Consider the following 57,671-nt stretch of genomic DNA (forward strand, 5'->3'; position numbering starts at 1 on the left):
ATAACTTATAACACAAATTATAAGTGAAAATATTCTTGCTTTTTAGTTTCTACTGTAAAAATTTTATTTATTTGCACAAATGCTTTGACATTTACTCAAAAATCATGTAAATTACCAAATGGCGAACAATTTAAATAAATTCAAAAAAAATATTCGTATTTTAGGAGTGTATATAATGGATAATGTATTTGACTATGAGGATATTCAACTAATTCCCGCAAAATGTATCGTAGAAAGCCGTTCAGAATGTGATACTTCTGTTACTTTAGGAGGGCATACGTTCAAGCTTCCTGTAGTACCTGCAAATATGCAAACAATTATTGATGAAAACCTTGCTAAAATGTTAGCTGAAAACGGTTACTTTTATATTATGCATCGCTTCCAGCCGGAAACACGTATAGGCTTTATTCAAGATATGCAAAGTCGTGGCTTTATCGCATCAATTAGTGTTGGTGTAAAAGAGGAAGAATATACATTTATTGAGGAATTAGCGGATGCAAATTTAGTACCTGAATTTATTACAATTGATATTGCACATGGTCATTCAAATGCTGTTATTCGTATGATTCAGCATATTAAAAAGCACTTGCCAAACAGCTTTGTTATTGCTGGTAATGTTGGTACACCAGAAGCAGTACGTGAGCTTGAAAATGCTGGTGCAGACGCTACGAAGGTTGGTATTGGACCAGGTAAAGTATGTATTACAAAAATTAAAACAGGCTTTGGTACAGGTGGCTGGCAGCTTGCTGCTCTACGCTGGTGTGCAAAGGCTGCTACAAAGCCAATTATTGCTGATGGTGGTATTCGCACACATGGAGATATCGCGAAATCTGTACGTTTTGGCGCATCAATGGTTATGATTGGTTCTTTATTTGCAGGTCATGAAGAATCACCTGGTGAAACAATTGAAATCGATGGTAAAGTTGTCAAGGAATACTTCGGCTCTGCCTCTGAATTCCAAAAAGGCGAGCGTAAAAATGTTGAGGGCAAAAAAATGTATGTAGAGCATAAAGGAAGTATTCAAGATACATTAATCGAAATGCAGCAAGACCTACAATCATCTATTTCCTATGCAGGTGGGACAAAGCTGGAATCTATTCGAAATGTTGATTATGTTATTGTGAAAAACTCTATCTTCAACGGAGATAAGGTGTACTAATAAAACACAGACCCAATTAAGAGCTACTACTCTTAGTTGGGTTTTTTGTTCCTCTGAAAATTTTATACCCACTGTCATTATAATGCATACTAAAATACCTTATTATATTATCTGAATTTTCTATTTTATTAGAAAAGTATATATTATAATAGAACTATATTGTATGTAGTATAGGGAAACGGAGGTTTTATCTATGATTAAATCAGTGCGTATTAAGCTTGTTAGTCTTGCAATTATCGTTATTTTAATAGCTACTGTATTAGTTGGCATCGTTAATTATGTTGTTTCCAAAGGCGAAATAGATGAAATAGGTCGACAAAGTCTTAAAAACGGTACACTCGGTATGCTTGAATTAATTGAACAGCTAGATACTCAAGTTCAAAATGGAACATTAACATTAGAAGAGGCTCAGGAAGCCGCACGAACACAAATTGTCGGGCAAAAAATTGAGGATAACAAACGCTCCATTGATAATCCCATAAAATATGGTGACAACTTCTATTTCTATGTTTTTCAAGATAATGGTATGGTAGAAGCGCATCCATCTTTAGATGGGCAAAATATTATTGACTTACAAACAGAGGATGGACGTTATTTTGTACAGGAAATGATTGATGCGGCAGGGGCTGGTGGAGGTTATGTCCGTTATGACTGGGCCCTCCCCTCTAACCCTGAAGTAGTAGCGCCTAAAATTACCTATGTGGCGATGGATGAGCATTGGGGCTGGATTATTGCAGCTGGTACGTATGAAATGGACTTTAATGCTGGCACTCAAAAAATTTTATATTACACACTTGGTATGACATTTCTTGCCACAATACTTGGTATGGCTCTCTTTTGGTTCTTCTCAGGCCGCATGACAGCCTATATACGTAAAATTATGGTTACAACATCGGATATTGCAAAAGGTAAGCTTACAGGTGAGGACATCCCTGTTACAACGGCAGACGAGCTAGGAATACTTGCTAATAACGTTAATAATATGAAGCATAGCCTACATGAAATGGTTAACAACACAAAAGATAGTGCATCCCAAATGAGAGTGTCCTCAGAGATGCTGAGCGCTATTACTGAGGAAACAACAGCCTCTGCTGAAGAAATCCATCAAGCCATCAACGATATTTCTAAAGGAGCTGTTGTACAAGCAGAGGAAGCTGAGATGGCAATTAGTAAAGTTGAAACACTTTCAGAGCTTATCTCACATGCTACTGATAAATATAGCGAAATTACTAAAAATATGAATGTTATCAATCAATCACAAGAAAATGGAAGACAAAAGGTAGATATCCTACTCCAAAATTCAAATGAATTTACTCAAGTAATTGAGGAGCTACGGGCAAACTTTTCAAACTTAACAAATCAAATGAAGGAAATTCATCAAGTTGTACAAACCATTACATCTATTTCTGAGCAAACAAATTTATTAGCATTAAACGCAAGCATAGAAGCTGCACGTGCAGGTGAGCATGGCAAAGGGTTTGCAGTCGTTGCAGAGGAAGTACGCCACCTCTCTGAGAACACAAATGAAGCTACAAATCGTGTTCGAAACTTATTACAGCGCATAGAGGTTGGTGCTGCTAATTCAGAGGAAAAGATGATTCATACGCTACAGCTCTCTCAAGATCAAGGAATGTCAATTACTGAAGTAAAGGGAGCCTTTACATTTTTAGCAGACTCCATTTCAGATATTACAGAGCATTTTGTTTCACTCGATAAAGGAATGAGAGAAATGGCTGAAAATCGTATAGTAGTCATTAATGCTATTAATGAAATAGCAAGTGTCGCTACACAATCTGCTGCTGCAACTGAACAAATCAATGCCTCTATTGATGAGCAAAAATCAGCCGTAACATCCATTATGCACTCCTCAACAGAGCTGCATACAGAAGCAGAACGCATGCATGACCTAGTAGAACGCTTTACATGATATAAAATAACCTAGTCATGTAAAGCTATATAGTTAGGCTACTTGCTTCCTTAATCCTAGGATCGCTAAGTAGCCTATTTTTCTTGTATTTAATCTTAATACCTATAAATAAAAAATTAAAAAGCTATTATTACTATAAGCTAAAAAAATAATAGCTTCTTTAGGATATAGTAATTAAAGGGTTTTCCATTAAAATATATATTCAATAGTATTAAAATTTGGAAAGGGGCAATTTGAAATTGAAAAAGGAATTTGGTGCGATATTATTGTTAAGTGCTGTTATGCTTTCAGGATGTGGTTCAGATAATATACAAAAGCAGGATTCTAATGAGGTATCAGCAACACAACAGGATACAAAAGATGCAAAATTAATTGGGACTTCTGAGGATAAAAAAGTGAAACTATATGAAGAAGCAAATGATATAAAGCTTGATGTGAATGGAAAAGTGAAGAATTTTAATTGGGAAAACCCTGGTAATACGGGGACAGACCCTCAAGTGTTTTATACAGATGTAACAGAAGATGGTGGAGAAGAGGCTGTTGTTATCATTAATACAGGTAGAGGGACCGAGCTAGATATATTTGATATTCATGTTGTGGATGAGGATTTACATGAAATAAAGGTTCCTGATTATAAGGAGATTACTGAGAACTATATAAAGTCAAATGTTGTGAAAAAAGATGCTAATACATTAGGTATTACAGCGAAGGTGCAAGGAACAGAGCATAATTTGGACTTTGATTTTGCTGATTTAGGTTTCGATCCACAGCCAGATTTAAAGTTAAAGCAGAATGAGCTTGCTTTCGGGGGTACAACCATTTATTTTTTAGAACATCAAAAGATAAAATTAAACCTTATAGGATCAGTGGCAATATCCGCAACTCCAACATATGTAGTTGATTTTATCATTACATATGCATTTGATAATACAAAGAATGAGTTTATCGTGGATCAAATAGATGTGAAACCTGTGGAATATAAAAAAGGATAACTATTTGATGAAACGGTCAGCCTAACAACCTTGGTTATTAAAGGCACTAAGCTATGAGGACTCGACTGGTAAGGAATACAGGCAATTTTAAATTTTTCAATGCTTTAAATGACAAAAACCTGCTTGTATAATAGCAGGTTTCAGACTGTATTATATAAATTGATGTGCAAGCATAAAGCCAATGGGGATCGTTAACCAAAGTAATAAGTTACTCACTATAATTTTAAAATAAGAAGCATTTTCTAACTTTTCTTTGTCAATGAATCTCCACATCAATAGTGTCCCAATAGCCCATATTGGTAAGATTAAAAAGAATTCTAATGTTAAAGCATTAGCGTCACCTATTGCCCCTTCTGCAAAAAAATAAGAAATTAATATTGCAAAAAACCACTAACTAAAACATTGACCTTAACTAAAATTGATTTTAATTTAAACACTTAAATATCATCCTCCCCTTTGCTCACATGTCATTACATCTAAATTATCAACAACAGATAGATACTTCCATTTGCGACACAGGGATAGCCTAAAAAACCACCTCTAAAATGATGTTGTATGTATTTATTACATACCCATTTTAGAGATGGTTTATATCATGTCTTATGAAATACTTATGAATTTGCGTATAACCTTCTTCATTGTTCTTACAGTTTATTAATAACTGCGTGAAGTGTTTCCTTTAACTCTGCATCATGCTTAGAAAGGTCCACAAGATTTCCTAGACGCTCACGTAATACAGGACGCTCAATTACTAGTTTTTCATCAAGCACTTGTACAAGTAATTCAATAATCAGACGGTCACGAACATCTAATGCTTCTTCTAAACGTTCTGGTGTAATTTTCGCATCAGTTTTTGCAGCTTTTGCCATTTTAAAAACCCCTTTTAAATTTTATATTCATGCACATCTATTTTAGCATACTGGTAAATTATTTTGAAAACTTTCTTTCATAAAAATATACCAAAACTTTACAAAAAATAAAATAAAGCTTTACGATAAATTGTTATATTCATATCATAATGCAATGCTATTCAGCCATATGATATGATTAGCACTAATCATTTTTAACATGAATTGGAGGAATTGTATGCAGCAAAAAAGCTCAACTTATTCACAGCTTATACAGGCGATTCCTAAATCGCTACAGCTATTTTTGAATGTGTGCCTTGTACTATTAGCACTCATTCTATCCTTTTTGCTATTTAAAGAGCTGATTGAGTTTCTTAAAATATTACTATTTTCTAAGGAAGGTGGCGATTATAAGCTATTCCTTGCCAATATTCTTATTTTCTTTTTATACTTTGAATTTATCACAATGATTATTAAATATTTTAAAGAGAATTACCATTTCCCGCTTCGTTATTTTATTTACATTGGTATTACAGCAATGATTCGATTAATTATTGTTGAGCACGCCCACCCTCTAAACACTTTAATTTACTCATTGATTATTCTTATACTGATTATTAGTTATTTTATTATTAATATTACACCACTGGAAAGACCGCTTCGTTCATCAATTTTTACAAAAAAAGAGCATTAGCCATCGCCTAAAATGAAATGGCCATTTTCCTTTAAAGCATGAGAGGTTTCATATACTAACAAATTATTTAGCAAAAATTACGTTCACTTTACTTTTCACCCACCCAAAAAGGATACAGGACTATGAAGTGAATGTTTTTTGCTAAAAAATAGAAATGTTGGATGCGCTCTTTTTTATATAATAAATCAACCGCAACAAGCCCTACCCAGCCTAACTCAGCAACAGATCGTTAATAAGCCCCATCCATTTTCCCCTGAAATACTGCTACAATGGTTGTTATAAATGCTAAAAAACCCTGCTCTTTTCTAACCCTCGCTCTTTCCCCTTTGCTGCATATTGCTCATAAGTATTTCATATTAATTTTTATATCCCACTGCACTAGAATAAGCTTGAAACATAATGATTGAGGAGGAATCCATCAATGAATTTAATGGATATTTATATTGATGAGGTAGCTAAAAGGCTGCATAAAGATAAACGTGAAGAAGTAAAACTCAAGCTAAAGGCTACCATTAAAGATATGCTGCCACAGGAGTATTCAGAATCAGACCTTAAGGGAGCACTGAAAAGGCTTGGGAGCCCTGTAGAGGTTGCTGCAAGCTATCGCGATACACCCCGTTTTGTTATTCATTCAAATGTTTACGATCAGTATATAAGAACATTGACATTCGTTCTGCCATGGGCAATTGTTATGACAATCATTGTGCAAATAACAAATAGAGTTATACTTTCTTCAGGAGGAGAGGCACTCCTTTCTACAATCATTTCAGCAATTGCCATGACGATTGTCGCTATTTTTTCTGTGCTATTTCATGTACTCCTTTGGGCTACAATTATTTTTATTGTGATAGATCGATTCGGCTACGATAAAATTTCATTACCTTTTATGACAAACAGTAAGCAATGGACACCTGATGATTTAGTAAGCATAAAAACAATTTCTCAGGAAAAGGCCATTCCTCGCAGTGATACTATGTTTAGTCTTGTAGGTATCGCTATTTTTTCCTATGTTTATTGGAATGCCAATCGTCTTTTAGGTATTTATACAACGAATGAGGACGGTAGCTTAAAATTTGTCATGCCCGTCTTTAATCAAGGCACCTTGCTTTTATTCGCTCCAAGCGTGTTATTTTGTATTATCGTAAGCCTTGCCCTACTATTTTTAAAATGGCGTTTAGGTCAATGGACAATGCTAATTGCCATTATTCATGCAGTGCTTCAAAGTATCGCAACTATTGTTTTTATCCTAATAGTTATTCATCCAGATATCCTGCATAGTGCCGCTCTTCCTTATATTGCGGTTATTACAGAAACTACCTCAGCAAAGGTTGCTTTTGTGATAGACAAAATTTTGCTGATTAGTATCATTATTGCTGTTTTAGCCAATGCATTTGATATTTTCCAAGGATTTAAAAAAGCAAAAAGTTAATTTCCTCTATACTTTTCGATCATCAAAATACCTTTACTCACTAATGTTTTGTATAATAATAGAATTAATAGTCATTGATATGCATGCCAATTCAATTAGAGTAAGGGGAAATAACTATGACCATTCTTCTAGTAGATGACAATCAGGTTAATTTATTTGTCATTGAAAAAATATTAAAAAACGCAGGCTATACAAACTGTGTTTCTTTGGCATCTGCTTATGAGTTATTCGATTATTTACATTTAGATGCACAAAATACAGTAGATTTAATTTTATTAGATATTATGATGCCAGAAATAGACGGAATTGAAGCCTGCAGACGCATTAAGCAACATGAAAAGTTCAAAGACATTCCCATTATATTTGTGACTGCACTTGAGGATAAAAACAAGCTTGCTGAAGCACTGGATATTGGTGGTGTAGATTATATTACAAAACCGATTAACAAAACGGAGCTGCTTGCTAGAATTCGTGTGGCTCTACGTTTAAAAACAGAGCTAGATTGGCATAAACAACATGAAAAGAAGATCACCTATGAATTAGATTTAGCTACACATGTACAAAGAAGCTTACTTAGTCCTCCATTAGATGAAAAGGATATTCGTATAGAAGTTTCATATTTGCCATGCTCTAATTTAGCAGGAGATATGTATTATTGGCATAAAATAGATGACCATCGGTATGCTATTATTTTATTAGATATGATGGGACACGGTATATCTGCAGCGCTTGTTTGTATGTTTATTTCCTCGGTATTAAGGGAGGCTGTGAAACAATTAAATGACCCAGAGCTTGTCATTAAGGACTTAAATCGTTATATGACCCTTTTACAAGATGGCAAGGAACATCAGCTTTATTATTTCACAGCTATTTATTTAGTGATTGATACAAAACAAAAAACAGTCGAATACATAAATGCTGGTCATCCTGCTGGATATGCACTGATTGATGAAAAAACATGTATTCCATTAAATCAAGGTAGCTGTGCAGTTGGCTTTTTTGATGAAATTGAAGTAACAAAGCAATATATTCAATATGAGCAGGATATTCAAATTGTCTTGTTTACAGATGGCGTGTTAGAAGCAATGGGACCATGTGAAATAGAGGCTGAAAAACATTTGCAAGCGCTCGCATCCTCTAAATGGAATTATTCACAAAGCTTAATTGATAATTTATTACCACAGGAACAACAAGAAAATCAGCCTGATGATATGTGTGTATTAATGATTCAAGCTACTTCTTAAATAGCTGCAAATCAGGGGATTGATTTTCATTCCAATCATGTACTTTTGGAAAAATCCACTTTGCTTACCTATTAGCAAAGTGGATTTTTTGATAAATTCTTTCATTGGATGCAAGCTCTATATACTTTGAAGTAACTCCTTCAAATGGCAATGCTTCTTTATCACCTAAACATAAAAACCCTTTATCGCTTAGGCTTTCAGCAAATAAATGATGCACATGGCTTTGTAGCTGTGGTGAAAAATAAATTAATACATTTCGACATAAAATAACATGAAACTCATTAAATGATTGATCTGTAACTAAATTATGCTGAGCAAAAATAATATTTTTCAATAATGCTGGATGAAAATAGGCATATTGATAATCTGTTTTATAGTATTCAGAAAAAGCATGCGTTCCCCCAGCAAGCATATAGTTTTTTGTATATGCCTGCATTTTCTGAATGGGGAAAGCACCTTTCTTCGCCTTTTCTAAAACCTGCTCATTCATATCCGTTGCATACATTACTGCCCTTTCCATCAGCCCTTCTTCTTGCAGCAAAATAGCCATTGAGTATACTTCCTCACCTGTTGCACAACCAGCATGCCATATACGGATTTCAGGATATTGTCGTAAGGCTGGAATAACCTTCTCTCGAAAGGCTTTAAAAAAGCTAGGGTTGCGAAACATTTCCGTTACATTTATTGAAAAATCATTTAATAGCTGCTCTAAAAATGCTGTATCATAAATAGCCTGCTCCTGTACACGGGAAATCGTTGGGATATTATTAATTCTCATCCTATTATGGATTCTTCGCGAAATGGATGAACGATTATATTGTCGAAAATCAAAGCCTGATAAACGATAGATAGCCTCCAGTAACAAATCAATTTCTAAATTTGTTTGCTTATTTAAGCTCTTTGCATGCTCTAAAGGCTGAAATTGCTCCATGCTTATAAACTCCCCTTCGATACTAGCCATACTCTTAATACCGATAGTAATTGCTCTAAATTTAATGGCTTACTAATATAATCGGATGCGCCAGCCTCTAATGCTTTATCACGATCATTTTTCATTGCCTTTGCTGTCAAGGCGATAATTGGCAAATCTGTTTGTTTCATTTGCTGTCGAATAATCGACATTGCTTCATAGCCATCCATATTTGGCATCATAATATCCATAAGAATCAAGTCAATATGATGGTTAGTCTGTACCATTTCTATACACTCAAGCCCATCTTTTGCAATAAGAATATTCATGCCTCTTTTTTCAAGCGTTGTTTTCAGTGCATAAATATTGCGATGATCATCATCCACAATTAAAATATTTTTCCCTTGAAAAACCTCTATCTCATGCTGGGCTATTTCTTCGTTTGCTAATGGCTGTTCCGCTATTATGTCAGCCTGCTTTGCTGTAGCTACAACCTCATTCATCGCAAGCTGCTGACACTGCTCCTCCTCGATTCCATTTGGTAGGCTTGGAAGCGTTACTGTAAAGCTACTGCCCTGTCCCTCTTCACTTTGAAGTGTAATCCAGCCACCAAGTAATTTGGCAAACTCCTTACAAATCGATAAGCCAAGCCCCGTGCCTCCATATTTCCGAACAGTGGCTCCATCAGCCTGCTGGAATGATTCAAAAATAAGCTGGTGCTTATCTTTAGAAATACCGATGCCCGTATCAGACACAGTAATTTCTAGCCAATCATTACTAATCTCTTGCATATTGCTTGTTAGCTGTTGCTGTGTAAGCTGCTGAATCGCTAATGTAACAGAACCACTCTCGGTAAATTTAAACGCGTTTGATAATAGATTTTTTAATATTTGATGGAATCGTTTTTCATCTGTATGGAACACATCCACCACATTATCTGCCTTTGTAATATGGAAAGCTAGGTTTTTCTTCATTGCAACAGGTGCAAATGTATGCTCCATCTGTGCAGGTATCTCATTCATATTTACCTCATTAAAAATAATATCAAGCTTACCTGCCTCAACCTTTGATAAATCTAATATATCATTGATTAATGCCAGCAAATCCTCACCAGAAGAATGAATAACTCTTGCAAATTCTGCTTCCTCATCTGTTAAATTGTTTTGACTATTTTCTGCCAACATTTCTGATAAAATCAAAATGCTGTTTAAAGGTGTTCGTAATTCATGCGACATATTTGCTAAAAATTCAGATTTATAATTGGAATTTACAATAAGCTGTTCTGCAGTTTTTTCTAATTCCGTCTTCGCCTTTTCTAGCTCTCTTGACTTGGATTCTGCCTCTTTTGTTCGTTCCTCAAGCTGTTCATTAATCATTGTGAGCTCTTCCGTCTGCATTTGTAATTCCTCAGATTGTGTTTGAAGCTCCTCTGATTGAACCTGTAACTCCTCAGTCATTGCTCTTGATTCATTTAATAAACGAACAATTTCCATGCGTCCTAAAACACTATTAATCGTTAAGCCAAAAGTTTCGATAACTTGCTTCACTAATTCCTGCTGCAAATGATTAAAGCTCGTCATTGTAGCTAATTCAACAACAGCAATTGCTTCATTTTCAAAAATAATTGGGACAAGCAAAATATTTTGAGGCTTTACTTCTACTAATCCTGTTTGAATGACACGGTAGTCTTGCGGAATAGTATCATAAAATAATATCTTTTTTTCTAACGCACATTGACCAATTAATCCCTGTCCCAGTTTGAAGCTGTTTATACCAACACTATGCCCCCCATCAGCAAAAGCAGCTTTTTTCATAAACTGTACTTGATCCTCCACTTCCTCTCGGATATATAATGCACCAAGAGCGGCCTCTGTTTTTTGTGCTACCTCTGATAGAAAGGTTTCAGCCAATCCTGTAAGTGCTGAAATACCTTGATATTTCTTCACAATATCTGCAACATTTGTTTGAAGCCATTCTCGTTTTTCAACGGACTCTAAAAGTATATTTGTTGCATCTGCAAGACTCTTCACTTCATCATTCGTCTTTACATGAATACGTCTTTTGAAGTTTCCCTTTGTTGCGGCAATTTCTTGAATTGTTTGCGTGACCTCTGCGATAGTTTTCACAATCGAGCGAGAAATTCCACTTGCGATAAGAATAGAGATCGCAGAAATAGCTATTAAAATACCAAATAAGCCGACCGTTAACTGACTATTTTGCTTATCTAATTGATGAGCTTTTGTTTGTGTATAGACATTTTCAGTAGAACGGAAGGAGTCAAATAGCTTACGCATTTTTTCAATATCCTGACGCCCATTATCCACTTTAAAAAATTCATTTAATGCTGCTGTATCATTATCCTTTGTAAATTGAATCGTTGGATTACCTGAATGTTCAATCCAATGTTCAATTGTTTCTTCTATTTCTTGTAATTTTTCCTTTTGAGTTGGCCTACCTTTTATTTGTAAATACAGATTATTAATATCCAATTTCCAACTTTCTGCTGCATTATCATAAGGCTCAAGATAGCTTGGATCACCTGTAATAATAAAAGCTCGCTGACTGGATTCCATATCTAATACATATTTTTCGATATTATTCGTAAGCGCTTGAACCTTTGAATCATATTCAATAATATAATTTCTTTCCTCCTGCAAAGAGGTAATTTGATGATTTAATATAATAACGGCTGCAAGCAGACAAAGAATTATAACGATATAACCTAATGTAATTTTGGAGCGTATTCCTAGTTTTAGCCTATTCAACATTTGGTTTTCCTACCTTTACCTTTTCATTCTACTTCTTATTACTAACATACAATCAATTGAACTACCCCCACTTACTCGCTAACGCTCCTTGAAGTGGGAGATTCCTAAGAACACCAGCGTAACCGCTAGTTATGGATTAGGCTATCCCCGTAGTCCCTACGGTTAGAAGCCTTATTGCTTCATTTTTTAGGTTTATACTTGCGTTCATATCTCTGTCATGATGTATTTCACAAGCAGGACAATTCCATTCACGAAGGTTTAGATGCTTAACGTCTTTGTTTTTGTAACCACAAGATGAACACAATTGGCTTGAAGCAAATGTTTTGGATACAGTCACTACTTGTTTGCCGTACCATTTTGCTTTGTACTCAAGCACCGTTCTAAATTGTGACCATGCTGCTTCACTGATTGCTTTCGCTAACTTGTGGTTTTTTAGCATATTGGACACTTGCAAATCTTCGATACCGATGACATCGTGGTTTTTGATGATTTCAGTTGAGATTTTTTGCAAATAGTCTGTTTTTGCATGCGCTATTTTTTCATGAATACGTGCTACTTTACGTTTTGCTTTTGATAGTTTTTCGCTTCATCTAGCTTACATTTTCGTTTGAATGCTACTTCCTGTCGCCTAGACAGAATACGCTGTTCTTCTACTAACTTTTCTTCTAATGTGCGAAACCATTTAGGGTTGCCGAATCGTTGCCCTGTAGAAAGAATCGCAAAATCTTTGAGTCCTACATCGACACCGACAGAAGAACCTGTTTTTTCTACTGGCTGCACGTCTGTTTCAGCAAGAATGGATACAAAGTATTTACCACTTGAATTGCGTCTGATTGTCGCGTTAAGTATACGCCCTTCAACCTCACGACTTTTTGCAAACTTGACGAATCCAAGTTTGGGCAACTTGATTTTGTTTCCTACAATCGCTATATTGCCGTTCGTATATTTCGTTGTGTAAGATTGTACTTTACTTTTTTAGACTTGAAACGTGGTGCTTTGTTCTGTTTTTTGAAGAATCTTGCATAAGAATCCGCAAGGTTTTTAAGGGCGGATTGAAGCGCAATGCTGTCTACTTCTTTCAACCATACGAATTCTTTTTTTAATTGCGTTAATTCAGCAGAAAATAAATGGTAAGATAATCCTTTGCCTGTTTCTTTGTACATGTCGTTCCATTTTGCTAAAAAATGGTTGAACACAAAACGAGAACAGCCAATCGCCTTTGTGATGAAGATTTCTTGCTCTTTGTTTGGATAGATACGGAATTTGTATGCCTTGTTTACCAACATTGCTTTTCACCTCACTTTAGACCTTGATTTTCGATATACTTTTTAACTACGTTGATGGGAGAACCACCCGTAGTTAATAGACAAAAACTTCTTGACCAAAACATTTCTTTCCATCATTTTTTTCTTACTTGTGTAAAGTCCTTTTTCATCATTTGAATAGAACGTGAATATGGTCATCCATTCAACTAATGATATATTGTATTTCTTTCCTAACTTGACAAACATATCTTTTGCATAGTCAGATATTTCGTTATCAAAGACTTTTTTACGGTATTTAACAACTAATATAAGATGGTAATACATCAAGAACACTGAATGATTATTACTATCTAATTTCATTGAAATACCAGCCTTTCTTTTAGATAAGACTGATTCTATCATAGCACAAAAAACGAGATAATTTTTAGGCTTATACCTAGCCGACAGAAGACTCCCACTTACTCGCTAACACTCCTTGAAGTGGGAGTCTTCTGTCGGAAAACGATAAAACAGGTGTGTTGATTTCTGTTACTGCTACAAAATAAATTACTTTTACAGATAGAGTAATATTTGCTAATATTACTCTGACAGATAGAGCAATAAACTAAAGTAGGTGACTTATGGTTCGAAGTGATATTATCCGAGGACATTTGGATGCGATTATTTTACGACTAATTTCGGAAAGGGATCGCTATGGCTATGAAATTTCTCAGGAAATAAGTCTTCGTACAAACAATCGTTTTCAAATTAAAGAAGCGACATTGTATGCTGTGTTCCAACGTCTTGAAAAAAGAGAAATTATTGAAGCCTATTATGGAGATGTTTCGCATGGTGGCAAAAGAAAGTATTATCGCATTACTCCACTAGGTAAAGCCTATTTAAGTGAATTAGTAAAAGAGTGGTCGGAAGTAAAAGAAATTATCGACTTATTTATGGAGGACTTAGAATGAAAAGAATAAAAAACCATATTGATGAGCTTTTTAAGGATATTCCGCATAACAATGAAACCGAAATGGTGAAACAAGAAATCATTGAAAACCTTGAGGAAAAAGTATTTTATTTGATGGAGCAAGGAAAAGAGCAAGAGGATGCCATTAATAAAGCTATTGTAGAATTTGGCGATATGGAGGATTTAAAAAAGGAGCTTGGTGTGAGAGAGCCTGCTAAAAAAAGTATGGCAAAATTAAATTTAGAGTTTTCTGTTTGGGGCAGTATTTTAATTATTGCATTTTTTATTTTTATAAATCTTTATTACACACCACATACAATTTGGGCGATTTATCCAATTTTCGCAATCCTTTGGTGGCCGCTATCAATGTATTTCGTATGGTCACGCAAGAAATGGAGTGAATAACTATGAAAAACTTTATTAACTTTTCACTAGCAGGAAGTTTAATGACTATTATTTTTTTAGGCATTGTCAATTACATAACTTCTCCTCAAACGTTGTGGTTTATTTACCCTTGCTTATTACTATTGCTATGGCCAATTACATTAATTTTTATGGTAAAAAAAATGTACAAACAATATTCACTCGTTTGTAGTATGATGATAATTGCATTTCTTATTGTAGAAAATTATTTAGATGCGCCTCAACATTTATGGTTTGTTTATGCCATTTACCCAATTATTTGGTGGCCTATTCTTATGTACTTAGGTGAAAAAGCTAAAACATTACAAGTTGCGCTAATTGGCTGCATATCCACGATTATCTATTATTCTTTATTAAATATAATTATTTCTCCTCAGTACCCTTGGGCTATTTATCCTGCATTTTTAGTGTTATGGTGGCCTTTAGCTTTATATCATGCCCAACGGAAAACTTTTGTAGCTTTCTCTGTTACAGCTACATTATTAATTAGTATCTTTTTTATTATTGTAAATATCGTTTCTTCGCCAACTATTATTTGGGCAATCTACCCTATTTTCGTTACACTATGGTGGCCTTTAAGTATGTATTTTTATGTATATAAAAGGAAAATATATCATATATAAGAATGGTATCAAATGGTTGGACTTCACAATATTATTAATTTAGACTAATAAACATACAATTCCTTTGACTTTGTTTAAACAATAATAGTGAGGTGAGTGACATTGACCTATATCATTATAATCCTCGTCATTTGTTCTCTTATTTCTGGTGCATTCATTATTACCAGTGTTGTAAAACAGATCAACGCAAGTAAGCAAGTGTTTCAACAGCAAAAGGAAATCTTGGATGAGGGTACGCCTGCCAAAGCTGTGGTTAACGCTATTGAACATACAAATGCCATGATTGGCAATCACCCGAAAGTAGTACTAGATTTAACTGTTACTCTACCAAATGGAGAAATGACAAATACGATTATCAAGACCGCCATTCCTATCGTACACATCCCTTCATTCCAAAAAGGTGAAGTCATCGACGTAAAATATAAAACAGTCAATGGGCAACTGAAATTTGAGGTAGTAGACTCTTATTCGCCTTATAGCTAGCATGTCAAGAAGCTCCTTTTTGAACGAAGGAGCTTATACTTTTAATAATTTTATATTCACAACTACTAGTATAAGATTTGGTAAATAGAAGAATAACAAAACCTTTACTAATAGCCTCACTGAGCCAATAACAGCAAACACACTGCCAATTGGTAAAGTAGCTAATATGATGCTCCCTATAACCAGATGGAAATATAAAAAAGCTAGCACTACTATTTGAGCAATATACGTATATGGAAATAATAAATTTATAGCAACTATTGGAAGAGAGAGGCCTAAATAGACAAATCCCAGTCTATTTTATATAACCCTCCCATCCGTCATAAAATAGGAAAAACCCATTAAATATAAACTATTGGCTAGCATTATTACACATTTTATAAGTGGTAGCACTGCTTTATCCTCAATTTCATCAACATTTCTCAATTTCCCCTTCAAGAAATTGAATAAGATATTTTTCCGGCTCAGTAAGGAACTCTTGAAAGCTGCATAAATTTGCATATTCCTTATGCTCAATATCATAGCACCCTACTTGTCCCTTTGGGTTCCATACTATTTGAATATCAGAATAGTTATCAATATTTGCCGAAAGACGCAGTAGCTTTTGACGACCAAGCTTGATTTCAATTGTATCTATTAGTGTAAAAAAATCGATATAATGAATATTATAATCATTTGACGGAAGCTCAAGCCGCAATTGATCTCCTGTTAAAAAATCAATTAGTGCATCTGGTAATTGATACTTTTTCAGCTGATACTTTTTATTTTCTAAATGATGAAGTGCTGTTGGTTCTAATGCCTTCAAATAGTCAGCCAACTCTTTATTTTTCATACTTACTGCAATCGTATAAGCTCTTTCCCCGTCTTTCTCTACTAAAGTAATATCCGCACCCCGCTCAACCAAATATTTTACCATAGTCAAATTACCCATACGTGTAGCAACGGTTAACGGTGTAGCGCCATACGGATAGACCCTATCTGGCCGTTGATAATTAATATTTACCCCATGATCAAGTAAATATGAAACTATTTTCATATCATAATTTGATACAGCCTGACGCAATAATGCTCCACCGTGCTGCCGAATATCAAGCCCAAGCTCGTGAATAAGCGGGATATTTTTTTTATTGCCATAATACGCTTGCGAATAAGCCCCAGAGCCGACCTGATTATCTCCATCTAGCTTTGCCCCATGCTCAACAACATAACGAACTATCTTCTCCCTACAATATCGAACAGCCTTTAAGAAAGCGGGATTCTTTTCAACATTTAAATTTACATTATGCGCTACTAATAATTTTACTACATCAAATTGTTGTGAAATTAATGCTAAGTCTAATGGGCTTAATGATATGTGCTTACTTAATGAAATAGCCTCTTCAATATTCCAGCCATTATTCAGTGCATGCTGTAAAGCAGAAATATCACCTTTATAGATATACATTGCAAGTTCTGGTAGCTGATGAAACGTTCCAATATCTTGTAGCTTAATCATTGAATAAATAACCCCTTTCCTACATTTACAAATAGTATAGAAAACATACTGCTTGCAAGTAATTTAGTCAATTAAATAACTCTCTTGATTTAAATCAATGCCTCTGCACAATACTTTCTCTAAATAATAGTTATAGGCTATACTACAATGTAGCCTCTATCATTCTTAAAATGATTATGTTTTGATTGTTCCTTTTTTGGAAAAAAAGACAATTTATCTTACGGGTCACCATTGCAAGCTATGTATATTTATTGTGTACCTGCTCTTTATTAAGAGTTGTATATTTTTTAAAAATGGACGGTATATATTACAAAATATTTTAATATATAATGATATATGCTATTTTCGCCAAATAAAAATGGAACCCCCAATCTTGAGATGATTGAAGGCTCCATTTAGAAACGCTTACATAAGTTACCTTTATTTTAACTGAAGTGCTTTATCTGTTGTTTCATTAACTTCTTTTAAAAGCTCTGGGTTTTCTGCTAAAGATAAACCGTAAGATGGAATCATTTCTTTAATTTTTGGCTCCCATTCTTTCATTTGTTGTGGGAAGCATTTATTAATAACCTCAAGCATAACATGTACAGCCGTAGACGCACCTGGTGAAGCTCCTAGTAACGCTGCAATTGAGCCATCAGCAGCACTTACAACTTCTGTACCGAATTGAAGTGTTCCTTTACCGCCAGCTTCTGTATCTTTAATAACTTGTACACGTTGACCAGCCACAATAATATCCCAATCATCACTTTTTGCATTTGGAATAAATTCACGTAATTCATCCATACGTTGCTCTTTTGATAGCATAAGCTGCTGGATTAAATATTTTGTTAAAGCCATTTCTTTAACGCCTGCTGCTAGTAATGTTGTAATATTATGCGGCTTTACAGAAGCGAATAAATCCATATTTGAACCTGTTTTTAAGAACTTTGGTGAGAAGCCTGCAAATGGTCCAAATAATAATGATTTTTTATTATCAATATAACGTGTATCAAGATGTGGAACAGACATTGGTGGCGCACCAACTTTTGCTTTTCCGTATACTTTTGCATGATGTTGCTCAGCAACTTCCTGATTTTTACATGCTAAGAATAGACCACTAATAGGGAATCCACCGATATGTTTTCCTTCAGGAATACCTGATTTTTGTAGTAATTCAAGGCTTCCTCCGCCAGCGCCAAGGAAAACAAATTTCGCTGTATGGTATTCCATTTTACAACCATCTAAATCGTGAACATGTACTTCCCATGAACCATCACTATTTTGTTTTAAGCTTTCAACACTATGATTGTAGTTAATATCGACATCTTGTGTTTTTAAATGATCAAATAACATACGTGTTAAAGAACCAAAGTTAACATCTGTACCCGCATCGATTTTTGTTGCAGCAATAGCTTCATCTGCTGAACGATTCTCCATAATCAATGGAATCCATTTTTTTAGTGTTGTAGGATCATCAGAAAATTCCATTCCCTCAAATAATGGATTTTTCGTCATTGTTTCATAACGTTTTTTTAGAAACTCAACATTTTCTTTCCCTTGTACTAAGCTCATATGTGGTAAAGGCATAATGAAGTCTTGTGGATTAGCAATTAGCTGATTGTTTACAAGATACGACCAGAATTGCTTTGAAACTTGGAACTGCTCATTTACGTTAATTGCTTTTTTGATATCGATAGTTCCGTCTTTTTTCTCAGAAGTATAGTTCAGCTCACATAGTGCAGCATGTCCAGTTCCCGCATTGTTCAACTCGTGAGAACTTTCTTCTCCTGCCTTCTCTAGCTTTTCGAATACTGTAATTTTCCAATCTGGTGCTAATTCTTTGAGTAATGTTCCCAAAGTTGCACTCATGATTCCGGCACCAATTAAGATAACATCTGATTTAATTTGTCTGTTACTCATTTTTACCTTCCTTATATATTAAGATTTGCAGAAAGGATGTAAGCTCTCCTGCTTAGAAGTACAGTAAGCCGTGGAGTAACCTTCGAGCACACCATTTCTGTATCAATTATTACCTTATTGCAGTTTATCACAATTAATTCAAGAATAAAATATCAACTATTTATATGAGATTTATCCGTTTTTTTCGAGCCTTTCTATTCATAATTCAAGCAAAAAAACTACTATTATTTTATAGGTAATTTCACTGTTATAAAATTAGCAGCATCAAAATAGTTGACATTTTCATATAAACCAACTCTTTATGTTGTTATATCTATATAATAACATAAAAATATTGTTTGGAAGCAATATTGTAGACTATCCATTCTCAAAACAAAAAGTCGCACTTCACATATAGCAAGTACGCCCCTTTCCAATATATTTACAATAGCTTCATCAATAGCTGATAAAATAGCCCTTTATATAGAATATCAAGCACACCAGCAATAATGACCACAACAATTATTAAAAATATAAATGTTTTTTTATTTTTAGAAATCCATTTCAATAGATTCCACTCCTCTAACTTTATAGTAAACATATTAAGTATAGATGAGATTTAGGCAAAATAGTAATGCTTATTTATTTTCTGCTATATAGTGGCACTAAAAAGACTTAAGCCCATCAACTTGAGCTTAAGTCTTTTTCCTTTTTACTATCGTGTTATGTTTTCCTTCATTTCATGTAGCTGCTGCTTAATCTGTGCTAGGTATTCTTTATTTTGTTGCACTGTATCCAAATGTTCACCATATTGCTCTGCGTTGAAACGTGCATTTTCTGCATGTTCAATTTGATTGAAGGCATGCTCTATCGCTATCTCCTCTGGATGTGATTTTGCATGCTTTAACAAACGATCTGCTTTTTGTACAGAATTACTAAACAATGTACTTGGATGATCCTGCTTCCAGCTTGTATCTGAGTGTTTAGCCATTTATTTCTCTTCCCTTCTTAAATAAGTTAAATGCTCTAGAAAGTATTCAAAAAATATAACATGAGGAACATAACACATTATTTCCCAGGTTATAAAAAGGAACTAAGGCATAAACCTTAGTCCTTCTTCTCAATGTGCTGAATAGCTGTCAAATATAAATTAGTGCCATGCTGTTCGCTCGCTTACAGGCTGTTGAGTACCTGTTTTCCCTCGGCTTTCAGCAAAGTTGTTTACTTGTGCTAAAGCACTATCAAGCTCAAATTCAGAGCCAAACTCCTCCTGCTGAAGCTTCTGATGGCGGTTGCTTTTGCTTGCACTTCTCGTCCCATTGACTTTTGCACTGTTACGATTTGTCTTCATATTTGACATAACCATCCTCCATCGATTATTTGAAAAGCTCATATCAACTTTTCATATTAAAGTTTGTCCACCACTATAAAATTTTATGAATCATAAAATTTTATTCTCTCCTCCTTTTTAGACATAAAAAATCACTATTTAGGGTAAGTATATTGTTGAGTTTCTCTTTATTTTGATTACCATAAGTTTGAAAATAAATTTTAAGACTCTTGCAATCTTATTTTCTTTCCGTCTATAATACTTGTATACAAGTATACTTAAAATAAAAAAAGGTGGTATTATGAGCGAATCTAAGGAGTTTTTATATCCACAAAAATGGCTTTCTAAGGCTTCAACTGGTGATCGTGTAGCTTACGAACTGAGAATGCGTATTATTGCAGGCATAATTGAAAGCGGTACCATTCTTTCTGAAAATAAATTGGCTGCTGATTTTGAGGTAAGCCGCTCACCTATTCGTGAAGCCTTAAGAACATTGTCATCTGAAAACATCATCCGTTTAGAAAAAACAGGCGCTGTTGTACTAGGCTTATCAGAAAAGGAAATTGAAGAAATTTATGATGTTCGTTTATTGATTGAAACATTTGTGTTTGAACGTCTTATTAAAATGGATACAACTAACCTAGCCACGGAACTTAGTAAAATTTTAGAAATGATGAAGGTTGCCATAAAATATAACGACGCTGATGAGTTTTCTTATCAGGATGTTATGTTCCATGAAGCCATTATTCGCTCCATTGGGCACTCTTATATCACAATGATTTGGAATAACTTAAAGCCAGTAATGGAAGGCTTTATTCTGCTATCAATGCGTATGCGCTTTAAAGAAAAATATGAGGATTTTAATCGCATTATTAAAAACCATGAATTATACATTGATGCCATCAAATCAAAGGATAGAAAGCTTATGATTAAATCCCTACACGAAAATTTTGACGATGTCCAAGGGAAGGTAGAAGATTTATGGAGATCACAAATGCTATCCAAAGGAGTTGAAGCACAAGATGACTAGCTATATGTTAGGTGTCGATATTGGTACTACAAGCACAAAAGCCGTACTATTCAGTGAACAAGGCGAAGTGATTCAACACGAGAATATCGGGTATCCGCTTCATACACCTGATATTTCCACAGCTGAGCAAAATCCAGATGAAATTTTCCAAGCTGTACTACAAGCCATCGCCAATATTACGAAAAAGCATTCGGATAAACCGCTATTATTTATTTCCTTTAGTAGTGCTATGCATAGTGTTATTGCCATAGATGAAGACGATCAGCCATTAACGCCTGTTATTACATGGGCAGATAATCGTAGTGAAGCTTGGGCACATAAAATCAAAGATGACTGGAATGGTCATGAAATTTATAAAAGAACGGGTACACCTATTCATCCAATGTCACCATTAAGTAAAATTACATGGCTTGTCAATGAACATCCTGAAATAGCTAGTAAAACGCAAAAATACATTGGCATTAAAGAATATGTTTTTAAAAAGCTTTTCGATCAATATGTGGTCGATTATTCATTAGCTTCAGCTATGGGCATGATGAATCTTCATACATTAGCTTGGGATGAGGAAGCATTAACAGTTGCAGGCATTACAAAGGAGCAATTATCAACGCTTGTGCCAACAACTACGCAATTTACTAACTGCAATGCTAAGCTAGCAAAGCAAATTGGCATTAACCCTCAAACACCTTTTATCATTGGTGCAAGTGATGGCGTCCTGTCGAATTTAGGTGTCAATGCCATTAAAGAAGGCGAAATCGCTGTCACAATTGGGACAAGCGGTGCGATTCGTACAATTATTGATAAGCCTAAAACAGATGTGAAAGGTAGAATTTTCTGCTATGCCTTAACAGAGAATCATTGGGTTATTGGCGGACCTGTCAACAATGGCGGTATGATTTTCCGCTGGATTCGAGATGAATTTGCTTCTTCTGAAATTGAAACAGCTAAAAGATTGGGCATTGATCCATACGAAGTATTAACGAAAATTGCCGAACGTGTCAGACCTGGTGCTGATGGATTACTATTCCATCCATATTTATCAGGCGAACGGGCACCTTTATGGAATCCAGATGTACGCGGTTCATTTTTTGGCTTAACAATGTCCCATAAAAAAGAGCATATGATTCGAGCTGCACTTGAAGGGGTTATTTACAATTTATATACAGTTTATTTAGCTTTACTTGAATGTATGGAAAGCCCTGTTACTCGTATTCAAGCAACAGGTGGCTTCTCTCGCTCTGAAATTTGGCGACAAATGATGGCAGATATCTTTGAATCAGATGTAGTCGTGCCTGAAAGCTACGAAAGCTCCTGCTTAGGCGCTTGTATCTTAGGTTTATATGCTACTGGAAAAATTGATTCCTTTGACATCGTTGCGGATATGATTGGTGATACGTATAAACATACACCAAAGGAAGAGGCTGTAAAGGAATATAGACAGCTACTGCCTATTTTTATTCGTCTATCACGACTATTAACAGATGACTATACAGCTATTGCCAATTATCAAAGAAGTTTAAATAAATAAGCTCCAAAGGAGGAACATAACATGCCATTAGTTATTGTCGGAATTGGAATTATTGCATTGCTAATTTTAATCATGGGCTTTAAGCTAAATACTTTTATTTCGTTAATCATTGTATCATTTGGTGTAGCCTTAGCCCTTGGCATGCCTTTAACAGAAATTGTGCCAACAATTGAAGCTGGCTTAGGTGGAACACTTGGTCACTTGGCATTAATATTTGGTCTAGGTGCTATGCTAGGTCGATTAATTGCTGATGCAGGTGGTGCACAGCGTATTGCCATGACGCTTGTCAATAAATTTGGGGAAAAGAATATCCAATGGGCAGTTGTAGCAGCATCATTTATTATCGGTATCGCTCTGTTCTTTGAAGTAGGGCTTGTATTATTAATTCCAATTGTCTTTGCCATTTCAAGAGAATTAAAGGTTTCCATTCTATACCTCGGTATTCCAATGACAGCAGCATTATCTGTTACACATGGATTTTTACCGCCACATCCCGGCCCTACCGTAATTGCTGGGGAATTTGGGGCGAATATTGGCGAAGTATTGCTTTACGGATTTATTATTGCCATCCCAACCGTTATTTTAGCTGGACCGCTCTTTACAAAATTGGCAAAAAAGCTAGTGCCTGAATCCTTCAATAAGGAAGGGAATATTGAATCTTTAGGTGAGCAAAAAACTTTTAAAATAGAAGAAACACCTGGCTTTGGTATTAGTGTTTTCACTGCACTACTACCTGTTATTTTAATGTCGATTGCAACAATTATTACATTGCTACAAAAAACAGTTGGCTTTGATGATAATGCCCTATTAGCTGCCATTCGCTTTATTGGTGAGGCTGGTACTGCTATGTTAATTTCCCTATTAGTAGCTGTCTATACAATGGGGATAGCAAGAAATATTCCAATTAAAGAAGTAATGGAATCTTGTACAACAGCTATCCTGCATATTGGGATGATGCTTTTAATTATTGGTGGCGGTGGCGCCTTCAAACAAGTGCTGATTAATGGTGGCGTTGGTGACTATGTTGCTGAGCTATTCCATGGAACTACATTATCACCTATTTTACTTGCGTGGATTATCGCAGCAATCTTACGTATTTCATTAGGGTCTGCTACAGTTGCTGCTTTAACAACAGCAGGACTTGTTATTCCAATGCTAGGTCAAAGCGATGTTAACCTTGCATTGGTCGTTCTTGCTACAGGAGCGGGAAGCTTAATTGCCTCACATGTAAATGATGCAGGCTTCTGGATGTTTAAAGAATATTTTGGCTTAAGCATGAAGGAAACCTTTGCGACATGGACATTACTCGAAACAATTGTATCTGTAGCTGGTTTAGGATTTATTTTATTACTTAGTTTATTTGTCTAACAATCATCACCATCTAATAAAGGAGCGAAAAAAATGTTAAATACAATAGGCGTTATTGGTTTAGGCGTTATGGGTAGTAATCTTGCTCTGAATATGGCCAATAAAGGTGAACATGTATCGATCTATAATTATACAAGGGATTTAACAGATAAACTTTTGGAAAAGGTTGAAGGTCAAGCACTATCACCTTATTATGTGTTAGAAGACTTTGTACAATCATTAGAAAAACCTCGTAAAGTATTTCTAATGGTGACAGCAGGCAAGGCGATTGATTCGGTTATTCAATCTTTAGTCCCTCTTCTTGACAAAGGCGATATTATTATGGATGGTGGGAACTCTCACTATAAAGATACTGAGCGTAGATATAGTGAGCTAAAGGCACAGGGTATCGGATATTTAGGAATTGGTATTTCAGGCGGAGAGGTTGGTGCGTTAACAGGTCCTTCTATTATGCCTGGTGGCGATAAGGATATTTATGAAAAAGCTGCTCCTATTTTAACAAAAATTGCTGCACAAGCCGATGGCACACCTTGCTGCACATATATTGGTCCCGAAGGTGCAGGGCATTTTGTGAAAATGGTGCATAATGGGATTGAATATGCCGATATGCAGCTTATTGCAGAAGCCTATACATTTTTGCGAGAAAATGTAGGCTTATCAGTTGAGGAAATTGCTGATACTTTTGAAATATGGAATCAAGGTGAGCTAAAAAGCTACTTAATTGAAATTACAGCTGAAATTTTAAGGAAAAAGGATGATATAACAGGCTTACCATTAATTGATGTTATTCTCGATAAGGCTGGTCAAAAGGGGACTGGCAAATGGACAAGCATGCAATCCATTGATAACGGTATTCCTACATCCATTATTACAGAGGCGCTCTTTGCTCGCTATGTATCTGCGTTAAAAGACGAGCGTGTCCATGCGGAATCAATTTTAGCAGGCCCTAACAAAAACCATCTTCATGGCGCAGATAAAGCTATGTGGATTGAATCTGTAAGACAAGCATTATATATGGGGAAAATTTGTGCTTATGCACAAGGGTTTACACAATATAAAATGACATCTGAGCTTTATAACTGGAACTTGCCATTAAAGGATATTGCGCTTATTTTCCGTAGCGGCTGTATTATCCGTGCAGAGTTTTTAAATGTTATTAGTGAGGCTTATGAAAATCAACCTGCGCTTGCTAATTTATTGATTGCTCCATACTTTGCAGAAAAAACAAAGGATTATCAACATGGCTTAAGAAAAATTGTTTCTGAAGGCATTTTATCAGGTACTGCCTTACCATGTTTAAGTGCTTCGCTTTCCTATTACGATAGCTACCGAACTGGCACATCTAATGCTAATTTACTTCAGGCACAACGTGATTACTTTGGTGCTCACACTTATGAACGACGTGACCAAGAAGGCATCTTCCATACAAATTGGTAATAAATAAAGCTAAAATATACAGGATCACATGAATGACCTTGTATATTTTAGCTTCTATTTTTGGTATATACATACTTGATTGCGTCCTGCTTGTTTTGCTGAATAGAGGGCTTTATCTGCTTTATTTAAAAGCTGGTACAATGTTTCCTCTCGATTTGTGGCTTCCGCCACACCACAGCTAATTGTAGTCGTAATTACACCTTCAGCTACTAGCAATGGCTGAGAGGCCACACTATGACAAAGCTGCTGTGCTAAAGCCTCTCCTTCTGCCAACGTACCACCCTTAAGTGCAAGCACAAATTCCTCACCACCATACCTTGCAAAAAGTGCTGCTTTTGTGATTAGTCTTTGACAAACCTTTACAACATGTACAAGCACCTGATCGCCAACGGCATGACCATACGTATCATTTACTTTTTTAAAATAATCAATATCAATTAAAATCACTGTAAAGGGTGCTACGGTTTCCATCGCCTCTTGGTAAGCTTGATTACATTGCTGAAAAAATGCACGACGATTATAAATTTGCGTTAGCTCATCATAATAAGCTTGCTGCTCTAGCATTTTTTGCAAATTTTTCAGCTCTGTAATATCTGTAAAAATTAACAATAATCCTTTATCATGCTGTAGTGTTGTAATACGTACTTGATAAGTTCGAGTAGTATGAGTCAGCTCAAATTCCGTAGTTTCCAATGTAAAGGGTGTGGATTGTCCAAATATAATAGACCATACTTGCTCAAAATCCAATCCAAACATAATTTTTGATAGCTGAGGAAACATTTTTTGACATGCTCGATTAAACTCAATTAGCCGATAGCATTGATCTAATACTATAACCCCATCGTTCATACTATGAAATATTGCATCTTTAGCAATTGGCATCACTCTAAATAATCGAGAAGAGCGAATAGACCATAAATACAATAGCGAAGAAACCCATAAAACCATTGGAACAGGGTCAATTCCTTGTGGTGTAAAGCCCATCAAATAGATAAAGCCTGTCATCATTGAGATTAGCTGACCACACATTAATGCAATTAATTGCCATCGGTATGCTTTAACTGTTTCTTTCCAATACGTTAAGATCAATAGAAATGCTACAAACATACAGGCAAAGGTATATACACCATGAATGATATACCATATCCCAATCTCTTGATAAATATAAGGAGCCCCAAGTACAGGGTCAATTTCGAATACGCTATAATGTAGATGGTGGATATCATTTGTAGCTACCATTATTAAATTAATAAAGGGAATAAAAAGAAGTGCTATTATTTTTATTTTTGTAATATAAAAGCCTACATAGTGCATAATAAACAATAAGCCTAGTGGAGCTGAAATAGCTATTCCAATATACTGAATAACCGTCCAAAACTTTATTGCCTCTAATGTTGTGGCGGTCATACCAAACGCACTAGCAAAGCAATACAATGCTATAAAAGCTGTATAACCAATAAACAATTGAGCAATTTTTGTATAGTTATAGCGCTTGAGAAATACATACAAACATAAATACAAATTTAATACACCCGATATACAGCTAAGAGTAATAACAGCAGTCAATTGGGAATTCACGTTTATGTACCTCTTTTATTTTTAATTTAGCATAAATATAAAGTTTTGTAGATTAATTTATAAAAAGCTTTGTTACAAATTATTAATCATTTCAACTACTTCCATACATATTTCCCGTACAATATTTTCATATGGCGAATTCAAATATTATTTTCCTTTCCGACCCATCCGGAAATTTTATCGTTTTCCGACAGAAGACGCCCGCTGCAATAACTAGATGGGGGTAGTTCAAACATCCTTTTTACAATAAATATATTGTCTTTACAGGCGCTCTTTCCACGATGACCCGCTTAGAGGCTGCTAAACAGGTAAATGCCTATTGAGGAATATTGCAAGGAGCTGTTACAGCAAAAACGGATTTCATTATTCTTGGCAAAAAACGACGAGGCATTAGCACAAAGCAGAGCAACTAACCCGCCTTGGTGAGGATATTCAAATAATTGTAGAGGATGATTTTTATGGCTTATTTCCATGCCAATAAAACCTTAAAAAATAAGACGCTGGGACAAAAGTATTTTAGCCAATCAAAAAGCCGAACTATTTAAGAAACAATTGTACAGTGTTCCTTAATAGTTCGGTTTGCTCTTTTTATTGAAGGATATTTACTAAAATATCCTTCGGCTTTTCGAAGCTGCAATTTAGTTATGCCCTAGCCTCTTATTGTGCAATTAATTATTTATGAACTTTTGGTGCTGGATAATCAAAGCCCTTTGTATCAACCTCTACCTTTTTCATTTGCTGATCCTCTAATGGCTTATCCGCACCATCTCGCTCAACCGCAACAATGGCATCAACTGTTTCCATGCCCTCAATCACTTTCCCAAAAGCAGCATACTGACCATCGAGCTGTGATTCCTGCTCTACCATAATGAAAAATTGCGAGCCTGCAGAATTGAAGTCCTGTGAACGAGCCATTGAAATAACACCACGCTCATGCTTTAAATTATTTTCAAAACCATTTGCTGAAAACTCACCATCAATCGAATAGTCTGGACCACCCGTACCATTCCCTACTGGATCACCGCCCTGAATCATAAAGCCAGGAATTACCCTATGAAAAATAAGCCCATCATAAAATCCCTTTTCCACTAAAGAAATAAAATTTGCAACAGTATTCGGTGCTGTAGCAGGCTCTAGTTCAATCACAATTTTTTCATCATTGCTCATAGTAATTGTTACAATCGGATTTTCCTTTACCTTTGTTGCATAATCCACCGCATCATCCGCATTATTTTTATCTTCTGTTGTGCCACAGCCTACCAAAAGGAAGACAAGTGTTAGTAATGCTAAAAACCCTTTATAGCGTCCAACCATTTTTTCAACTCCTATTGATCAATATTTCGCATTATCAACTTTATCGCATTATCCTTCTATTGTGAACAGAAACCCTTATATAAGCTACTTGAAAAATATTTATAGCTTTTCTATCTTAATAAACAAATATTCCTATGGAAAAGCCAATTTAGAAGAAACAGCAGCTTATAGTAGTAGCGCTCCTCAATAGGGTTACATATTATTAAACAACCTCTTTAAAGCTATTTTCTAAATGATTTAGAAATTACCCAAATCGTTAGAAAAAGAAAGGCTACGTATAAAATAACGATAAATGTAATTCCAATAGCACTTCTTGGTATAAACCTTAAAGATCAAATTACAGCCATAATAGTAGCAAACTAAAACGATCTTTCCTTATTTTTGTATTCATTTTTTCAGATTAAAAGCAATGATTAAATATGCTATTGGCGGAGATATGATAGCAATTACTATAGATGAATTCCTCCTCAAATATCAAGGTAGGCTTTCTTCATTTTTATCCATAAATCTAAATTATACCTTATATAAAATTTCATTTTTGTAAATATATAGATAAAGTGATTGTAACATATAAAAGAGAAATTTATTATGATTAAATCAAAAAATTATTGCTTGTCTATTATCTAGATATAGAATTTATATAAAATAATTCTGCTTATGCAGATATTTTATTAAACAAGCTATCAAAATGAATCCGATAACATAGTTAAAACAATAGGTTGTTTTCTATTGGAAATCAATGCACCATCTAATAAACCTATTATCACATTAAAAGTATACTCATGCAGGTACAAGCATTGAAATTCAACAACTTTGTTATTCGTATACAATTCCTTTATCAAGCATTGATTTATTTTGCACTGGATTTCCTAAAATATACATCTTTTTCAAATTAGGTAAGATCACTAAAGACTCAATATTTGGAATAGCGTTATTTTCCAAATGAAGCACCTCAATTTGTTGCCAATTCTCCATAAAGCCTAGCGATTGCAATGTGTTATCCTGCATTGTAAATGAACGTAAGACAGTCATATTTTTAAAGTAAGGCATCATTTTATTCACATCAGTTAACCAATCCCCATCATCAATTTTAAAAGAGGGTTTATAGAGAGCTAAGTGCTCTAATGTATTATTTACAAACGGCTTTTCACTATTGATACTAAAAGAACAACCTCTACAATCAAATGTTTTTATATGCTGCAAATTAAATAACTCATCTGTTTCACTGAAAAAATATGCCTCACTTACATATAATGTTTGCAAGCTAGGTAATTGATTTAATGAGCGAATATTAATAATTTCCTCGCCCTCCACTGTGGCTAGCTGCTCCAGCTGTGGAAATTTCAATAGCTGTGCAGCATCAAAATTCGAGGAAAGATGAACAGTCAAATCATTTAATGCTGGTGCATCTAATTTAGAAATAAGGGCTTCATTCAATTCTGCCTTCTTTAAATTTGGTGCAACAATTGCTGGCACAAGCTCTTTATAATAACCTATTATTTTCAGCTCTGTTAAAGATGATAGGCTACCTATTGCCTCAAGTGAATCTAATTCGAGAAGACTTTCTAAGCTAAGCTTTGTCAAAGACTGCTTATTTCTAATAGGCTCTAAATTTGTAATATACGTGTAATTTAAGTACAGGGACTGTAAATTTGACATGCTTTGCAGAAAATCCACTGTTTTTAAGTTTTTAGCATGCTCTATACGTAATTCACGCAATTGGCTTAATGAGTATAGTGCACTAAAATCTGTTGCATCTGTATACATAATATTTAAAGCTTGTAAATCCGTTAGCGAGGATAACCAGTTAAAATCATCGACACCATATATGGCAAATGATTTTAACTTTAGCTGGTGTAATAAATGAAAATCTGTCACCGATTCATCAACATACGTAATTTCTAGTGACTGTAAATTCGGAAAGTCTAATAGTAAAGCAAGCTCCTGATTATTACGAATCTGTGTAGTAAGCTCTATAATTTTCGATTTATCTCCTATAAACTCCGCTACTTTCGTTAAGGATTCATTGAATGCCGTTGAATAGCTTTTTAAGCCTTTTAAATGCTCAAAGCTTATTTGATCGCTTTGCTGAATTTCATATTCATTATCTAGCTTTAGCTTCGTTAAGCCTGTAAAAGCTTCAAAATCCTTTTGCTCAATTCTTTGCTTATTTAACAGCTTATCCATCATTATATAGCTGGAAATTTCAGCCTGCTCATTTGAAAATGGATCATCAAAACTATATTCAAAATGCCACTGCTCGTCGAAATTACGAGCAGAGAAATAGCGGATTGTTGCAATTTCTTCTTTAGTAGGTAGCGCATCCCCTTTATTGAAAATATCCTTTAGGAAAAATAGGAGCACTTCACTTTCAGGCATTGTACGAGCTTCTACTTTATGCTGACTATCTGTTTCTGTATCCCCCAACGTAAAATACCCTAAAAACGCCACAATAATAATCACTGGTATTAACAACAGTAAAGCTTTCAATTTTGGAGGCATATGCGCTGTCTGTTGAGTAGGAGCTGCGCCATAATAATTATTAATCGTTTGGTTAATATAATAAACTTTCTTTTCCTTCACTAATAATTCTGTTTCACAATAAGGACATTTAATCGCTTGCCCTTCCTTGTATTCAAGTTTTCCATTACAATTTGGACAATTTAATTTAATCAATGCCATTAGCCACCCTCCTTTTCATTTATTAAAGCAAATTTTGATATAGATAAAAATAGGAGAAGATACCCCTTAATTGGTCTTGCATTTTTTAAAACCACCCATTATCATATATCTAAATGATACATATCATTTAGATAGGTGTGAAAATATGAAAAGTTATAACGACACAACATATGCAATATTAGGAATATTAACAACGGAATGTAAATCAGGCTATGCCATTAAACAGCTGATTGATAGAAGCCTTCAGCATTTTTGGAAAATTAGCTATGGGCAAATCTATCCAACGCTTAAATTAATTTCCCAGGAAGGATTAGCAGAGGTACGCACTTCCGTGAGGGATGGAAAGCCTGATAAAAATGAATATTATCTAACTGCAAAAGGGCTAGAGGTATTAAAAAATTGGTTAGAGCAGCCCATTGAGCAATTTCCAACAGAACGTAATGAGGTTTTGCTTAAATTATTTTTTGGACACTATCAATCTGATGAAAGCCAACAATCACTGCTACAAAATTATAAAGAAGCGCTTAAGGGACGCTATCAAACTTATGTAGCGATCGAACATGCAATCCAGCAGGATACAAGTGAAAATTTAAAGTATTGGCTATTTACATTGGATTATGGAAAAAGGACAACACAAGCCACAATTGAATGGTGTGATTTTACGCTTCAGCAACTTCACAAGGAGGAATAGAACATGGCTAACAAGGTTTACACTGGGCGCTATACAGTTGATAACGCAAAGGATATGGTCGTTTTTATTATTGGCATGAGAGTAAATAAGCGCCTCGCTATTCACAAATGGTTTCCTGTATTTACAGCAATGCCTGGCATGGTGAAGGAGCTTTATACAAACAAGGAGGAGCTGGGCTTTTTATCAATGGAAAGCTATTTTGGACTGAAAACAACAACGATGATTCAATATTGGCGTTCTCTTGAGGATTTGCTTGCCTACGCGAAAAATGACAAACATTTAACTGCATGGAAGCATTTTAATCAAAAAGCTGCTGGCAATGAGGCAGTTGGTATTTATCATGAAACATATCAAATTCGTAAGGGTACCTATGAAGCCATTTATGTCAATATGCCACACTATGGTCTAGGAAAGGCTTTACCACGTATTGCCGTGACAGCAGAAAGAAATTCTGCCTCTAAAAGGCTTAACAATGGATAATTTTCGTTAATAAAAAAGCTAGCTGATGTTTTTACAACATCAACTAGCTTTAGAAATAAAAGTTTAAGCTCCAATCGAAATAACGCCTAAAAGTAAAGCTGCAATTGTCATAACAATCACCGTGCCAAAAGCCCATTTGATGGCAAATCGCTGTAAATCACCAAATTCTGTACCTACTAGCCCAATCATTAAATGTGCGGCTGCTACTAACGGACTTAATACGTGTACAGGCTGTCCAATTAATGCTGCACGTCCAACTTCCGCTGCACTAATACCATAAGCCTCTGCAGTTTGTGCCAAAATCGGTAGTACACCAAAATAAAAGGCATTATTGGACATAAAGAATGTAAATGGTGCACTTAAAAAGGCAACTATAATAGCTAAATAAGGTCCTAATGCAGGTGGAATAACAGCTACCAAAGTTTGTGCCATCGCATCGATCATGCCTGTTCCAGATATAATACCAGAGAAAATACCTGCTGCAATTACAATCGAAACAACTGCTAATGAATTTTTAGAATGTGAAAGTAATCGCTCTTGCTGTAATTTTAAATTTGGATAATTGACTAATAGTGCAATTGCTAATGCAATCATAAATAAAACACCTAATGACATAAAATCAAGAATTAAACAAACCATTAATGCAATCGTTAATGCTAGGTTAAACCATACTAATTTTGGTCGTTTATAAGCTACTGTTCCCGTTAAGCTTTCATCGATCTGCACGGTTTCAGTATCATCTAATGTAATAATTCCAATACGTTTACGCTCCATCATACCTAATAAAAAGGCTGCTACAATAACCCAAACAAGTCCAATTGCCATAATTGGAATCATCGGAATAAATACTTCAGAAGAATTTAATCCAAGAGAGGCCATCGCCATTGCAGAGGCTCCTCCCCATGGTGTCATATTCATAACACCCATTGAAAGCATTGCTGTTGTGGCTAACACTAAGCGGTTCATCCCTAATCTTTTATATAACGGTAATAAAGATGAAACTGTAATAATATATGTAGTTGTTCCATCACCATCTAATGCTACCATCATTGATAAGACAGCTGTCCCTACAACAATTTTTAGTGGATCACCTTGTACAAGCTGTAAAATTTTCTTAATTAATGGATCAAATAACCCCGTATCAATCATGATACCGAAGTATAAAATCGCGAATAAAATCATAATAGCGGTCATCGCTACATTTTTTACGCCCTCTTCCATCATAGGGCCTAACTCAGTGAAATAACCACCTATCGTAGCGAAAATTATTGGTACAATCATAATGGCTACTAAAGCTGATAAACGCTTCGCCATGATTAAATACATAAATACCACTACCATCGCAAATCCTAAAAATGATAACATATATGCTCCTCCATACACTAAATATTCATACTTATGAAAACGTTTTATTTTTAAATATTAGCATTCTTTTGACAAATTCATATATTTTAAGGTTATTATCTATTATTTTTATTATCATCATTTTTTTCATATTTTTCACATATAAAAAAAGCAATGGATAAGCATCTACTCATCCATTGCTGTTTGTATAACACGTCTATATTTTCTCTCAGGTCTTCCTACATTACCATAGCCATTTTCGACTTCCATTTCATCCAAAGAAACAAGATATTCTAAATAACGTCGCATCGTTGAATAGCTAATACCAACAATTTGACTTAATTCATCAACGCTTACGCTTGTTGTTAACGACTGAATATGCTGTCGCACTAATTTTAATGTATGCTTATCAATTCCCTTTGGGTACGTTGTTTTTGGTTTTACTTGCTCAGTCATATCCTTCTGATTGGATTGGAATAATCGATCAATATAATCCTGATTCATACTATCATTTTCATGTAAGCTTTCACGAACGGCTTTAAATTTATTTAAAGTAGCAACTAGCTTATCAATAATAATTGGCTTAATGAGATAGCCAAAAGCGCCACCACGAATTGCTTCACTTACCGTTTCAGTATCATTCGCTGCTGTAATCATAATAACATCAATACCACGATATTTTTGACGAATCTCCCTTAACAGCTCAATGCCATTCATATCTGGTAAAAAAACATCCAATAAAATTAAATGTGGCTGAATCATATTTAAAATTTCTAAAGTTTGCGTACCAGAGCTCGCTGTAGCTATAACATGAAATCCCTCTAACTGATTTGTAAAATGTTTATAAATATTGACCGCATCCAAATCATCTTCGACAATGATGACATTCATCGTTTTATCATTTATCATGTTAGCCCCCCTTATTGAATCAAAATTTCCTGTGGAATAACAATTGTAAATCGTGCTCCCCCAAGCTCACTTTTATCAATATAAATTTGTCCATTTAAGACTTCAAGTGCATTTTTTACAATAGCTAATCCTAAGCCATGATTTTCACCTTGTTTAGATGTAAACCCTGTTTGAAAAATATGTTCCTCTAATTCAGTAGGAACTCCAGGGCCGTTATCTTCAATATCAAAAATAATATCCTTTCCTAAATCCGTAAACGCTACCTTTACTTGAGCATGCTGACCACTATAAGCTCTTGCCGCTTCCACCGCATTCTCTATCACATTCCCAATAAGCGGTACAAAATGATTTGATTTCTCCTCATCAAAAACAGCATCCAAGCGACTGTCCTCATCAATGACTAGCTGTACATATAATTCCTTAGCACGATTGACCTTTCCCAATAAGCAAGCGGCAATTAATGGATCTTTCACAGATGTTATTAAAAATGAAATAATATCTTGCCGTTCACTGACTTCGTTCGACACAATTTTTAATGCACGGTCATACTCTTTCAACATTAATAAGCCATAAATTGTATTCATCTTATTTAAAAATTCATGATTTTGTGCACGCATATTTTCAGTAAAATCGTTAATCTTTGAAAATTCATTTGTAAGCTGTTTAATTTCCGATAACGGACGAACTGTCAGGACAATCCCTTTCACACGCTTCTTGGATGAAATAGGCGCTGCATCTAATACATAAAGGTTTCTATCAATTAATAGCTTTTGATTTGTATGGGGGTGATTTGATGCAATAACTTGATCAATATAATAATTTAAGCGCTCATCTGTAATAATCGAATTCATCATTAATGATTCATCAGCAAATAATTCCCTAGCTCGCTTATTCATTGATGTAATTTTCTTAGCGATATTCACAGTAATTGTGGCATCTGCAATTGATTCAAGCGTTGCCTCTTTTTCCTTAAACATAAAAGCAATTTCCTCAGGCTCTAAACCAAATGTGAGCTTTTTTAAGCGTCGAGCAATTAGGATCGCACCACTGCACCCCACCATCAATGGAATACTAGCGAGCTGAATTAATTTATGTTGATAATTATCTATATCTTTCTCTACATTATTAATTAAAAAACCAACAGAAGATACACCTATTACATCCCCCTGCTTATTAAAAATAGGAGCTTTTGCTTTAATAGCAGGTCCTGATATGCCCTCCCCACTATAAATAATTGGCTTCCCTTGCTCAAAAACAGGTGCATTACTTGTAGCTGTTGGCTTACCGATATTATCTTTATTATAATGCGAATAGCGAATATTTTGGCGGTTCGCTATCGTTACATAATCGGCATCTGTTGTACGTTGAATCTGCTCTGAAATCTGTTGAATAACTATTGAAGGGTTATCATCATCAAAGGCTTCAATAATTTCCTCATTTTGTGCAGCAAGCTCGGCTACCGTTAATGCCTTCTCCCCCACGTACTGTTTCACAACGTTATCTACCATAAAAGAAAAAAGCACGCTTACTAATATGGTACTAATAAGAATCACTACAATAATCAGCAAAGTCATTTGTGTTAACAAATTTAATTTCCCATACTTTTTCCAGACAGCCATCTTCCTCACATCCTTCTCCAATATCAAGCAGCTATATTGTCACTAGACTATTATTTTTTATGATAAATCAATTACACCTCAGCATAATTGTACCTGTCGCTAGCGCTTTCGATACAGAAAAATTCGCTGAACGAAGATAACAATTATTATAACAGCTAAGGCAATTTCATGAGTCTGTTTGATAAAGGAAGCCCCTAAAACACTGACCCCATTGCGAAAAGGAGCGCCCTTAGAAACTAAAGGCACTCCTTTTTATCTATATAACTTAATGCTTTTCTTCTATTCATTCATCTTCATTCCAACATTCAACGTCCCCAATATTCGGTATGTTTTTCTTATAAAATACTGGATCTTTACCTTGCTTACGTTGAGTTACATAATCGTGAATAACTGGCTTGGCAATTTTCCAAAGCTGCAAAATCGCGATTAAATTTATGATTGCCATAATACCCATAAATAAATCCGCTAAATCCCATACAACCTGGACCTTTGCAACGGAACCAAACATAACAAAAAGAACGACAAATATACGAAATACAAATAGGCTATTTTTTGACTCTTTCATAAATCCAATATTTGATTCACCATAGTAGTAGTTACCAATAACTGTACTAAAGGCAAACATGAATACAATAACTGCTAATAGACTTCCTGCCCAATCACCTAAGTTACTGACTAACGAAGCTTGCGTTAAATTTACCGAAGTAGCATCAGATTGGACATATGCATCACCAAGCAACACGATGGCAGCCGTTGCTGTACAAACTAATAATGTATCAATAAACACACCTAACGCTTGAATTAAACCTTGCTTTACAGGATGTGAAACAGATGCTGTTGCTGCTGCATTCGGTGCAGAGCCCATCCCTGCTTCATTGGAAAACAAGCCACGTTTAACGCCGTTCATGATTGCTGCCCCTAACATTCCTGCAAAGGCTTCTTCCAATCCAAAGGCAGACTTAATAATTAACATAAAGATGCTTGGAAGCTCCGAAATATTTAGGATGACAATAATAAGCGCGATGATAATATATAAAATTGCCATAGCAGGAACAATGACTTGTGTAAAGTTAACAATTCGCTTTAATCCGCCAAAGACGATGATGCCCGTTAAAGCTGCCATTATTAAACCTATAATAATACGATTAGCGCCGAAGCTTTCTTCAAAGGCAATTGAAATCGTGTTTGCTTGTACTGCATTGAAAATAAAGCCATAAGTAATAGTAATAACAATGGCAAAAAGAATACCCATCCATCTTTTATTTAAACCTTTTTCCATATAATAAGCTGGACCACCACGGAACAATCCCGTGTTTTTGTCTTTCACTTTATACACTTGTGCTAGCGTACTTTCAATCAATGCAGAAGCACTACCAATTAGAGCAATCATCCACATCCAAAATATAGCGCCTGGACCACCAAGGGCAATTGCTGTTGCAACACCAGCAATATTACCAGTTCCTATTCGAGAGGCAGCAGATATTGTAAAAGCCTGAAAAGAGGATATACCCTTTTTACCTGACTTATCTTTTGGTGCTGCTTCTGTAATAAGTTTAAACATTTCTGGTATCAATCTAAATTGAATAAATTTCGTTTTTAGAGTAAAAAATAGACCTACTCCAACTAATAAGATAATTAATACATACGAATATAAAAGTGTATTAATCTCACCAAGTATATGACCAAACCAATCCATAGTTTCACTTCCTTTATTTCAAAGTATCTCCTAAAATAAAAAAATAAAGTCGCTCTGTAAACACTACTATGTGCTATACAATGACTCCACCTTTAAAAATAAGATATCTCTGATTTTTACCACTTTTTTCAATAAATACAACTACGCATAAATTAAAGTATTTTACTATTTCAACCATGCTGATTATAACATGCTAATTATTCTATTAGCATGTTTGTTAAAATTCTGACTTTTATTTCTATTAGAGTAGCTAGGAGGGATTTTCTTTTTATTGTTTAACCCCACTTCAAAACATCGGATAAAACCAACATGTTGAAGTGGGGATGAGGAACCTCCCACTGATTGAAGGTTCATTTTATCATTCTCGCCATTTTCTATATTCATTTCGTTAAACTTTTAACTATCTATCCCAAAATGCTTTTTATACTCGGATTATCAAAATTGGCCCATGTAATATTACTATCAATATATCGAACCATTCTGTATGCGACTGGCTTAAACCCACACTTAGGCCAGAATGTTGAAGAAGCAAGATTTGTGATGCGCCAATCTGTTATCATGCTATCGTATCCCTTTTCTTGCATCATTCTATACCCTTCATTCATAAGCTTTTTACCAACGCCTTTCCCCATTTGAGAATAGTGAGTACCTGCAACGCTTAACTCTATCGCATTATCAGGTGTCATAAAATTGGCGGAAACAGGGCAATATTCCTGGAATCCTAATCCCCTCTTATCTTTTATTGCAATAATACATGTTTCATCACTTTCCTCTATTACATTGCTATATGCAGCTTTTATATTTGATACCATTTCAGGTAACGCAGGCTCAAATGTAGGGGCAGCAGTATGATATGATTGAATGATGCTAGACATTTCTCCTATCATTTCGCTATCCATTTTATTAGCTCTTCTAACCTCTGCATCAGATACATTGTTAAAAGGCTGATAATCCTTCATGTCCATTATCGCGTGTACTTGCTGAATAAAAAAGCTTAAGCATTGATAGGCATCATAGTACACTTGATTACCAAGAGGTACAACTGTGTAATGCATAAAGCAGCCTTGCTCAAGCCATAGCTTTGAAGCTTTGGCATATAAATTTCTTATAAGCTCAGAGGATTGATCCATTCGAATGGCTGTTCCCTCGTAGGGCACCCATATATGCCTGCCTCTGAGGGTGTCAATCTTGACCTCTCCGATTATATAACCTACTAGTTCATTATTTGTAAAAGCTCCTATTCCACTGACTTTATGATTAACAAACAATTTTTCAAGTATATCCGTTGCATATTTAACATCTAGACAACTATTTTTTAGAAATGGAAACACCTCTCCCTCAAACGTTTGCCTATGTATTAATAAATCAGCCATTGCGGGTATATCCTCAGGACAAATTGATTTGAAGCCATATATATTCATTGTTATTCCCCCTTTTCAGCAATAAAACCTTTATAAAATCGTCCTCAAAAAATTATTAGGAATTATAAAACCACCATCTCAATGCAAAATCCCCTTTGCTCTTGCCTCTTTCAGCCATTGAGGGAATTCCGTTAGCAGTCGATTATATAACTCCTCATCTGATATTTTATCGAAATCATCTAAAGCGAAAAAATCAGCATTATCAATAAATCTTCCTGGTAAATCATCTAATTTTTGTAGAACACCATAATTTGCATTTCCCAGACCAATAAATTGCCAAAATATATTTTGTTTAGATGCATCAGTTAAAATTTTAGCAATCTCCTTATCTTTATAAATTCCACCATCACTGAAAAAGATAATATATGCTGGTATATCCTTTCTAGGCTCTTTTTTTACATAGTGATGGATAATATCCTTCATGACAGGTGGCTCATTATTTCCTACACCTAGACCACCAAACATTTTAGGTATAGGATATGTTTGTTGAATATAATCCTCAAAATCTCTTTCTGTTACACTTCTTGCCTTCATAAATTTAGAACCAAAGAACCAAACATCTAATTCGCCATTATCATCCATACAGGCAGCAACAGCTAATACTCGTTCAAAGGCACGTTGAATGGTGCCTTTTTGATATAGTTGTGTCATAGAGCCTGATGCATCAAAAACAACTGCTACACGCGACTTTTCAAATGCAATATTTTTCTTTTCCAATGAAATTGAAACTTTCTTTTTCAGTAAATCAATTTTTGTTAAATTAACTTCTTGAATAGGCTCTTCAAGGGAAGCGGACGGGGTTTCAGGCTCTTCAACCTCTACCCCATACGATTCAGCTAAAGGCTTTAGCCCACCATTAAACCCTCTGCCAATCGCTCGGAACTTAAATTTCGCTTGGTGTCGATATACTTCTGCTAAAACCAATGCCCTTTCTTCAGTAGCATCATCAATTTGATAACAAACCTCTCCCTGTGCACTTTTTACAGTAATCCTTAACCCTTGAACAGTATTAAATGTAGCATTTCCTTCTAATGTTGCTGTAAAAAAGCAATGCTGAATAGTTGGTGAAAGCTGCTCTAGCTGAATCGTAAAAACTACCTTATTCATTTCATTCATTGTTAACCAAACACTTCGCTCTGGCTCTGTTTCTTGATTATAAAATACCATATAATCATCTGATGGAACCTTACCATTAGCGCCTACTAAAAAAGTGCTTACATCTAATACAGATGTAGAATTCCATTGCACTTCCACTATAATCATGCCGCTCTCTGCAAGAACCGTATTGCCACCCTTTTGTAGGGACATACTATTAGCCATATCAAAACCCCTTTATATACTGATATTTAAGAAAATTATAACATTTGCTATAGCAAAAAATAGCCATCTATCAAAGTTTTAGATAGATGACTACTTATTACATTTTGAGAAATACCTTAACATTAACCCCAAACTTCCTTCAATGTACTTCTAAATAATTGATCTAATATTGCTGTAGGGTTCTTTTTTTCAGTTTTCAGTGAGTGAATATATGTGTAAATTTGCTCCATTTCTAATTCTAAAAAGTCATTAACTATTTGAATACGTGGTTCAATATCTAGTTCATCACCTTGTAGCTTGCGCTTTAATAGTTGGTCGATTTCTACGTTTAATTCATCTGTTAAAGCTGCTTCTTTTATTAATGTATGAAAGCTAATCGGTGGAACTGCATTATACTGTCTTATCCATTTGCAAGCTAATATTGGGCGTAGTACATAAAAATACTTTTTGATTTTTACTTCTGATCCTTGTAGATATTCACGATAATTATTTTTTGCCATATTTAAATAATGATGAAGCATTGCATTTGGAGAAAATACCTCCGTTTCTAGCGCACGAAGATTGTCAATAAATGCGTATTTTTCATAATAAATAATGTCGCTTCTTAGCCATTCTAAAAGCGGCGGATTATTTTTTCTAAAAAGACGTAATGCCTTTGTAATCTCCCAACCACTTATATCTAATAAATCATTGATTGGCTCCTCAATAACATCTCGCTTGCTGCCAATTCCTTGAGGATCAATTGCAAGATACCATTCTGGCTGATGAATATAAATAAAACGAACATCATAATCACTATCCTTGGAAGGAAAGCCCCATGCTCGACTACCTGATTCAACAGCATACAAAATTTTTACTTTATATTTTTCTTCTATTTCTAGCAGCCTCTTTTGAATTATAGCTTTCATTTTACATTTCCCCCCTATACCTTACTTTTAAATCCTGCTATTAATATCTCTAATCCAAATTGAAACTCTTTATCCATATCCATGCTAGAAACATCAAATGGGAAACCTTTTATAGGAGCTGATGTACTTTCTTTAACCCTATACTCTTCAATAACAAATGAAGTTACATAGTTATTTAATATCCATGATGCCGAAAAGATACCCTCTATTTCATGCCTAATTGTTCAAATAAGTCATATATTTTTTGGATAAGCTTTAAACGGAATGGCGTTATGGGTGGTGTTTCAATAAGTACATAAGCCGAATCTCGTACTTGAAGTAATATTTTTCTATATTGACTCGTCAGCTCTATCATTTGCGTTTCCCATGAATCCTGATCATTTGGATAAATAACCTTTTTTACATACTTCATCTGCTATCAATTCAAGCAATTCCTGTTTATTTTTTATATGCCAATATAAGGAGGCGCCTTTTATATTTAATCTATCAGCTACATTTCAAATGGATAGTTTTTTAATACCCTTTTCCTGAAGAAGCTCCATAGCACAACGAATAATAGACGCTTTATCTATTTTCAATTGTTCATTACCATTCTTATTCTCCAAAGACCCCCCTTTATTTGACAAATATATCATTTTTATATTAATCTAACAACGCCGTAATCTAACACCGTTAGTTTCATAAAAGAAAGATGAGATAGATGTCTTTATCTATTGGTATTGTTGTAAGTATTACAATTATTTGTATTACTTCATTTATAGCAACCGCCACTGTTAAAGGAATGTCTTATATATGAATTGCATAGCATGTAATTTTTTAATATAACCTAGGAGAAATATTTTATTAAAATTTCAAGCATTTCTTTAATTTTACGGGGTTTACAAGCCATTTTCAGTATACCTCACTACACGCCCATATAAATTGAGTTGGCTGGGTAACATCTGCTCTATTTGGCATTGTTTACACGATTTATAGATCACCTAAATATGGAAAGGTAATAAAAATACATTTCTGGCTGCATATAATTGGTGTACCACTATTAGTATTAGGCATGGAGGCAATTGGCGGCCTATTATCTGGATTAGGAGGAGCATCCGTTATTGCTGGAGCTATGTTATTTTTCTTTTACTGCTTTAAAGCATGTAAAGCAGGCGAGGAATAAAGAAAAATTTTTAATACTTTTCAATAATAAAGGCAGGAGCATTATTTTTAACAGCTCCTGCCTTTTTATATTAGCTGTTCGCTGTCAGGTAAATTATGTTTCAACAACCTACCATGTTCACAATTTAGACATATATTATATATAGACATAATATAAATACATTGATATTATATAGACATAAATAATTGATTGGAGGAATTTAATGATGAGCCGAATTAAAAGAAACATGCATCAGAGCTTTGAAGATTATCAAAGATTTATTGTAAATCACCCAATCTATAGTGGAATCCCATATAATTTGGATAAAAATGGACATCCAGTTTGGCTAGCGCCAGCTAAAAGTGATATTGGTTCAGGAAGAATTGCCTGGTTAGATGCTAAGCGTTCGGAATTGAACATTGCACCAGAGGATGGATGGAGAGCAAAGACAGCACTAGCTATACATCCAATGAAAGAAAAACCATGTCAAGTTTGCGGAACAGTATTGTCATTAGAGTATGTGTATCCAAATAACGGGTTTATCAAAAAAATGGAGAAAAAAGGTTACGAAATGAACTACCTTGAGGACATCCGAGTTAGGATGAAGGTAGAAAAGGAAAATGCCAATATTGAATTTTTTGAAGCCTTATCAAAAGTGCTAGGCAACCAACTGAATATAAATGATGATTTACCAACTCTCATTAATACTGTAATGGCTATCGGCTCATCAAAAAAATTCCTTGGTCCTGGGGCAATGTCTAATTTCCCAGATCGTCTTGATGGCTTCCACTCATACAATCGTTGTTGTCGTGGAACTCAAGATAAAGGTCGCGCTAAATCTAATTTAAATAGATATGGACAGGACCGCCGTGCCTATGAAAACTGGTCTGATGGAAATTGGAAGGCTGCCGACCGATTAATGCGTGAATTCAACAAGCATCATGTAAGTGCTGACCATATTGGACCTATATCTTTAGGCTTTAGACATGATCCTCACTTCCAGCCTATGACCGTTTCTGAACAAGCTACAAAGAATAATCGTATGACTTATGCAGATGTACAAAAATTAATGGAGTATGAGAAAAAACATGGTCCTGTTATTAGCTGGCATTCTAAATATGCTTGGAACCAGCTAAAAAACACAATCACAAACGATGAAGATGCAAAAGAAGCTAGTATGCTATTACGTAAGAATATGCATTTTATCTTAACAATACTAGCAAATATTTATGAAAGCTGTGAGAGTGGAGCAGAGTTTTTGTACAATAAAATTTTAGTAAATCAAATTATGTATGCATATGCAGATTACGAATTTGAAGGTTTTGATCCTGAAACTGGAGAATACAAAAAAATGAATATTATTCAAAAAGGACGAAAGGAATACGACAATAATGCTAAACGCTATGTCCGTAAAGCCTTTGAAGCACTAGAAAACTACTCATCCAAAGAAAATCGCTGGTATCACAATTTCCTACCTCATTATAAAAATGAACTCTTATCAATCCATGCCCTTATCGAAGCTCATGAATTTGAACAAGCATTTACTGAATTACAAACTCTCTTCGAAACCCACGCAAAATATTTTTGTAACTTAACAAAATAACAGACAGGAGCCCAACTAATCTGTCTATTATCAAAGCTATTTAGTGGATAAAAAAAACGAACTACTACGAAGCGCTATCTAAAGCTCAACGTACTAGTTCGTTTTTGTTAATGAATATTTTTTTGCCTTATTTTAATGGGATCAACTATTTGTAGTTCTTATCTTTTTTAGTTAAATATAAAACTTACTTATTTATGGTGTGGTTCACCGTAAAAATTTAAAAGGCAAAAAACAGCTTCAGGAATGCGCTTCCTGGAGCTGTTTTGTTCATTTTCCGATAAATTCGACCGTCAATAAATATTATTTTATCAAAGTTTTATCGACGTTCACACCATGTTGAACATAAACACTAAATTTATAGGGTCAATTACGTTTTATGAAAACTCCATATTTACCCTAACAAACTTATTTGTACGCTACTTGTGTATTGCATAATAAAAGTGCAGACTAGTGCAGCGAATTTGTACAGAGTCTAGCACTTTTTTAGTGCAAAAAAATAGACTTGCCAGCCACCCCAAGTCACTCTACTGTTAAAGTGTCGAATTTTACCAGTGGAGGTTTGAAAGGATGCTAGCAATGTCTGAAGTTAATTGTATCAAAACATTACGAAATGAAAAAGGATTATCGATTACTGAAATCGCCAATACAATGCAAGTCAATTGGCGTACTGCCAAGAAATACGGTGATGGGGATCAGTTGCCGCAGGAGAAAACTCACCTGAAAAAAGGCATGATGTACGACGAAAAATGGGGAGAAATCGTAGTTGATTGGTTAGAAGAGGATTTAAAACTAAAGAAAAAATTACGCCGTACAAACAAGAAAATGCTTGAGGATCTAGTAAAGATGGGATTCAAAGGTTCTTACAGAACGCTTTGTAATTTTATTCAAGAATGGAAAGCAACAGAAGAAGAGGAAGCAGATAAAGGGCATGAACGTTTAAATCATCCAGGAGGAGAAGCACAGGTAGACTTCGGTGTAATGGAGGCTGTTCAAGATGGGGAAATTATTGATGTTCACGCATTAGTCATGTCATTCCCTGCAAGTAATACAGCATTTGCGGTGCCGATGCCTGGTGAAAACTTAGAATGTTTTTTAGGTGGACTTCAAATGTTGTTTAAACAGGCTGGTGGTATTCCTTTGAGCATTCGAATTGATAACCTAACACCTGCGGTGAAAAAAGTAAGAAAAGGAGATTCAGAGGCCCAATTAACCGAAGCCTTCCGACATTTCCAACAATATTACGGCTTTAAAGTGCAAGTGTGTAACCCACGCAAAGGAAATGAAAAAGGTCATGTAGAAAGAAAGGTTGGCTATGTACGCTATAATTTCTTTAGCTTGCCACCTGTCATTAAAGACCTTGAGGATTTAGGAAATCAATTAGAACAGCAGTTAGCAAATGATCGTCAACGAATTCATTATAAAAAGGAAGTACTGATTGATGAGCTATGGCAGCTTGAACAAAAGCAATTGATCAAATTACCTGAAGAACCATATCCGATATTTAAGCAGTTTCTGATAAAGTTTAATAAGTATAATGAATTCAAGCTTGATGGACATTTGATTCATGTACCAAGAGCAAGGAACTACGTCCAACTTTCTTGTGTGACATATTGGGATTCGTATAAAGTCATCACAAATGACGGTGAAATTCTATTATCTGATGCCCGTCCTTATATGAGAAAACGCCGTTTTATTCCTTGGAAGGAGATTTTAAAAGATTGGTTGAAAAAACCACGTGTTGTAGGGCATTCTCGTTATTCAAACTATTTACCAGCGCGTATTAAAGAGTATTTAACAGTGCCTTCGCTTGCCTTAAGAAAACAACGGATTAATGAATTACTGACGCTTTTACTCACACATGATATGAATGACATTGATCAAAACTTTTATAGTTATATTGGACGTGAGGTAGAAGAGACAGAACACCCTTACGGTGTGAATTGGACAGAATATGATGCCTTATCGCCAAAAGGAACGGAGGCGTTGAATCATGAATGAAGCGATTTTAACGCTCTGTAAGCAATTGAGATTGGCTTATGTGGCAGAAGCTATTAAAGTGGTACCTTTTACCGATCCAGAAGAATATATTTATCAAATTTTATTAAAAGAGCAGCTTGGCAGAGAACAAGCAAAAATAGCGCGTAATTTGAAGCAGGCACGTTTTATCGATACGAAGACGCTTGAAAGTTACCAGTGGCATAAAGATATTTGTTTACCTAGCCATTTAACAAAAGATGAATTAGAGCGACTAGATTTCATTCGAAGAAAAGAGAATATCATTTTAGTTGGAGCACCTGGAACAGGTAAAACTCATTTAGCTTCTGCACTTGGACGAAAAGCTTGTGAACAAGGATTTGAAGTGCGTTTTTATCGCGTTTCACATTTGGTTGAAGAATTAGAGCAAGCACTCCTTGTAGGGAAATTAAAGCAATTTAGAAGTAAATTAGAGAAAGTTGATTTAATGATTTTAGATGAAATGGGTTATTTGCCTTTTGGTAAAGAAGGAGCAGAATTACTGTTTCAAATTATTTCAGAGTTCTATGAACAAAAGAGCTTGATTATCACATCAAATTTAGAATTTAGTCAGTGGAACCGCATTTTCTCGGATTCACGTTTAACGGCAGCTCTGGTGGATCGTTTGATTCACCACGCCCATATTATTTCATACACGGGTCAGAGCTTCCGTTTAACCAATGCGTTGTCGAGAAAATAGAGAAAATATTGGGTGGCAATGCTCTGTATTTTTCGTTGCAATTCTCTGCACTTTTCTCTTGCAAAATACACTACTCGTACCACCAGCATAGCGTGCTCTATTATGTTCATCTTCTGAAGAGCAAAAGATTATCGTTATACTGCATTTTTTAGGAAATACACATTCTCTCATAATATTAACAAATTCCTTGTAAATCATATTCTTCAGATTATAATCATGTACTTGAAAATCGAGTGTTACACTTTCTCCAACAATTAAAAAATCATTATCAGACGCAAAGAATTTAGGGTTGGATAATTGATGAAGATTATTGCTATCATAATACTTCCCTCTTAAATTATTATTATTACTGATGTCACGATCATGTCTGTCTATTCTTTTGCATTGATCAATACCATAAAAATCGCTAACAAATTTTTCAACAAACTCTATGCTATGATCCATAATAAACATAAAGAATACTCTTTTCTCCGCTTTATAAATTTGTAAATCATATTTAATTAACACAAAATCTCTCCTTGTTTTTAGACAAAAAAATCCGCGCTGTTGACTACACATTTTGTACGCAATCCCGCTTTCCATAGCGCTTTTAAGTTAAGTGCATTTTTACTGTTGGCAAAACAAAAAGCGCCATTGTTTATAGGCTACGCAAAAAAATGTTTTTTTTTTGCAAGACTATACAATAGCGCTTGAATTTATAGTATGTTATTAAGCATTTCTATCATACTTATTTGATTAAGTTTTTTCAAGTATCTTCGAATATTTAGAAGACAATTGTCTATAATATAGCATCAAAATTTAAAGGAGATGCTTTATGAATAAAGAAAAATTTCTTGCTCTTGATTGCACGCAGAGAGTTGAATACGTGAATGATTTATTAAAAAATAATCATGATTTACAACAAATTGCTGATTCTATCGGAATCAATTATTCTACGTTCACTAAATTAATGACTCAAGGAGATTATATTTTTGTAAAACGGGATGGCCAGTATTTTCGCTTTATCAGAAACGGTGACACCATTTCGTCTATTAACAATTCTGCCGACGATCTTACAGCGTATCTCAATGAGAATATGGACGTCCTTAAACAAATTATCGAGAAGCACAAAAACAGCGCTGATTTCACAATCGATAAGAAAATATTCGCCTCTAAACTTTCAACTAAGACGTTTCGTATGCCTGAGGAGTTGTATCAGGAATTTATAGAAGTATGCGATGAAAGGCTCCCTCACCTCAAAATCCAGCACATAATCGCCCAATTATTATTCAATTTCATTGAGAAATATAAGTAAACTCCGTTGTTCCTTTTAGGAATTACGGAGTTACTTTTTACTAAGCCAAAATTCTACTGATTTTACCTTTCCAATCATCTCTATGAATTAAACGCCATTCATGCAAATTGTTTTTCACTATAAATGCTTTACTCATTTGTGAGATAGTTTTCCAATCTCCCTTAATTATATAAGTTGCGTTCCCAAGAGTTGCATTTTCAAAGACAAATATCCCTTTCTTTTTAAATCCAAATATATAATAACCCGCAAGTCCATTCGCGCCCACAGCCTCAAAGTCGGGCTTATAACTTGCGATGGTATCCAACCTATCCCATATAACGGGTTGCTTACCTTTTTTACAGTTTTCAACATATTGTCTTAGACATTCTCGACGTTCACCCCAAGCTGTACCGTCGCTATCCAATATAATCCAATTTAATTTTCCAACCTTTTTAGGCTTACGATAAGTTTCTAAATTCTCATGGTAAATTTCACAACAACCTACTAATTCTAATAAAATGTTTACTCCAAGAATAGCATCGTCTAAATTCTCTTCTTTTGAAAATGTTTGAGCTATCATCAAAAATAAACCTTTACCGTTGCTTTCAATAGCTAACTCTAAACTTGGACCTGGAATTAATTCTTTTTGGTAAACTTCACGGCGCACATCTACATAATCTGTTACTTCTTCTGTTTGATTACGACCTCTGAATTCTCTTCGTGTTGAATACATTGAAAAATATATAGGTACTTTAGGAAGGTCTTTGCGCGCGAATTCTTTACCTTCAATATTAAACTTTGTAAATCTCCCCTTTTTAGGCGGTAGCATTACTTGCCCTTCTTCAATTTTCTCAAATCCAATTTTTTTAATTTTTTCCATATTATCTTCTTCAATTTGGATTCCTAATCGGAACTCCGTAATGCTTTCATCTAAAAACTTATTTAATGATCTAATGTATTTTTTTCCTTGTATCATTTGCAACATCTCCTCTTATAATAAAAAAAGACAGCTCTAATAAACTTAGAAACTGTCTTTTGTACTTATTCTGGATGTCTGTTCATGATGTTTGTTAAAGTTCGCGCACAATTTCTTCATCCAATATCTTTTTGCGCTTTTCCCAGTCTGGCATTAGCGCAAATAGCATATTGTAAAAGTTTTCACTATGGTTGTTGTATTTAAAATGTATTAGTTCATGCAGTATAACATAATCAATGCAGTATTTTGGCGCTTTAATCAGTTCGGTATTAATTAGAATCGTATTGTTGTCGATTTGGGCGGAACCCCAGCGCGCTTTCATGACGCGGATTTCAAGGTGAGGTTTTCCAACACCGTACTTCCCCATTAATGCCGACATCTTATTTAGCGATTCTTCAAATACTTTATATGCCTTTTCCTTGTACCATGCATCTACAAGTTTTGCCTTTTTAGAACGGTTCGATGGATTTTGTACGTGCACATATATAAAACCTCTGAAATATTTGACGCCTTCTTCTGCTGATTGCTCGACGCGTAAACGGTATTGTTTGCCTAAATACTTGAACGACTCACCACTAACATACTCGCGTTCACTTTGCTTCAGCGGACGCACTTCTTCAAACTGCTTTACGTTCTTTAAAATCCACGAGCCTTTGCTTTTCACAAAGTCATATATAAAATTTAATGGTACTTTGTCATTTGCCGACACTTCGATACGCATGTCAGGTTTAATGTTTAAATTGACGTTTTTAACGTCCTTTCGTTCGATCCAAAAATCAATGGGCTGAGTGCCAAAATGAATTTGGTGCTTTTCCATATTGCTCACTACCTTAATAACGCTTGATGGCTACTGTTTTTACTTGTTCAATCACTTTATCGATTGTGTCGAAATCTAATGTTACATTATTTTCATTTGAGAAATCAAACAATAAATCATCAATGTCCTGTGCAATACGATTATGAATTTGTGGGTTGTTATGCCAGTCTACCTTTTGATGTCGTTTAATAATCACATCCATTTTTAACGCTAAATTCGCAAAGTCTTCTTCGCCATAAGATACTTGTTCATCTTTCATCGTTAAAAGGTCCTTTGTCACGCCATAAAACGCTTGTGCATGACCGTTTTCTTTAATGATTGCTGGATAATCCTCTTTCGGCTCGCCTTGACGGAATTCATTTAACAATTCATTCATTGAGTTTAAATAGTCCGCCTCTGAAATGCGCTTCTCTTTATACTGATCGATCACCTCTTGAATGCGCTCAGAGAATTTCTTATAGTAAGCAGGATTTTCATCCCATTTAGTGCTAACACTTTTCGTTAAGCGAGTACGAATGGCGTCCGCCTTTGCGCGCTTTGAGCCAAGACGGTCCAGCTCTTCCTGGAATCCTTTTTCATTCAAAATGTCGACGGGATTTGTAATACGAATAATATCCTCAGCTGAAATATATTGATCCATTAGCTTTTGCATTTTCGCTTCGTATTCTTTATGGTCAATCGAATCTGAATAGCGTAACTTCACTGCCTTGCGTAGCTCTTGGAAGAACTTCAAATCTTTCTTATACTTAGAAAGCTCCTCTTCCTGCAAGGCGTTATATATACGCTCCGACTCTAAAGCAATAGCCAGATTACGAGCGAATTTACTCAAGATATTATAAAAATCGTTGCGTAGTTCTTCATCTTCTAACAAGACTTCATACTCTTCAACATCAGACTTATTACGAACAGATGCAAAAATGTCCCACAATTGCGAGTGATATTGACGAAGGTCACCAATAATTGTGATGACGTCATAAATCGCACCTTGAATGTCCTCTGGATCGAAGTTTTCAAGTCCGCCACCTGAATACATTTGTAATGCTTCATCTAACTTTTCAAGCAAACCACGGTAATCAATAATTAAACCGTAATCCTTCCCCTCATACAGTCGGTTAACACGCGCAATCGCTTGTAGTAATGTATGCTCCTTCATCGGCTTGTCGATATAAAGAATCGATGCACGTGGCGCGTCAAAGCCCGTTAACAGCTTATCTACGACGATTAATAAATCAATGTCATCACCGTTTATAAATTCGTCTTTAATGGCATCCTCGTAAGCATCAGCAGTTCCATAGCGGTCCATCATCTTCTTCCAAAAACGCTGTATTAAATCTTGTGAATCTTCATCAATGTCGTCATGCCCCTCACGCTGGTCTGGAGGTGAAATAACAACCGCGCAATTTAAGTCGCCAAATTCCTCAAAGAAATTTAAATAGCGAATTGCCTCCATTTTGCTATTTGTCGCAAGCATCGCCTTAAACTGTGAGCCTTGCGTTTTATAATTACGATTAAAGTGCTCGTTAATATCGAAAGCAATCATACTAATACGTTGATCTGACGAGGCAATACGCTCAAAGTGCGCCCACTTTTTCATTACCGCTTCTTTTTGCGTATCAGTTAAATGACGTGTAATCATATTTAGACGGTTATCGATTGCTGTTTTGTTAACCGTTTGATCTACCATTTTTCCTTCATATAATAAAGGTACAATCGCTTTATCATTCACCGCGTCTGCAATTGTATATTTATGAATAAGCTTACCGAATTTAATCATTGTGCTCTTTTCTTTTTTCATTAACGGCGTACCTGTAAAGCCAAGATATGATGCGTTCGGGAATACTTTTTTCATTTTATTGTGAAGCTCGCCGTATTGTGTGCGGTGCGATTCATCTACAAGAACGAAAATATCGCGTGACTCATTTACTTGTTGCTTCGCCTGCGCTGTGTCAAACTTATGCACTAAAGTTGTGACGATGTCAGTATTACCGTCATTTAACAATGCAATTAAATGATTGCCTGAATTCGCACGGCTTGCTTTTAAACGCGTATGATTAAACGTCTTATGAATTTGCTTATCTAATTCGACGCGGTCCGTTACGACAACCACTTTTGGGTTCACGTCTGATAGCTCAGTTAAAATGTAACGAGCAAGCATCACCATTGTTAAAGATTTCCCTGATCCCTGCGTGTGCCATATAACACCTGATTGTCGGTTGCCGTTTTCGTCACGCTGTTCGATTGTTTGTAAAATTTGTTTAATCGCAAAGTATTGTTGGTATCGAGTTACTTTCTTAACATCTTTGTCATATAAAGTGAAAAAAGCAGTGAGCTCAAGTAAACGCGCAGGATGGAACAAAGAAATAATGTTTTTATCTTGCGTCGTTGGTAAGCGATCTGTTACCGCGTTTTGTAGCAATTGTTCTAACCACTGTTGCTCTTCCTCTTTCCAAACGGACCAGAATTTTTTCGGTGTACCACACGTTGCGTACTGCGTTTCATTTTTGTTTGTCGCCATGACAATTTGAACAAACTTAAACAACTGTGGGATATATTCTTTCTTTTGGTTACGAATCATTTGGCTGATGCCTTGATTCATAGAGATGGATGCTTTTTTACACTCAATAACTGCCAAAGGAATACCATTTATAAAAAGGACAATGTCAGGACGCACAAGCTTGCCATCCGCGCGCTCAACAGAAAACTCTTCAACGACATGAAAAACATTGTTTTCGATATTATCCCAGTCAATAAATTGTAGTGTAAAAGATTGCTTTGAGCCGTCTGGAAGGAACTCCGTATAGCTTCTTCCTAACATAAATGTTTCATAAATCGCTTCATTCGCCTTTACAAGCCCATTCGTTAACGGCTCGTCTAAATCGCGAATTGCTTGCTGAATATTATTTTCGCTGAAGGCGTAATACTCATTTTTGTATTCATAGCGGTTTATTTTTCGTAGCTGATCTTCCAGCACGTCGCGAAGTAATACGTTATAAAGATTCCCGCGCATTTGCTCCGCTTGCTCAGTTGGAATTTGAGTATATCCAAGACGTTGCAACACTTCGAGCGCTGGCTGTTGGCTAATATTAATTTCATCATAAAGTTGCTCAGTGGACACATCGCCACCTCCAATCTATAAATGAAGGAAAGGAGTAAAGGCGTTACACCTTCACTCGGATTTTTCCTGTAAGGAGTTGTTGCATGAGAGCTTTTTTTTGATTTATTAAGGCACTCAATTCCTTTTCACTAAGTTCTATTCCTTTTTCGATAGTTTTAAATAATTCGGCAATACATTTTTGCTCGTTCACTGAAGGGACATTTAATATTAATTCTTCGAGTTTAGAAAAATAAATATAAGTTCTTGATCCACCTTGCTTTTGATTTTTCGCAAACTTCCTAAATTCGTTTCCTTCATTTAATTTTAATAATAGAAATTCACTATTTAAGTTTTTAGTTGTAAAAACTGGATATAAGGTACTTACTATACCTCTTTCCACTATAGTATTTATATTAAATTTAAACATTAAATCATCACTCATATGTCTATAGGTGAAATAACCATACGGTACTACATTGTAACCTGTGTTATCGTCACTTGCGACTTCATTACCTAAATAATATTCTTTTTGTAAAAATATCCCCTTTCTTGAGGAAGTAAGAACTGGGTATTGATTATTATATTGCGACTTTTCATTATGCTTTATTAAATAGTCCCCTAATCTAATCTTTGTCCACTCTTCTTGAAAACCTGGCAACCTTACTTTCCCCGTTAATAATTTCTGAAATAATCCCCTCCTCTGTACTTTCTTCTTAGCAATAAGTTTCTCTAAATGTTCAATTGCTTTGTCCCATGTACTTAAAATATCGACTATTTTTCGCTGTTCATTTAAGGGCGGTAAATCAATATACATTTCCTTCATTATCTGTGTAGTAAGATTATTAAACACACCACCCATTGTTGCAGAGGATTGCATTTTCTCATGCAATTGCTCAAATAAATAATAAAGATACTCAGGTACTAAATCCTTGAAATTATCAAATCCAAAAAAACCATCGTGGATACATGCAGGAACCGCCAATATTCCAGGGATTGCCACTCTTGTTCCAGAACAACTAAGAATTACAGAGTCCTTTTCTAAGTACCTGCTCTTTTTGGCACCTTCCTCTGTTAAACTATCTACACGAGGTGTAACATACTTACCGTCACGTGTAACATCTTCAATTAATACCCTTGGAATAGACCCACCATAGTAACGTGGATCACCTTTAGGTCTGGGACTTGCTCCACGAAATACTCTGACAACCTCTTGAAGTTGAACAATTTTCCATTCTTTTATTTCAATATCGGGCGCTTGCATCCTTTACACCTCAATCTTTTTTATTTTAACAACTCTATTTTTCCTTGTTTAATAATTTCTTTTGTTCAATTCTCTCAATTTGCTTAATGCTTTTCTCAGGTGTCGGTAAATCTTCAGGCATTGTTCCCCCAAGGTCTTCAATAGTTTGTCTAACTTTTTTACCGACCTCATAATGCGTACGGTTGGCATTATCTTTACCTTGTATATTTTCTCTTCTAAGTTTTTCATCTGTTTGTGTTGCGCGGAACAAGTTGGCCGCCAGCTCGGTACTTCCCATATGATCTAAAATTTTATGACTTTTTTTCAGACCTTTACGTGCATGTATTCCTTTAGCATCTAAACCACCATACAAACCTTTATAACCGTGATTCTGGAAAATTGCATAATCTAAATTCGTTTCTACACCTGCAAGCATGGCCGCCTCTTGTAATGATTTATTGTGCTCTTTTAACTCATTTCGAATTGCTAATCGTTTTTTGTCTTCATCTAACGTTTCAAATTGATCTTGAAGTTCCTGTTTTCTTGTTTGTACCGCAAAATATGTTTGTCCTAATGCAACAACTTCTTTTTTTGGATCAGCGTTTTGGACAACTAAATAGCAAGCATATCGCGAAAGTTCATAATCTTCGACTTCTCTAATAGCACCTGATCCGAGCTCAACCATTTTTCCCACTTGGGAAAAATGGTCTTCAACTTCATAACCGCTATTTATACAGGCTGTTTTTGCCTTATCAATAACATTCAAAAACTTATCAAAACGTTTATAGTCTAATATCTGAGCTAAATCTCTTGCATACCAAAAATCTTCTCCGTATTCATTGACATTTCGATGTTGTTCAAAAGTTTGTTCACTATATTTTTCAATTTCACTCATATTGCATCCTCCCTTTCTTTCAACTTGTAAGAGTTACTTACAGGTTCAACTCATTTTGTTCATCTCTTCAGGAACTATTCGGAAAAACCGAATAGTTCCTTGTAAAATATCAGTTATCAAGAATTACTTGACAACTTAAAATCCTAATTCTTTCAAATACTTCTCCATCTCAGCTTCCACAACAGCTAACTCTTTCTTAATATCAGCGATGTTTTGCTTCACTACTTCCATGTCAACTGGAGCTTCTTCCTCAAATGTATCAACATAACGAGGAATATTTAAGTTGTAGTCATTGTCTTGGATTTCTTTTTTAGTCGCTTTATATGAATACTTATCAATCGTTTCACGGTTCTCATATGTCGCTACGATTTTTTGTAAGTCCTCTTCACGTAGCTTGTTTTGATTTTTACCTTTTTCGTAGTTACCTTCACCTGATGCATCAATAAATAGTACATCTTCATGTTTGCGATTTTTCTTGAATACAAGAATACACGCTGGAATGCTTGTACCGTAAAATAGTCCTTCTGGTAAACCAATTACCGCGTCCAGTAAATTCATTTCGATGATTTCTTTACGAATTTTCCCTTCGCTCGCACCACGGAATAAAACGCCGTGTGGTAAGATTGTCGCCATCGTGCCATTTTCGGCTAATGAATAAAGCATGTGTTGTATAAATGCATAGTCACCTTTAGACGTTGGTGGTACGCCCCATTCAAAACGGCGGTGTTGATCTAAACTTGCTTCCATCTTAAACTTCTTATCATCGTTACCGTCACCTGCGAAGCCCATCGCCCATTTGTCTAATGAAAATGGCGGATTCGCAACAATCTTTTGAAACTTCATTAATTTACCGTCTTCTAAATGAAGTGGATTTGATAACGTGTCGCCCCATTCAATATTGGCGTCGTCAATACCATGCAAGTACATATTCATTAATGCCAGCGAGTGAGTTGCGCCGTTACGCTCTTGTCCGTAAATTGCTACTTTGTTATTTGGTACTTGTTTCGCAACGCGGATTAGTAATGAGCCTGATCCACAAGTTGGGTCATAAATTCGGTCGTTCTCTTGTGGTTTAACTATACGTGCTAATAATTCTGATGCCATTGTTGGCGTGTAGAACTCTCCGCCCTTTTTCCCTGCGTCAGATGCGAACTGCTCAATCATATATTGATAGGCATTGCCGATAACATCTTCATCACCAATAACAGATGGCTTTAAATTCAGCTTATTAATGTCTTCTAACAATGTGCGTAGCATCGCATTACGTTCTTTCGGTTTCCCTAAAACCGCTTCGTTATTAAAGTCAATGTTACGGAAGACGCCACGAAGTTTACCTGTATTTTCGTCCTCAATGCGCGCTAATAATTTGTTAATAATGTCGCCTACTTCAGCGTCAGTACGTTTGCTATAAAGATAGTCGAATGTTGATTTTTCATCTAATACAAAGCGTTCACGTGTCAGTGCGCGTTGAATGCGTTGCTCGTCACCGTTATAGCGTTCCGTATATTCCTGTAAATGCTCTTTGTATGAATCACTTAAATATTTAATGAACATCATCGTTAAAATATAGTCCTTATAAATACTTGAGTCGATTTTTCCGCGGAACGTGTCCGCGGCCTGCCATAGTATACCGTTAATTTGATCTTGCGAAACTTTTTCTGCCATGTGAAATCCTCCTGTTATATCCCTTGAAGCACTTTATTTGCTTGTGCTTGGAATAGCTTTTCTTTTTCTTCTATTAAAGATGTTAATAACTGTTTTTCTTGTAGATGAAGCTTGTACAATTGGACAATGCTTCGTTGCTTCCCTATATCGATTGCTTCAATTGGAATGGCGCTCAATGTCGCCTTATTCGTACTTGGAATTTTCGTACCCGCTTGCCCTTTTTCTAATTCTTTTTTTGCTGGCGCTGTATTCAAATACCATGCAACATATTCGGGTAAGAAGAAATCAACCTGTACGTTAATGACAGCAAAAGTAGAAGGTATTAATAACCCCGCTCTTGATTTATCAATATATACCGCCGAATATGGATAATTTAATCGGAATAGTATATCTCCCTCTTCAGTAAAGTGTTGCGGGCTTAATACATCATTGCTTTGAAATAACTCGAACGGTTCATTTAACGCATCAATGTTTTTCAGTGTAAACATATTGTATGTTGCTTTTACTTC

At 35.2% G+C, this 57,671-nt stretch carries 47 protein-coding genes and 2 pseudogenes (1 of these 49 only partly in view); 20 read left to right on the plus strand and 29 right to left on the minus strand.

Annotated elements, in window-relative coordinates; genetic code table 11:
* Positions 1 to 175: 175 nt before the first annotated feature.
* The 3 genes from guaC (at position 176) to MHB42_RS20045 (ending at position 4,078) form a co-directional block, all read left to right on the plus strand.
* Positions 176 to 1,159 (plus strand): GMP reductase, encoded by a 984-nt coding sequence (guaC, locus tag MHB42_RS20035; protein WP_340808400.1) that lies wholly within the window; start codon positions 176 to 178, stop codon positions 1,157 to 1,159.
* Between the two features lie 193 nt (positions 1,160 to 1,352).
* Positions 1,353 to 3,086, plus strand: a complete 1,734-nt coding sequence (locus MHB42_RS20040) for a methyl-accepting chemotaxis protein (protein WP_340808401.1) — start codon at positions 1,353 to 1,355, stop codon at positions 3,084 to 3,086.
* A 239-nt stretch (positions 3,087 to 3,325) separates the two neighbouring features.
* Positions 3,326 to 4,078, plus strand: coding sequence for a hypothetical protein (locus MHB42_RS20045; protein WP_340808402.1), 753 nt, complete (start codon positions 3,326 to 3,328; stop codon positions 4,076 to 4,078).
* Positions 4,079 to 4,722: 644 nt separating this feature from the next.
* Here MHB42_RS20045 and MHB42_RS20050 read toward each other — a convergent pair.
* Positions 4,723 to 4,947 (minus strand): phosphate-starvation-inducible protein PsiE, encoded by a 225-nt coding sequence (locus tag MHB42_RS20050; RefSeq protein WP_340808403.1) that lies wholly within the window; start codon positions 4,945 to 4,947, stop codon positions 4,723 to 4,725.
* A gap of 217 nt (positions 4,948 to 5,164) precedes the next feature.
* Here MHB42_RS20050 and psiE point away from each other — a divergent pair, with 217 nt between their 5' ends.
* From psiE to MHB42_RS20065, 3 genes are all read left to right on the plus strand, one after another.
* Positions 5,165 to 5,620 (plus strand): phosphate-starvation-inducible protein PsiE, encoded by a 456-nt coding sequence (gene psiE, locus MHB42_RS20055; RefSeq protein WP_340808404.1) that lies wholly within the window; start codon positions 5,165 to 5,167, stop codon positions 5,618 to 5,620.
* Positions 5,621 to 6,041: 421 nt separating this feature from the next.
* Complete coding sequence (locus MHB42_RS20060; RefSeq protein WP_340808405.1) at positions 6,042 to 7,049, plus strand: hypothetical protein; 1,008 nt, start codon at positions 6,042 to 6,044, stop codon at positions 7,047 to 7,049.
* A gap of 116 nt (positions 7,050 to 7,165) precedes the next feature.
* Positions 7,166 to 8,293, plus strand: coding sequence for a fused response regulator/phosphatase (locus MHB42_RS20065; protein ID WP_340808406.1), 1,128 nt, complete (start codon positions 7,166 to 7,168; stop codon positions 8,291 to 8,293).
* 64 nt (positions 8,294 to 8,357) lie between these two features.
* Here MHB42_RS20065 and MHB42_RS20070 read toward each other — a convergent pair whose 3' ends face one another.
* The 4 genes and pseudogenes from MHB42_RS20070 to MHB42_RS20085 all read right to left on the minus strand — a co-directional run bounded on the left by MHB42_RS20070 (position 8,358) and on the right by MHB42_RS20085 (position 13,596).
* Positions 8,358 to 9,224, minus strand: a complete 867-nt coding sequence (locus MHB42_RS20070; RefSeq protein WP_340808407.1) for a CheR family methyltransferase — start codon at positions 9,222 to 9,224, stop codon at positions 8,358 to 8,360.
* Between the two features lie 2 nt (positions 9,225 to 9,226).
* Positions 9,227 to 11,971 carry an ATP-binding protein gene (locus MHB42_RS20075; RefSeq protein ID WP_340808408.1) on the minus strand — a complete coding sequence of 915 codons (2,745 nt, stop codon included), beginning with the start codon at positions 11,969 to 11,971 and terminating at the stop codon, positions 9,227 to 9,229.
* A 136-nt stretch (positions 11,972 to 12,107) separates the two neighbouring features.
* Positions 12,108 to 13,257: pseudogene (tnpB, locus tag MHB42_RS20080) on the minus strand (IS200/IS605 family element RNA-guided endonuclease TnpB).
* 11 nt (positions 13,258 to 13,268) lie between these two features.
* A pseudogene (locus tag MHB42_RS20085) lies at positions 13,269 to 13,596 on the minus strand (transposase).
* A 260-nt stretch (positions 13,597 to 13,856) separates the two neighbouring features.
* Here MHB42_RS20085 and MHB42_RS20090 point away from each other — a divergent pair.
* From MHB42_RS20090 to MHB42_RS20105, 4 genes are all read left to right on the plus strand, one after another.
* Complete coding sequence (locus MHB42_RS20090; RefSeq protein ID WP_340808409.1) at positions 13,857 to 14,186, plus strand: PadR family transcriptional regulator; 330 nt, start codon at positions 13,857 to 13,859, stop codon at positions 14,184 to 14,186.
* Entirely contained in the window at positions 14,183 to 14,590 is a 408-nt protein-coding gene (locus tag MHB42_RS20095) for a permease prefix domain 1-containing protein (protein WP_340808410.1), read from the plus strand. The genes MHB42_RS20090 and MHB42_RS20095 overlap by 4 nt, the downstream gene beginning before the upstream one ends.
* Positions 14,591 to 14,592: 2 nt before the next feature.
* A complete protein-coding gene (locus tag MHB42_RS20100) occupies positions 14,593 to 15,231 on the plus strand; it encodes a hypothetical protein (protein WP_340808411.1) in 639 nt (212 codons plus the stop codon).
* A 102-nt stretch (positions 15,232 to 15,333) separates the two neighbouring features.
* Positions 15,334 to 15,714, plus strand: coding sequence for a hypothetical protein (locus tag MHB42_RS20105; RefSeq protein ID WP_340808412.1), 381 nt, complete (start codon positions 15,334 to 15,336; stop codon positions 15,712 to 15,714).
* 412 nt (positions 15,715 to 16,126) lie between these two features.
* Here MHB42_RS20105 and MHB42_RS20110 read toward each other — a convergent pair whose 3' ends face one another.
* The 5 genes from MHB42_RS20110 to MHB42_RS20130 form a co-directional block, all read right to left on the minus strand.
* Positions 16,127 to 17,209 carry an ankyrin repeat domain-containing protein gene (locus tag MHB42_RS20110; protein WP_340808413.1) on the minus strand — a complete coding sequence of 361 codons (1,083 nt, stop codon included), beginning with the start codon at positions 17,207 to 17,209 and terminating at the stop codon, positions 16,127 to 16,129.
* A 420-nt stretch (positions 17,210 to 17,629) separates the two neighbouring features.
* On the minus strand, positions 17,630 to 19,111 hold the full coding sequence (locus tag MHB42_RS20115) for a malate:quinone oxidoreductase (protein ID WP_340808414.1): 1,482 nt from the start codon (positions 19,109 to 19,111) through the stop codon (positions 17,630 to 17,632).
* A gap of 421 nt (positions 19,112 to 19,532) precedes the next feature.
* Positions 19,533 to 19,658 (minus strand): hypothetical protein, encoded by a 126-nt coding sequence (locus MHB42_RS20120; RefSeq protein ID WP_340808415.1) that lies wholly within the window; start codon positions 19,656 to 19,658, stop codon positions 19,533 to 19,535.
* 147 nt (positions 19,659 to 19,805) lie between these two features.
* Positions 19,806 to 20,081: a hypothetical protein gene (locus MHB42_RS20125; protein WP_340808416.1), complete on the minus strand. Its 276-nt coding sequence runs from the start codon at positions 20,079 to 20,081 to the stop codon at positions 19,806 to 19,808.
* A 159-nt stretch (positions 20,082 to 20,240) separates the two neighbouring features.
* Positions 20,241 to 20,450 (minus strand): hypothetical protein, encoded by a 210-nt coding sequence (locus MHB42_RS20130; protein WP_340808417.1) that lies wholly within the window; start codon positions 20,448 to 20,450, stop codon positions 20,241 to 20,243.
* A 271-nt stretch (positions 20,451 to 20,721) separates the two neighbouring features.
* Here MHB42_RS20130 and MHB42_RS20135 point away from each other — a divergent pair, with 271 nt between their 5' ends.
* Genes MHB42_RS20135 through gnd form a run of 4 tightly spaced genes read left to right on the plus strand, consistent with a single transcriptional unit; the run spans position 20,722 to position 25,783 of the window.
* Positions 20,722 to 21,450, plus strand: a complete 729-nt coding sequence (locus tag MHB42_RS20135; protein ID WP_340808418.1) for a GntR family transcriptional regulator — start codon at positions 20,722 to 20,724, stop codon at positions 21,448 to 21,450.
* Positions 21,443 to 22,978 (plus strand): gluconokinase, encoded by a 1,536-nt coding sequence (gene gntK, locus MHB42_RS20140; protein WP_340808419.1) that lies wholly within the window; start codon positions 21,443 to 21,445, stop codon positions 22,976 to 22,978. The genes MHB42_RS20135 and gntK overlap by 8 nt, the downstream gene beginning before the upstream one ends.
* A 21-nt stretch (positions 22,979 to 22,999) precedes the next feature.
* Positions 23,000 to 24,346: a GntP family permease gene (locus MHB42_RS20145; RefSeq protein WP_340808420.1), complete on the plus strand. Its 1,347-nt coding sequence runs from the start codon at positions 23,000 to 23,002 to the stop codon at positions 24,344 to 24,346.
* A gap of 33 nt (positions 24,347 to 24,379) precedes the next feature.
* Entirely contained in the window at positions 24,380 to 25,783 is a 1,404-nt protein-coding gene (gene gnd, locus MHB42_RS20150; protein ID WP_340808421.1) for a decarboxylating NADP(+)-dependent phosphogluconate dehydrogenase, read from the plus strand.
* A 54-nt stretch (positions 25,784 to 25,837) separates the two neighbouring features.
* Here the strand turns inward: gnd and MHB42_RS20155 are convergent, their stop codons facing one another.
* From MHB42_RS20155 to MHB42_RS20165, 3 genes are all read right to left on the minus strand, one after another.
* Positions 25,838 to 27,361: a histidine kinase N-terminal 7TM domain-containing diguanylate cyclase gene (locus MHB42_RS20155; RefSeq protein ID WP_340808422.1), complete on the minus strand. Its 1,524-nt coding sequence runs from the start codon at positions 27,359 to 27,361 to the stop codon at positions 25,838 to 25,840.
* Positions 27,362 to 28,033: 672 nt separating this feature from the next.
* A complete protein-coding gene (locus MHB42_RS20160) occupies positions 28,034 to 28,675 on the minus strand; it encodes a peptidylprolyl isomerase (protein WP_340808423.1) in 642 nt (213 codons plus the stop codon).
* Positions 28,676 to 29,491: 816 nt separating this feature from the next.
* Positions 29,492 to 31,357, minus strand: coding sequence for a leucine-rich repeat domain-containing protein (locus MHB42_RS20165; protein WP_340808424.1), 1,866 nt, complete (start codon positions 31,355 to 31,357; stop codon positions 29,492 to 29,494).
* 145 nt (positions 31,358 to 31,502) lie between these two features.
* Between MHB42_RS20165 and MHB42_RS20170 the strand changes: the two genes are divergently transcribed.
* Together MHB42_RS20170 and MHB42_RS20175 are read left to right on the plus strand one after the other, a co-directional pair.
* Positions 31,503 to 32,048: a PadR family transcriptional regulator gene (locus MHB42_RS20170; RefSeq protein ID WP_340808425.1), complete on the plus strand. Its 546-nt coding sequence runs from the start codon at positions 31,503 to 31,505 to the stop codon at positions 32,046 to 32,048.
* A 3-nt stretch (positions 32,049 to 32,051) separates the two neighbouring features.
* Entirely contained in the window at positions 32,052 to 32,528 is a 477-nt protein-coding gene (locus tag MHB42_RS20175) for a DUF4188 domain-containing protein (RefSeq protein WP_340808426.1), read from the plus strand.
* Between the two features lie 63 nt (positions 32,529 to 32,591).
* Here MHB42_RS20175 and MHB42_RS20180 read toward each other — a convergent pair whose 3' ends face one another.
* From MHB42_RS20180 to MHB42_RS20215, 8 genes are all read right to left on the minus strand, one after another.
* On the minus strand, positions 32,592 to 33,893 hold the full coding sequence (locus MHB42_RS20180; protein WP_340808427.1) for a CitMHS family transporter: 1,302 nt from the start codon (positions 33,891 to 33,893) through the stop codon (positions 32,592 to 32,594).
* 165 nt (positions 33,894 to 34,058) lie between these two features.
* On the minus strand, positions 34,059 to 34,781 hold the full coding sequence (locus MHB42_RS20185; protein ID WP_340808428.1) for a response regulator: 723 nt from the start codon (positions 34,779 to 34,781) through the stop codon (positions 34,059 to 34,061).
* Positions 34,782 to 34,792: 11 nt separating this feature from the next.
* Positions 34,793 to 36,400, minus strand: coding sequence for a sensor histidine kinase (locus tag MHB42_RS20190; RefSeq protein WP_340808429.1), 1,608 nt, complete (start codon positions 36,398 to 36,400; stop codon positions 34,793 to 34,795).
* 283 nt (positions 36,401 to 36,683) lie between these two features.
* Positions 36,684 to 38,096: an alanine/glycine:cation symporter family protein gene (locus MHB42_RS20195; RefSeq protein ID WP_340808430.1), complete on the minus strand. Its 1,413-nt coding sequence runs from the start codon at positions 38,094 to 38,096 to the stop codon at positions 36,684 to 36,686.
* Between the two features lie 404 nt (positions 38,097 to 38,500).
* Positions 38,501 to 39,517, minus strand: coding sequence for a GNAT family N-acetyltransferase (locus MHB42_RS20200; RefSeq protein WP_340808431.1), 1,017 nt, complete (start codon positions 39,515 to 39,517; stop codon positions 38,501 to 38,503).
* A 78-nt stretch (positions 39,518 to 39,595) separates the two neighbouring features.
* Positions 39,596 to 40,837: a vWA domain-containing protein gene (locus MHB42_RS20205; protein ID WP_340808432.1), complete on the minus strand. Its 1,242-nt coding sequence runs from the start codon at positions 40,835 to 40,837 to the stop codon at positions 39,596 to 39,598.
* Positions 40,838 to 40,959: 122 nt separating this feature from the next.
* Positions 40,960 to 41,745 carry a nucleotidyltransferase domain-containing protein gene (locus tag MHB42_RS20210; protein WP_340808433.1) on the minus strand — a complete coding sequence of 262 codons (786 nt, stop codon included), beginning with the start codon at positions 41,743 to 41,745 and terminating at the stop codon, positions 40,960 to 40,962.
* A gap of 205 nt (positions 41,746 to 41,950) precedes the next feature.
* Positions 41,951 to 42,157 carry a TetR/AcrR family transcriptional regulator C-terminal domain-containing protein gene (locus tag MHB42_RS20215; RefSeq protein ID WP_340808434.1) on the minus strand — a complete coding sequence of 69 codons (207 nt, stop codon included), beginning with the start codon at positions 42,155 to 42,157 and terminating at the stop codon, positions 41,951 to 41,953.
* A 952-nt stretch (positions 42,158 to 43,109) separates the two neighbouring features.
* On the opposite strand from MHB42_RS20215, the gene MHB42_RS20220 reads away from it, so the two are divergent.
* The 3 genes from MHB42_RS20220 to istB all read left to right on the plus strand — a co-directional run bounded on the left by MHB42_RS20220 (position 43,110) and on the right by istB (position 47,202).
* A complete protein-coding gene (locus MHB42_RS20220) occupies positions 43,110 to 44,489 on the plus strand; it encodes a hypothetical protein (RefSeq protein WP_340808435.1) in 1,380 nt (459 codons plus the stop codon).
* 567 nt (positions 44,490 to 45,056) lie between these two features.
* On the plus strand, positions 45,057 to 46,487 hold the full coding sequence (gene istA, locus MHB42_RS20225) for an IS21 family transposase (protein WP_258860958.1): 1,431 nt from the start codon (positions 45,057 to 45,059) through the stop codon (positions 46,485 to 46,487).
* A complete protein-coding gene (gene istB, locus MHB42_RS20230) occupies positions 46,480 to 47,202 on the plus strand; it encodes an IS21-like element helper ATPase IstB (RefSeq protein ID WP_258860959.1) in 723 nt (240 codons plus the stop codon). Before istA ends, istB begins: the two co-directional genes overlap by 8 nt.
* Here the strand turns inward: istB and MHB42_RS20235 are convergent.
* On the minus strand, positions 47,176 to 47,709 hold the full coding sequence (locus MHB42_RS20235) for a hypothetical protein (RefSeq protein WP_340808436.1): 534 nt from the start codon (positions 47,707 to 47,709) through the stop codon (positions 47,176 to 47,178). The genes istB and MHB42_RS20235 overlap by 27 nt on opposite strands.
* A gap of 307 nt (positions 47,710 to 48,016) precedes the next feature.
* Here MHB42_RS20235 and MHB42_RS20240 point away from each other — a divergent pair, with 307 nt between their 5' ends.
* A complete protein-coding gene (locus MHB42_RS20240) occupies positions 48,017 to 48,496 on the plus strand; it encodes a hypothetical protein (protein ID WP_340808437.1) in 480 nt (159 codons plus the stop codon).
* Positions 48,497 to 48,536: 40 nt separating this feature from the next.
* Here the strand turns inward: MHB42_RS20240 and MHB42_RS20245 are convergent, their stop codons facing one another.
* From MHB42_RS20245 to MHB42_RS20275, 7 genes are all read right to left on the minus strand, one after another.
* Positions 48,537 to 49,451 carry a hypothetical protein gene (locus MHB42_RS20245; protein ID WP_340808438.1) on the minus strand — a complete coding sequence of 305 codons (915 nt, stop codon included), beginning with the start codon at positions 49,449 to 49,451 and terminating at the stop codon, positions 48,537 to 48,539.
* 94 nt (positions 49,452 to 49,545) lie between these two features.
* On the minus strand, positions 49,546 to 50,268 hold the full coding sequence (locus MHB42_RS20250) for a M48 family metallopeptidase (RefSeq protein ID WP_340808439.1): 723 nt from the start codon (positions 50,266 to 50,268) through the stop codon (positions 49,546 to 49,548).
* A 13-nt stretch (positions 50,269 to 50,281) separates the two neighbouring features.
* Complete coding sequence (locus tag MHB42_RS20255; RefSeq protein WP_340808440.1) at positions 50,282 to 53,383, minus strand: type I restriction endonuclease subunit R; 3,102 nt, start codon at positions 53,381 to 53,383, stop codon at positions 50,282 to 50,284.
* A gap of 43 nt (positions 53,384 to 53,426) precedes the next feature.
* Complete coding sequence (locus tag MHB42_RS20260; protein ID WP_340808441.1) at positions 53,427 to 54,623, minus strand: restriction endonuclease subunit S; 1,197 nt, start codon at positions 54,621 to 54,623, stop codon at positions 53,427 to 53,429.
* 34 nt (positions 54,624 to 54,657) lie between these two features.
* Positions 54,658 to 55,497 (minus strand): DNA damage-inducible protein D, encoded by an 840-nt coding sequence (dinD, locus tag MHB42_RS20265; RefSeq protein ID WP_340808442.1) that lies wholly within the window; start codon positions 55,495 to 55,497, stop codon positions 54,658 to 54,660.
* A gap of 135 nt (positions 55,498 to 55,632) precedes the next feature.
* The gene (locus MHB42_RS20270; RefSeq protein WP_340808443.1) at positions 55,633 to 57,162 is read right to left on the minus strand and encodes a type I restriction-modification system subunit M; all 1,530 of its coding nucleotides are present in this window, start codon (positions 57,160 to 57,162) and stop codon (positions 55,633 to 55,635) included.
* A 14-nt stretch (positions 57,163 to 57,176) separates the two neighbouring features.
* Positions 57,177 to 57,671: the 3' portion of a restriction endonuclease subunit S gene (locus MHB42_RS20275; RefSeq protein ID WP_340808444.1), read on the minus strand. It continues 72 nt past the right edge of the window; the window shows 495 of its 567 coding nt (coding positions 73-567); its start codon lies beyond the right edge, outside the window — the gene reads right to left on this strand; it ends in the stop codon at positions 57,177 to 57,179.

The organism is Lysinibacillus sp. FSL K6-0232 (assembly GCF_038008325.1).
Taxonomy (GTDB): domain Bacteria; phylum Bacillota; class Bacilli; order Bacillales_A; family Planococcaceae; genus Lysinibacillus.

Bases quoted from the DNA above. Each gene is read 5' to 3' on its own strand.
- guaC (WP_340808400.1), top strand. From the start codon at position 176: ATGGATAATGTATTTGACTATGAGGATATTCAACTAATTCCCGCAAAA.
- MHB42_RS20040 (WP_340808401.1), top strand. From the start codon at position 1,353: ATGATTAAATCAGTGCGTATTAAGCTTGTTAGTCTTGCAATTATCGTT.
- MHB42_RS20050 (WP_340808403.1), bottom strand. From the start codon at position 4,947: ATGGCAAAAGCTGCAAAAACTGATGCGAAAATTACACCAGAACGTTTA.
- psiE (WP_340808404.1), top strand. From the start codon at position 5,165: ATGCAGCAAAAAAGCTCAACTTATTCACAGCTTATACAGGCGATTCCT.
- MHB42_RS20060 (WP_340808405.1), top strand. From the start codon at position 6,042: ATGAATTTAATGGATATTTATATTGATGAGGTAGCTAAAAGGCTGCAT.
- MHB42_RS20065 (WP_340808406.1), top strand. From the start codon at position 7,166: ATGACCATTCTTCTAGTAGATGACAATCAGGTTAATTTATTTGTCATT.
- MHB42_RS20070 (WP_340808407.1), bottom strand. From the start codon at position 9,224: ATGGAGCAATTTCAGCCTTTAGAGCATGCAAAGAGCTTAAATAAGCAA.
- MHB42_RS20075 (WP_340808408.1), bottom strand. From the start codon at position 11,971: ATGTTGAATAGGCTAAAACTAGGAATACGCTCCAAAATTACATTAGGT.
- MHB42_RS20090 (WP_340808409.1), top strand. From the start codon at position 13,857: ATGGTTCGAAGTGATATTATCCGAGGACATTTGGATGCGATTATTTTA.
- MHB42_RS20095 (WP_340808410.1), top strand. From the start codon at position 14,183: ATGAAAAGAATAAAAAACCATATTGATGAGCTTTTTAAGGATATTCCG.
- MHB42_RS20100 (WP_340808411.1), top strand. From the start codon at position 14,593: ATGAAAAACTTTATTAACTTTTCACTAGCAGGAAGTTTAATGACTATT.
- MHB42_RS20110 (WP_340808413.1), bottom strand. From the start codon at position 17,209: ATGATTAAGCTACAAGATATTGGAACGTTTCATCAGCTACCAGAACTT.
- MHB42_RS20115 (WP_340808414.1), bottom strand. From the start codon at position 19,111: ATGAGTAACAGACAAATTAAATCAGATGTTATCTTAATTGGTGCCGGA.
- MHB42_RS20125 (WP_340808416.1), bottom strand. From the start codon at position 20,081: ATGGCTAAACACTCAGATACAAGCTGGAAGCAGGATCATCCAAGTACA.
- MHB42_RS20130 (WP_340808417.1), bottom strand. From the start codon at position 20,450: ATGTCAAATATGAAGACAAATCGTAACAGTGCAAAAGTCAATGGGACG.
- MHB42_RS20135 (WP_340808418.1), top strand. From the start codon at position 20,722: ATGAGCGAATCTAAGGAGTTTTTATATCCACAAAAATGGCTTTCTAAG.
- gntK (WP_340808419.1), top strand. From the start codon at position 21,443: ATGACTAGCTATATGTTAGGTGTCGATATTGGTACTACAAGCACAAAA.
- MHB42_RS20145 (WP_340808420.1), top strand. From the start codon at position 23,000: ATGCCATTAGTTATTGTCGGAATTGGAATTATTGCATTGCTAATTTTA.
- gnd (WP_340808421.1), top strand. From the start codon at position 24,380: ATGTTAAATACAATAGGCGTTATTGGTTTAGGCGTTATGGGTAGTAAT.
- MHB42_RS20160 (WP_340808423.1), bottom strand. From the start codon at position 28,675: ATGGTTGGACGCTATAAAGGGTTTTTAGCATTACTAACACTTGTCTTC.
- MHB42_RS20165 (WP_340808424.1), bottom strand. From the start codon at position 31,357: ATGGCATTGATTAAATTAAATTGTCCAAATTGTAATGGAAAACTTGAA.
- MHB42_RS20170 (WP_340808425.1), top strand. From the start codon at position 31,503: ATGAAAAGTTATAACGACACAACATATGCAATATTAGGAATATTAACA.
- MHB42_RS20175 (WP_340808426.1), top strand. From the start codon at position 32,052: ATGGCTAACAAGGTTTACACTGGGCGCTATACAGTTGATAACGCAAAG.
- MHB42_RS20180 (WP_340808427.1), bottom strand. From the start codon at position 33,893: ATGTTATCATTTTTAGGATTTGCGATGGTAGTGGTATTTATGTATTTA.
- MHB42_RS20185 (WP_340808428.1), bottom strand. From the start codon at position 34,781: ATGATAAATGATAAAACGATGAATGTCATCATTGTCGAAGATGATTTG.
- MHB42_RS20190 (WP_340808429.1), bottom strand. From the start codon at position 36,400: ATGGCTGTCTGGAAAAAGTATGGGAAATTAAATTTGTTAACACAAATG.
- MHB42_RS20195 (WP_340808430.1), bottom strand. From the start codon at position 38,096: ATGGATTGGTTTGGTCATATACTTGGTGAGATTAATACACTTTTATAT.
- MHB42_RS20200 (WP_340808431.1), bottom strand. From the start codon at position 39,517: ATGAATATATATGGCTTCAAATCAATTTGTCCTGAGGATATACCCGCA.
- MHB42_RS20205 (WP_340808432.1), bottom strand. From the start codon at position 40,837: ATGGCTAATAGTATGTCCCTACAAAAGGGTGGCAATACGGTTCTTGCA.
- MHB42_RS20210 (WP_340808433.1), bottom strand. From the start codon at position 41,745: ATGAAAGCTATAATTCAAAAGAGGCTGCTAGAAATAGAAGAAAAATAT.
- MHB42_RS20215 (WP_340808434.1), bottom strand. From the start codon at position 42,157: ATGAAGTATGTAAAAAAGGTTATTTATCCAAATGATCAGGATTCATGG.
- MHB42_RS20220 (WP_340808435.1), top strand. From the start codon at position 43,110: ATGATGAGCCGAATTAAAAGAAACATGCATCAGAGCTTTGAAGATTAT.
- istA (WP_258860958.1), top strand. From the start codon at position 45,057: ATGCTAGCAATGTCTGAAGTTAATTGTATCAAAACATTACGAAATGAA.
- istB (WP_258860959.1), top strand. From the start codon at position 46,480: ATGAATGAAGCGATTTTAACGCTCTGTAAGCAATTGAGATTGGCTTAT.
- MHB42_RS20240 (WP_340808437.1), top strand. From the start codon at position 48,017: ATGAATAAAGAAAAATTTCTTGCTCTTGATTGCACGCAGAGAGTTGAA.
- MHB42_RS20245 (WP_340808438.1), bottom strand. From the start codon at position 49,451: ATGATACAAGGAAAAAAATACATTAGATCATTAAATAAGTTTTTAGAT.
- MHB42_RS20250 (WP_340808439.1), bottom strand. From the start codon at position 50,268: ATGGAAAAGCACCAAATTCATTTTGGCACTCAGCCCATTGATTTTTGG.
- MHB42_RS20260 (WP_340808441.1), bottom strand. From the start codon at position 54,623: ATGCAAGCGCCCGATATTGAAATAAAAGAATGGAAAATTGTTCAACTT.
- dinD (WP_340808442.1), bottom strand. From the start codon at position 55,497: ATGAGTGAAATTGAAAAATATAGTGAACAAACTTTTGAACAACATCGA.
- MHB42_RS20270 (WP_340808443.1), bottom strand. From the start codon at position 57,162: ATGGCAGAAAAAGTTTCGCAAGATCAAATTAACGGTATACTATGGCAG.